This window comes from Cellulomonas sp. NPDC058312, from assembly GCF_042880135.1.
Classification (GTDB): Bacteria; Actinomycetota; Actinomycetes; order Actinomycetales; family Cellulomonadaceae; genus Cellulomonas.
In genome coordinates this window covers 1-56654 of the sequence record NZ_JBHVZE010000007.1, presented here as the reverse complement: position 1 = coordinate 56654, position 56654 = coordinate 1, and the positions used below count along the sequence as shown (strand labels likewise).

51 protein-coding genes, 1 tRNA gene and 1 pseudogene (1 of these 53 running past the window's edge) are annotated in these 56654 nt (G+C 72.9%); 33 read left to right on the top strand and 20 right to left on the bottom strand.

From position 1 onward, the window contains the following. Positions 1–809, bottom strand: partial view of a GNAT family N-acetyltransferase gene (locus ACFVXN_RS17895; RefSeq protein ID WP_389235692.1) — the 5' portion only. 319 nt of this gene lie to the left of the window's left edge; only the first 809 of its 1128 coding nucleotides appear in the window; the start codon lies at positions 807–809; the stop codon falls past the left edge of the window. A gap of 113 nt (positions 810–922) precedes the next feature. Between ACFVXN_RS17895 and ACFVXN_RS17890 the strand changes: the two genes are divergently transcribed. The 4 genes from ACFVXN_RS17890 to ACFVXN_RS17875 all read left to right on the top strand — a co-directional run bounded on the left by ACFVXN_RS17890 (position 923) and on the right by ACFVXN_RS17875 (position 4616). Then, positions 923–1555 carry a hypothetical protein gene (locus tag ACFVXN_RS17890; protein ID WP_389235689.1) on the top strand — a complete coding sequence of 211 codons (633 nt, stop codon included), beginning with the start codon at positions 923–925 and terminating at the stop codon, positions 1553–1555. Between the two features lie 77 nt (positions 1556–1632). After that, positions 1633–2871, top strand: coding sequence for an Nramp family divalent metal transporter (locus tag ACFVXN_RS17885; RefSeq protein ID WP_389235686.1), 1239 nt, complete (start codon positions 1633–1635; stop codon positions 2869–2871). Positions 2872–3071: 200 nt separating this feature from the next. After that, positions 3072–3722, top strand: a complete 651-nt coding sequence (locus ACFVXN_RS17880) for a TetR/AcrR family transcriptional regulator (protein WP_389235683.1) — start codon at positions 3072–3074, stop codon at positions 3720–3722. A gap of 54 nt (positions 3723–3776) precedes the next feature. Further along, positions 3777–4616, top strand: coding sequence for a class II glutamine amidotransferase (locus ACFVXN_RS17875; protein WP_389235680.1), 840 nt, complete (start codon positions 3777–3779; stop codon positions 4614–4616). 57 nt (positions 4617–4673) lie between these two features. Here ACFVXN_RS17875 and ACFVXN_RS17870 read toward each other — a convergent pair whose 3' ends face one another. Further along, a complete protein-coding gene (locus ACFVXN_RS17870) occupies positions 4674–6185 on the bottom strand; it encodes an SDR family NAD(P)-dependent oxidoreductase (RefSeq protein WP_389235677.1) in 1512 nt (503 codons plus the stop codon). Positions 6186–6343: 158 nt separating this feature from the next. On the opposite strand from ACFVXN_RS17870, the gene ACFVXN_RS17865 reads away from it, so the two are divergent. Both ACFVXN_RS17865 and ACFVXN_RS17860 read left to right on the top strand, forming a co-directional pair. Continuing rightward, entirely contained in the window at positions 6344–7300 is a 957-nt protein-coding gene (locus ACFVXN_RS17865; RefSeq protein ID WP_389235674.1) for a cold-shock protein, read from the top strand. Between the two features lie 106 nt (positions 7301–7406). Continuing rightward, the gene (locus ACFVXN_RS17860) at positions 7407–8276 is read left to right on the top strand and encodes a GyrI-like domain-containing protein (protein WP_389235671.1); all 870 of its coding nucleotides are present in this window, start codon (positions 7407–7409) and stop codon (positions 8274–8276) included. Between the two features lie 20 nt (positions 8277–8296). Here ACFVXN_RS17860 and ACFVXN_RS17855 read toward each other — a convergent pair whose 3' ends face one another. Genes ACFVXN_RS17855 through ACFVXN_RS17845 form a run of 3 tightly spaced genes read right to left on the bottom strand, consistent with a single transcriptional unit; the run spans position 8297 to position 10490 of the window. Further along, a complete protein-coding gene (locus ACFVXN_RS17855) occupies positions 8297–8503 on the bottom strand; it encodes a helix-turn-helix domain-containing protein (protein ID WP_389235668.1) in 207 nt (68 codons plus the stop codon). Next, positions 8503–8976 (bottom strand): DUF2975 domain-containing protein, encoded by a 474-nt coding sequence (locus ACFVXN_RS17850; RefSeq protein ID WP_389235665.1) that lies wholly within the window; start codon positions 8974–8976, stop codon positions 8503–8505. Before ACFVXN_RS17850 ends, ACFVXN_RS17855 begins: the two co-directional genes overlap by 1 nt. A 59-nt stretch (positions 8977–9035) precedes the next feature. After that, positions 9036–10490, bottom strand: a complete 1455-nt coding sequence (locus tag ACFVXN_RS17845) for an MFS transporter (RefSeq protein WP_389235662.1) — start codon at positions 10488–10490, stop codon at positions 9036–9038. A gap of 77 nt (positions 10491–10567) precedes the next feature. On the opposite strand from ACFVXN_RS17845, the gene ACFVXN_RS17840 reads away from it, so the two are divergent. The 16 genes from ACFVXN_RS17840 to ACFVXN_RS17765 all read left to right on the top strand — a co-directional run bounded on the left by ACFVXN_RS17840 (position 10568) and on the right by ACFVXN_RS17765 (position 27778). Beyond that, positions 10568–11332: a TetR/AcrR family transcriptional regulator gene (locus tag ACFVXN_RS17840; protein ID WP_389235659.1), complete on the top strand. Its 765-nt coding sequence runs from the start codon at positions 10568–10570 to the stop codon at positions 11330–11332. Positions 11333–11517: 185 nt separating this feature from the next. Further along, entirely contained in the window at positions 11518–13374 is a 1857-nt protein-coding gene (gene dnaK, locus ACFVXN_RS17835; RefSeq protein WP_389235656.1) for a molecular chaperone DnaK, read from the top strand. Beyond that, the gene (locus ACFVXN_RS17830; RefSeq protein ID WP_389235653.1) at positions 13371–14000 is read left to right on the top strand and encodes a nucleotide exchange factor GrpE; all 630 of its coding nucleotides are present in this window, start codon (positions 13371–13373) and stop codon (positions 13998–14000) included. Before dnaK ends, ACFVXN_RS17830 begins: the two co-directional genes overlap by 4 nt. Positions 14001–14106: 106 nt before the next feature. After that, entirely contained in the window at positions 14107–15117 is a 1011-nt protein-coding gene (locus ACFVXN_RS17825) for a DnaJ C-terminal domain-containing protein (RefSeq protein ID WP_389235650.1), read from the top strand. Positions 15118–15178: 61 nt separating this feature from the next. Then, positions 15179–15622, top strand: coding sequence for a heat shock protein transcriptional repressor HspR (locus ACFVXN_RS17820; protein ID WP_389235647.1), 444 nt, complete (start codon positions 15179–15181; stop codon positions 15620–15622). Position 15623: 1 nt separating this feature from the next. Beyond that, positions 15624–16577, top strand: coding sequence for a class A beta-lactamase (gene bla, locus ACFVXN_RS17815; RefSeq protein WP_389235644.1), 954 nt, complete (start codon positions 15624–15626; stop codon positions 16575–16577). A gap of 419 nt (positions 16578–16996) precedes the next feature. Further along, positions 16997–17242, top strand: a complete 246-nt coding sequence (gene nrdH / locus ACFVXN_RS17810; RefSeq protein ID WP_389235641.1) for a glutaredoxin-like protein NrdH — start codon at positions 16997–16999, stop codon at positions 17240–17242. A gap of 81 nt (positions 17243–17323) precedes the next feature. Next, positions 17324–17740 (top strand): class Ib ribonucleoside-diphosphate reductase assembly flavoprotein NrdI, encoded by a 417-nt coding sequence (nrdI, locus tag ACFVXN_RS17805; RefSeq protein WP_389235638.1) that lies wholly within the window; start codon positions 17324–17326, stop codon positions 17738–17740. Next, positions 17710–19881, top strand: coding sequence for a class 1b ribonucleoside-diphosphate reductase subunit alpha (nrdE, locus tag ACFVXN_RS17800; RefSeq protein WP_389235635.1), 2172 nt, complete (start codon positions 17710–17712; stop codon positions 19879–19881). Before nrdI ends, nrdE begins: the two co-directional genes overlap by 31 nt. Positions 19882–19986: 105 nt before the next feature. Beyond that, on the top strand, positions 19987–20961 hold the full coding sequence (nrdF, locus tag ACFVXN_RS17795; protein WP_389235632.1) for a class 1b ribonucleoside-diphosphate reductase subunit beta: 975 nt from the start codon (positions 19987–19989) through the stop codon (positions 20959–20961). Positions 20962–21078: 117 nt separating this feature from the next. Next, positions 21079–22089, top strand: a complete 1011-nt coding sequence (locus tag ACFVXN_RS17790; RefSeq protein WP_389235629.1) for a LacI family DNA-binding transcriptional regulator — start codon at positions 21079–21081, stop codon at positions 22087–22089. Between the two features lie 230 nt (positions 22090–22319). Continuing rightward, a complete protein-coding gene (locus ACFVXN_RS17785; protein ID WP_389235626.1) occupies positions 22320–23966 on the top strand; it encodes a glycoside hydrolase family 13 protein in 1647 nt (548 codons plus the stop codon). A gap of 40 nt (positions 23967–24006) precedes the next feature. Then, complete coding sequence (locus ACFVXN_RS17780; protein ID WP_389235623.1) at positions 24007–25389, top strand: ABC transporter substrate-binding protein; 1383 nt, start codon at positions 24007–24009, stop codon at positions 25387–25389. A 2-nt stretch (positions 25390–25391) separates the two neighbouring features. Then, entirely contained in the window at positions 25392–26324 is a 933-nt protein-coding gene (locus ACFVXN_RS17775; RefSeq protein ID WP_389235620.1) for a carbohydrate ABC transporter permease, read from the top strand. Beyond that, positions 26321–27304, top strand: a complete 984-nt coding sequence (locus ACFVXN_RS17770) for a carbohydrate ABC transporter permease (protein ID WP_389235617.1) — start codon at positions 26321–26323, stop codon at positions 27302–27304. The genes ACFVXN_RS17775 and ACFVXN_RS17770 overlap by 4 nt, the downstream gene beginning before the upstream one ends. Positions 27305–27478: 174 nt before the next feature. Continuing rightward, positions 27479–27778, top strand: coding sequence for a DUF1540 domain-containing protein (locus tag ACFVXN_RS17765; RefSeq protein WP_389235614.1), 300 nt, complete (start codon positions 27479–27481; stop codon positions 27776–27778). A gap of 61 nt (positions 27779–27839) precedes the next feature. On the opposite strand, the gene ACFVXN_RS17760 is transcribed toward ACFVXN_RS17765, so the two are convergent. The 6 genes from ACFVXN_RS17760 to ACFVXN_RS17735 form a co-directional block, all read right to left on the bottom strand. Continuing rightward, the gene (locus ACFVXN_RS17760) at positions 27840–28505 is read right to left on the bottom strand and encodes an SDR family oxidoreductase (protein WP_389235611.1); all 666 of its coding nucleotides are present in this window, start codon (positions 28503–28505) and stop codon (positions 27840–27842) included. Between the two features lie 322 nt (positions 28506–28827). Next, a complete protein-coding gene (locus tag ACFVXN_RS17755; RefSeq protein ID WP_389235609.1) occupies positions 28828–29202 on the bottom strand; it encodes a hypothetical protein in 375 nt (124 codons plus the stop codon). A 284-nt stretch (positions 29203–29486) separates the two neighbouring features. Beyond that, positions 29487–30122 (bottom strand): uracil phosphoribosyltransferase, encoded by a 636-nt coding sequence (gene upp / locus ACFVXN_RS17750; RefSeq protein ID WP_389235606.1) that lies wholly within the window; start codon positions 30120–30122, stop codon positions 29487–29489. A 108-nt stretch (positions 30123–30230) separates the two neighbouring features. Then, positions 30231–35453, bottom strand: a complete 5223-nt coding sequence (locus ACFVXN_RS17745) for an SdrD B-like domain-containing protein (RefSeq protein ID WP_389235603.1) — start codon at positions 35451–35453, stop codon at positions 30231–30233. Positions 35454–35716: 263 nt separating this feature from the next. After that, positions 35717–38380: a LuxR C-terminal-related transcriptional regulator gene (locus ACFVXN_RS17740; protein ID WP_389235600.1), complete on the bottom strand. Its 2664-nt coding sequence runs from the start codon at positions 38378–38380 to the stop codon at positions 35717–35719. Beyond that, the gene (locus ACFVXN_RS17735; protein ID WP_389235597.1) at positions 38377–39663 is read right to left on the bottom strand and encodes an MFS transporter; all 1287 of its coding nucleotides are present in this window, start codon (positions 39661–39663) and stop codon (positions 38377–38379) included. The genes ACFVXN_RS17740 and ACFVXN_RS17735 overlap by 4 nt, the downstream gene beginning before the upstream one ends. 84 nt (positions 39664–39747) lie before the next feature. Here ACFVXN_RS17735 and ACFVXN_RS17730 point away from each other — a divergent pair, with 84 nt between their 5' ends. Next, entirely contained in the window at positions 39748–40215 is a 468-nt protein-coding gene (locus ACFVXN_RS17730) for a nucleoside deaminase (protein WP_389235594.1), read from the top strand. 8 nt (positions 40216–40223) lie between these two features. Here ACFVXN_RS17730 and ACFVXN_RS17725 read toward each other — a convergent pair whose 3' ends face one another. Beyond that, positions 40224–41120 (bottom strand): Sir2 family NAD-dependent protein deacetylase, encoded by an 897-nt coding sequence (locus ACFVXN_RS17725; protein WP_389235591.1) that lies wholly within the window; start codon positions 41118–41120, stop codon positions 40224–40226. Positions 41121–41182: 62 nt separating this feature from the next. Between ACFVXN_RS17725 and ACFVXN_RS17720 the strand changes: the two genes are divergently transcribed. Further along, positions 41183–41269 (top strand) — tRNA-Ser (locus ACFVXN_RS17720). A gap of 97 nt (positions 41270–41366) precedes the next feature. Here the strand turns inward: ACFVXN_RS17720 and ACFVXN_RS17715 are convergent. The 3 genes from ACFVXN_RS17715 to ACFVXN_RS17705 form a co-directional block, all read right to left on the bottom strand. Then, a complete protein-coding gene (locus ACFVXN_RS17715; RefSeq protein ID WP_389235588.1) occupies positions 41367–43010 on the bottom strand; it encodes a hypothetical protein in 1644 nt (547 codons plus the stop codon). Next, positions 43007–44083, bottom strand: coding sequence for a hypothetical protein (locus ACFVXN_RS17710; RefSeq protein WP_389235585.1), 1077 nt, complete (start codon positions 44081–44083; stop codon positions 43007–43009). Before ACFVXN_RS17710 ends, ACFVXN_RS17715 begins: the two co-directional genes overlap by 4 nt. Positions 44084–44869: 786 nt before the next feature. Further along, positions 44870–45298 carry a hypothetical protein gene (locus ACFVXN_RS17705; RefSeq protein WP_389235583.1) on the bottom strand — a complete coding sequence of 143 codons (429 nt, stop codon included), beginning with the start codon at positions 45296–45298 and terminating at the stop codon, positions 44870–44872. Positions 45299–45490: 192 nt separating this feature from the next. On the opposite strand from ACFVXN_RS17705, the gene ACFVXN_RS17700 reads away from it, so the two are divergent. Continuing rightward, on the top strand, positions 45491–45955 hold the full coding sequence (locus tag ACFVXN_RS17700) for a hypothetical protein (protein WP_389235581.1): 465 nt from the start codon (positions 45491–45493) through the stop codon (positions 45953–45955). Between the two features lie 455 nt (positions 45956–46410). On the opposite strand, the gene ACFVXN_RS17695 is transcribed toward ACFVXN_RS17700, so the two are convergent. Both ACFVXN_RS17695 and ACFVXN_RS17690 read right to left on the bottom strand, forming a co-directional pair. After that, the gene (locus ACFVXN_RS17695; RefSeq protein ID WP_389235579.1) at positions 46411–47646 is read right to left on the bottom strand and encodes a hypothetical protein; all 1236 of its coding nucleotides are present in this window, start codon (positions 47644–47646) and stop codon (positions 46411–46413) included. A gap of 59 nt (positions 47647–47705) precedes the next feature. Continuing rightward, the gene (locus tag ACFVXN_RS17690) at positions 47706–47969 is read right to left on the bottom strand and encodes a helix-turn-helix domain-containing protein (RefSeq protein WP_389235576.1); all 264 of its coding nucleotides are present in this window, start codon (positions 47967–47969) and stop codon (positions 47706–47708) included. 248 nt (positions 47970–48217) lie between these two features. On the opposite strand from ACFVXN_RS17690, the gene ACFVXN_RS17685 reads away from it, so the two are divergent. The 6 genes from ACFVXN_RS17685 (at position 48218) to ACFVXN_RS17660 (ending at position 50976) form a co-directional block, all read left to right on the top strand. Then, positions 48218–48598, top strand: a complete 381-nt coding sequence (locus ACFVXN_RS17685) for a hypothetical protein (protein WP_389235573.1) — start codon at positions 48218–48220, stop codon at positions 48596–48598. Beyond that, positions 48595–48960, top strand: coding sequence for a hypothetical protein (locus ACFVXN_RS17680; protein ID WP_389235570.1), 366 nt, complete (start codon positions 48595–48597; stop codon positions 48958–48960). Before ACFVXN_RS17685 ends, ACFVXN_RS17680 begins: the two co-directional genes overlap by 4 nt. Beyond that, the gene (locus tag ACFVXN_RS17675; RefSeq protein WP_389235567.1) at positions 48957–49700 is read left to right on the top strand and encodes a type II toxin-antitoxin system prevent-host-death family antitoxin; all 744 of its coding nucleotides are present in this window, start codon (positions 48957–48959) and stop codon (positions 49698–49700) included. The genes ACFVXN_RS17680 and ACFVXN_RS17675 overlap by 4 nt, the downstream gene beginning before the upstream one ends. After that, on the top strand, positions 49684–49815 hold the full coding sequence (locus ACFVXN_RS17670) for a hypothetical protein (RefSeq protein WP_389235564.1): 132 nt from the start codon (positions 49684–49686) through the stop codon (positions 49813–49815). Before ACFVXN_RS17675 ends, ACFVXN_RS17670 begins: the two co-directional genes overlap by 17 nt. Before the next feature lie 428 nt (positions 49816–50243). Continuing rightward, entirely contained in the window at positions 50244–50630 is a 387-nt protein-coding gene (locus ACFVXN_RS17665) for a hypothetical protein (RefSeq protein ID WP_389235561.1), read from the top strand. A 4-nt stretch (positions 50631–50634) separates the two neighbouring features. Beyond that, positions 50635–50976, top strand: coding sequence for a hypothetical protein (locus ACFVXN_RS17660; RefSeq protein WP_389235559.1), 342 nt, complete (start codon positions 50635–50637; stop codon positions 50974–50976). 215 nt (positions 50977–51191) lie between these two features. Here the strand turns inward: ACFVXN_RS17660 and ACFVXN_RS17655 are convergent, their stop codons facing one another. Next, on the bottom strand, positions 51192–53612 hold the full coding sequence (locus tag ACFVXN_RS17655) for a S8 family peptidase (RefSeq protein ID WP_389235556.1): 2421 nt from the start codon (positions 53610–53612) through the stop codon (positions 51192–51194). Positions 53613–53663: 51 nt separating this feature from the next. Next, positions 53664–54641 carry an AAA family ATPase gene (locus tag ACFVXN_RS17650; RefSeq protein WP_389235553.1) on the bottom strand — a complete coding sequence of 326 codons (978 nt, stop codon included), beginning with the start codon at positions 54639–54641 and terminating at the stop codon, positions 53664–53666. Between the two features lie 61 nt (positions 54642–54702). Between ACFVXN_RS17650 and ACFVXN_RS17645 the strand changes: the two genes are divergently transcribed. Both ACFVXN_RS17645 and ACFVXN_RS17640 read left to right on the top strand, forming a co-directional pair. After that, entirely contained in the window at positions 54703–54987 is a 285-nt protein-coding gene (locus ACFVXN_RS17645) for a helix-turn-helix transcriptional regulator (protein ID WP_389235550.1), read from the top strand. A 262-nt stretch (positions 54988–55249) separates the two neighbouring features. Beyond that, positions 55250–55612: a nucleoside 2-deoxyribosyltransferase gene (locus tag ACFVXN_RS17640; protein WP_389235547.1), complete on the top strand. Its 363-nt coding sequence runs from the start codon at positions 55250–55252 to the stop codon at positions 55610–55612. 657 nt (positions 55613–56269) lie between these two features. On the opposite strand, the pseudogene ACFVXN_RS17635 reads toward ACFVXN_RS17640, so the two are convergent. Further along, a pseudogene (locus tag ACFVXN_RS17635) lies at positions 56270–56564 on the bottom strand (IS3 family transposase); the annotation flags it as partial. Between the last annotated feature and the right edge of the window lie 90 nt (positions 56565–56654).

Sequence of the window (56654 nt, the reverse complement as noted above, 5' to 3'; positions counted from 1 at the left end):
CGGTCGACGTAGGTCTGCTCGGCGGCGCGCACCCGGGCGGCGTCCCAGACGTCCTCGCGCAGGTCGAGGCCGCCCTTCGGGGCGTCGGTGCTCATCCGGGTCTGGAGATGGGCGAACTGGTCGACGAGCTCGTCGGGGCAGCGCGCCTCCCACCGGACCACCCGGTAGTCCGGTCCCGCGGCCCGTGCGGCCGCCGCGGCGTGGCCGGCCAGCACCGGGGCGTCGACCGGCAGGTCCAGCACCGACCGCCGGACGACCTGCTCCAGCGTCCAGCCGCGGTGGGCGAGGAAGGCGACGCCCCGGTCGTCCGCGCGGACCCGGCCGGTGCCCGTGCTCGGGGCGAGCGTCCCGGGGCCGGCGTCGGGCTCGGCGGCGTGATCGGACGAGGCGGTCAGGGTGCTGCGGCCGTGCGCGCGGGCGGTCGCGATCACCAGGTCGTGCAGCGCCGCGCCGATGCCGCGTCCCCGGTGCGCGGGCCGGACCTCGACGCCGGCCGAGCCGGTGTGCGTGTTGTCCTGCCGCGGCAGGTCGAGGACGGCGCGCCCCAGCACCCGTGCGGGGTCCGGCGGCCCGGCCTCCGGCGGCGCGTCGAGCGCGACGAACCGCAGCCTGGTGACGTACTCCTGGTCGCGCAGCGCCGCGAGCTGCTCGCCGGCCACCCGGGCCTCGTCGCGGGTGCCCCAGGTGTCGAGCAGCACGTCGTTGACGGCGTCGACCATGCCGTGCAGCAGCCACGCGTCGGGGGCGTCGAGGTCGGTGGGCAGCGGGAGCGGGACCAGGACGGGTGCCGTCCGCGGGTCGGCGGTCATCCGGCCATGCTGCGCGCGGTCGGGGTGCGGGTCGAGCGATTTCGGGCCGGGTCCCGGGTTGTCGGAGCGTCGCTACGGATACCTCCGGGCCTGGCGGGCGGTACCTTCTCGCCATGCCAGTGCTGGAGATCATCGGGTGGGTCGGGTCCGCGCTCGTCGTCGTGTCGCTGATGCAGGCACGGGTGCTGCGGTTCCGGTGGATGAACCTCGCGGGGTCCGCGATCGCCGCCGGGTACAACGCGGTCGTCGGGATCTGGCCGTTCGCGGTGATGAACGCGGTGATCGCGGTGATCGACGTCTACTGGCTGTGGCGTCTGACCCGGGAGCGGCACGACGCGGACGTCTACCAGGTGGTGCCCGTCGGTGCGGCCGACCACTACCTGCGGCACGTCGTCGGCGTGCACGCCGAGGACATCGCCCGGTACTACCCGTCGTTCCGCGGTGCGGCGGAGGCGGACGGCCGGTGGGCCTACCTGGTGCTCCGGGGCGACGAGACCGTGGGCGTCGTCGTCGTCCGCGACGCCGGCGACGGGGTCGGCGAGGTCGAGCTCGACTACGTGACGCCGCGGTTCCGCGACTTCACCCCGGGTGAGTTCGTGTACCGCCGCAGCGGGGCCTTCGACGGCACGGGGCTGCGCGCCCTGGTCGTCGCGCCGGACGCCCGCGACACCGGGGACTACCTCGAGCGGGTCGGGTTCCGCCAGGAGGACGGGCGCTGGCGCCGCGAGGTGGTCACCGCCGCCTGAGCCCGCGCGACCGGCGGAGGGGCTCGGGCGCGCCCGTGTGCCTAAACTGAGTTCGGACATCCGAACTTGGAGGTGCGGTGAGTACGAAGACCGAGCGGCGCGCGGGGGTGCGCCGCCCCGTCCTGCCCCTGCTGGGCCCGGCGTTCGTCGCGGCGATCGCCTACGTCGACCCCGGGAACGTCGCGGCGAACCTCACCGCCGGCGCCCGGTACGGGTACCTGCTGCTCTGGGTGCTGGTCGCCGCGAACGTCATGGCCGTGCTGGTGCAGTACCAGTCGGCCAAGCTCGGGATCGTCACCGGCGACTCGCTGCCCGGGGTGCTCGGGCAGCGGCTGCGACGCGGGCCCCGGCTGGCGTTCTGGGCCCAGGCCGAGGTGGTCGCCGCGGCCACGGACATCGCGGAGGTCGTCGGCGGGGCGATCGCGCTGCACCTGCTGTTCGGGCTGCCCCTGGTCGCCGGCGGGCTGGTCGTCGGCGTGGTCTCCATGCTGCTGCTCGCCACCCAGAACCGGTACGGGCAGCGACGGTTCGAGGCGCTGGTGGCGGCGCTGCTGCTGGTCATCGTCGTCGGGTTCCTCGCGGGGCTGCTGGTGGGGCCGCCCGACCCGGCGGGGATGCTCGCGGGCCTGGCGCCGCGGTTCGCCGGCACCGACTCGGTGCTGCTCGCCGCGTCGATGCTGGGCGCGACGGTGATGCCGCACGCCATCTACGTGCACTCCGCGCTGAGCCGCGACCGGTTCGGCCGCACACCGGCGCCCGAGGAGCGGCGCGGTCTGCTGCGGGCGACCCGCTGGGACGTCGGCTCGGCGCTGACCGTCGCCGGGACGGTGAACATCGGGCTGCTGCTGCTGGCCGCGGCGAACCTGCGCGGGGTCGAGGGCACCGACACCATCGAGGGCGCGCACGCGGCGATCTCGTCGGCGCTCGGCGGCGGCATCGGCGTGGTGTTCGCGGTCGGGCTGCTCGCGTCGGGGCTCGCCTCGACGTCGGTCGGCTGCTACGCGGGCGCGGCCGTGATGGAGGGGCTGGTGCACCGCCGGGTGCCGCTGCTGGTCCGGCGCGCGGTGACGCTGGTCCCCGCGCTGGTGCTGCTCGCGGTCGGCGCGGACCCGACGTGGACCCTCGTGGTGAGCCAGGTGGTGCTGAGCTTCGGCATCCCGTTCGCGGTGATCCCCCTGGTGCGGCTCAACCGGGACCGGGCGCTGATGGGCGAGCACGCCAACGGCCGCCGGCTGCAGGCGGTCCTCGTCGTGGTGGTCGCCCTGGTCGTCGCCCTCAACCTCGCCCTGCTGGCCCTCCTGGCCACCGGCGCCTGAGCCTCTCCTGTTTCCGTAGCCCCACTCCCACAACCCGCCCCCACCTGCGCCTGCGCGCTGCACGAGTGGTCACGACACGCGGGTCCAGACCCCGCGACGCCCGCGTGTCGTGACCACTCGTCGGCCGCGCGTCCCGGGGAGGGGAGGAAGTCGGAGTGGCGCTACCGGAAGGAAGTGGTAGTGCTGCTACGGTTACCGGCGTGAGCAGCGGAGACGGGCGGACGCGGCGGGCTGCCGCCTCGCGGGGGCGGATCGCCGACGCCGCCACCGGGCTGTTCGTCGCGCAGGGGGTCCCCGGGACCGCGATCACCGCGATCGCCCGCGAGGCCGGGGTCGGCGTGCAGACCGTCTACTACTCCTACCCCACCAAGGCCGACGTGCTCGTGGGCTGCCTCGACCGCGCGGTCGACGGCGCCGACCGCCGGGACGCCGCACCGGACCTGGCCGACCAACCCTGGGTCCGCGCCGTCGCCGCCGAGCCCGACCCGGTGCGCCGCCTGTTCCTGCACGTCCGCGGGGCCGCCGAGCTGATGGGCCGCGCGGGCCCGGTGCTCGACCTCGTCCGGCTCGGCGCCGCGGGCGAGCCCGTGCTCGCCGCCGCGTGGGACCGCGACGAGACCCGCCGCCGCGCGGTGCACCGGGTGCTGGTCGACGCCTGCGACCGCGACGGCGTGCTGCGGTCCGGTCTCGACGCGGAGCAGGCCGTCGACCTCGTGACCCTGGTGCTCGGGCCCGAGACGTGGAACGCGCTGGTGCGCCGGGGCGGGTGGAGCGGCCTGGCGTGGGTGCGGTGGGCGCACCGGACCCTGCTCGCCGACCTGGTGCCGTCCCGGTTCGAGGCGGACGCCTAGCGCTGCGAGGCCCGGCGGGACAGTGGAGGCGCCCACCCCGACGAGGAGGTCGACATGTGCCGGTGGATCGCCTACACAGGCTCACCCGTGACGCTGGACGAGCTGCTGTACAAGCCCGAGCACTCCCTGGTCATGCAGAGCAGGCAGAGCCTCCTGGGCTCCGAGCCGATGAACGGCGACGGGTTCGGTGTCGGGTGGTACGACGAGCACTCGCCGATCCCCGGCCTGTTCCGGAGCGTCGAGCCGGCGTGGAGCGACCAGAACCTCCGCGAGCTCGCCCAGCACATCCGGTCGGGCGTGCTGTTCGCCCACGTGCGTGCGACGACCGGGTCCCCGGTGCAGCGGACGAACTGCCACCCGTTCCGCCACGGCCAGTGGCTGTGGATGCACAACGGGATGATCGACGGGTTCAGCGCGCTGAAGCGGGACCTGCAGCTCGCGGTCGACCCGTCGCTGTACCCGCTGATCGAGGGGTCGACGGACTCGGAGACGCTGTTCTACCTGGCGCTGAGCGCGGGCCTGACGGACGACCCGCCCGCGGCGGTCGCGGCCGCGGTGGGGCTGGTCGAGGAGGTCGCCGCCCGGCACGGCGTCCACTACCCGGTGCAGGGCACGGTCGCGACGACCGACGGGCAGCGGCTGTGGACGTTCCGGTACTCCTCCGAGGGCCGGTCGCGGTCGCTGTTCCGCAACCGCGACGTCGCCGTCCTGCGCGCGCAGTACCCGGACAACCCGGTGCTGCACGGGCTCGCCGACGACACGCGGCTGGTGGTGTCCGAGCCGCTCGGCGGCCTGCGCGGGGCGTGGCTCGAGGTGCCCGAGAGCTCGTGCCTGGTCATCGCCGACGGGGCCGAGGAGCTGCTGCCGTTCGCGCCGGCGCTGTCCGCGGCGTGACCGCCGCGCCGGTCACCACCGCGCCGGTCACCGCCGTGCCGGTCACCACCGCACCGGTCACCACGGCGAGCGGGCGTAGTCCTTGAGGAAGCAGCCGTACAGGTCCTCGCCGGCCTCGCCGCGGACGATCGGGTCGTACACCCGCGCGGCCCCGTCGACCAGGTCGAGCGGCGCGTGGAACCCCTCCTCCGCGAGCCGGACCTTGGTGTGGTGCGGCCGCTCGTCGGTGATCCAGCCCGTGTCCACGGCGGTCATGAGGATGCCGTCGGCCAGCATCTCCGCGGCGCTCGTGCGGGTCAGCATGTTGAGCGCGGCCTTGCTCATGTTCGTGTGCGGGTGCCCGGGGCCCTTGTAGCCGCGGGAGAACACGCCCTCCATCGCGGACACGTTGACGATGTACGTCCGGCGGGCGGGCGACGCCGCGAGGGCGGGGCGCAGGCGGCTGACCAGGATGAACGGCGCCGTCTGGTTGCACAGCTGCACCTCGAGCAGCTCCATCGGGTCGACGGCGTCCACGGTCGCGACCCAGCTGTTCGTCTCGGCGACGTCGGGGACCAGGCCGCCGGCGTCGATCGACGTCCCGGCGACCAGGCGCTCCAGGCTGGCGGCCTCGGCGGTCAGCGACTGGGCGGCGAGCTCCTCGGCGGCGGCGCGGGCCGCGCGCTCGATCGCCAGCGCCGGGCTGGTCAGCTCGCTCACGGACCCGGCGAGCGCGCGCGGGTGGGCGTCGCTGGTGTGCCCGAACGTGGTGATCATCCGGGTGCCCTCGCCGGACAGCGGGGCCTGCTCGGCCTCGGTGATCCGGGAGTACGCCCCGGGGAGCCGGCGCACCGTCTGGGCGGCGTTGTTGATGAGGACGTCCAGCGGCCCCTGCGCGGCGACGTGGTCGGCGAGCGAGACCACCTGGGCGGGGTCGCGCAGGTCGATGCCGACGACGTGCAGCCGGTGCAGCCAGTCGGCGGCGTCCGGCATCGCGCTGAACCGGCGGACGGCGTCCTTCGGGAACCGGGTGGTGATGGTCAGGTCCGCGCCGTCCCGCAGCAGGCGCAGGGCGATGTACATGCCGATCTTCGCGCGGCCGCCGGTCAGCAGCGCCCGTCGGCCGGTGAGGTCGGTGCGGGCGTCGCGCTTGGCGTGGTGCAGCGCCGCGCAGTCGGGGCAGAGCTGGTGGTAGTGGGCGTCGACGACCGTGTAGTCCTGCTTGCAGACGTAGCAGGGCCGCGGGCGCAGCAGCGTCCCGGCCACCGCACCGGTCGCGGCCGAGGTCAGCGCGAGGCCGGCGGTCTCGTCGTCGATGCGGCCGGGGCTCCCGGTGGCGGTCGCGGCGACGACGGCGGCGTCGGCCGCGGAGATCGCGCGGTGCCGCTCGCCGCGGCGGTGCTTCTTCGCCGCCTTGTAGAGCCAGGACGACGCCCGCCGGGCCGCGGAGTGCTGCGGGTGCTCCTTGGGCAGCGCGGCGACCTGGTCGACGACGCGCAGGAACGTCGCGAAGTCCTCGGGGTCGATGCCGGGCTGGTCGGCGGGGGTGTCGCCGGCCTGCGGTGCCGGCTCGGTGGTCTGCGCGCTCATGCGCCGTCCGTCCTGGGTGGGGAGAGCTGCCGCGGTCGCGCGGGCCCGGAGAATCGTACGCGTGCGGCGCGCAGGGCCCGCGGTGCGGCCGGTCACACCGCTGCGCCCGCAGGGGGGACACTGGGGGGAGCATCTGCTGCCGTCACGAGGAGTCCGAAGTGCCCCAGGGAACCGTCCGCTGGTTCGACGCCGAACGAGGCTTCGGCTTCCTCGCCCGCGGCGACGACGCCGAGGACCTGTTCGTGCACGCGTCCGAGATCGTCGACGGCGACGGGACGCGCGCCCTCCGGGAGGGCCAGGAGGTCGAGTTCGAGGTCGGCGAGGGCGACCGCGGTCCGCAGGCGCGGCGCGTGCGGGTCACCGCCGAGGCCCCCGCGAGCACCCTCGGCGTGCTGGGCACGGTCGCCTGGTACGAGTCGACCAAGGGCTACGGCTTCGCGACGGTCGACGGCGGCGGCGAGATCTTCGTGCACAGCTCGGCGATCGTCGGGGGCGGTGTCGTCACCGAGGGGCAGCGCGTCGCGTTCCTCGTGGTCGACGGGGAGAAGGGGCCGCAGGCGGACCACCTGCTGCCGCTCGGGCCGCAGGCGGGCCGGCAGGCGACGTCCGACGGCGCCGACGGCACCGTGGTGTTCTTCGACGTCGCCAAGGGCTTCGGGTTCGTCACTCCCGACGACGGCGGCGAGGACCTGTTCGCGCACGCGCGGTCGCTGGTCGGCGGCGCCACCGAGCTCGTCGAGGGCGACCGCGTGAGCTACCGCGTCGCCGACGGCGAGCGGGGCCCGCAGGCGCAGGACGTGCGGATCGTCGGCGGCCAGCAGCGCCGGGGCCCGTCGGGTCCGTCGCGCGGCGGTCACGGCGGTCAGGGCGGGTTCGGCGGAGGTCGGCAGCAGGGCGGCGGCCGCGGCTCGGCGCGCGGCGGCGAGGGCACGGTCGCGCGGTACGACGCGGACCGCGGCTTCGGCTTCATCTCGCCCGACGACGGCGGCCCGGACCTCTTCGTGCACGTCTCGGTCGTCCGGGACGGCGAGGTCCTCGAGGAGGGCGACCGCGTCCGGTTCCAGGTGCGGCAGAGCGACCGCGGGCCGCAGGCCGACCGGGTGGACCTGGTCTGAGGGGGCGCCGGCGCGTCCCTCCCCTGCCGGGCTGATCGCATCGGGCCACGACGATCGGGTCGAGGCACCCGTGCGGGCGTCAGGGTGGACCGCGGAAGGGAGCACCGTGATCGCCTCGCTCAACCGGCTCGTGGACCTCGTCGAGGACGATCTCGCCGGGGATCTCGACGTGGCCCGCCTGGCCGTCGCCGTCGGCACGACGGAGTACCACCTGCGTCGGATGTTCTCGTCGCTGGCGGGGATGCCGCTGTCGGAGTACGTGCGCCGACGGCGGATGACGGTCGCGGCGGCTGAGCTGGTCACCGGAACCGGTGACCTCCTCGGCGTCGCCGTGCGGTCCGGCTACGGGTCGGCGGAGGCGTTCGGCCGGGCGTTCCAGGCCGTCCACGGCATCGGTCCGGGTCGCGCCCGGCAGGACGGTGGCCCCTTCCGCGCCCAGGCCCGTCTCAGGTTCCGCCTGACCGTCGAAGGAGCTGTCCCGATGGACGTCCGACTCACCACCCTGCCCGCGCACCGCCTCGTGGGGCACGCCGCGCGCGTCCCCCTCGTGCACCACGGCGTCAACGCCGCCGTCCAGCAGCACGTCGCGTCGATCGACCCTGCCGAGCACGTCCGCCTGAAGGCGATCGGCGACGCCGAGCCCCGCGGGTTGCTCGCGGTCAGCACCGACCTCGACCCGGACCGCCGGGAGGGCACCGGGCTGACCTACCTGCACGGCGTCGCCGTGTCGGACTCGGTGGAGGTGCCCGGCGACCTGGACGTGCTCGACGTCGACGCCGGTGCCTGGGCCGTGTTCCGCGCCGCGGGTGCCTACCCGGACGCCCTGCAGGCGGTGTGGGCGGCCACCGCGACCGAGTGGTTCCCGTCCAACCCGTGGCGGCTGCGGCCCGGCCCGGAGGTGGTCGCAGTGCTCGACCGGGCGGCGGACTTCAGCACCGCGACGGTGGAGCTCTGGCTGCCGGTCGAGGAGGCCTGAGCCCGTCGAGGTGCTGGGGGTCAGCCCGGCTCGTGCCGCAGCAGGTCCCCGGGCTGGCACTCCAGCACCTCGCAGAGCGCGTCGAGCGTGCTGAACCGCACGGCCCGCGCCCGCCCGTTCTTGAGCACCGCGAGGTTGGCGGGCGTGATGCCGACGCGCTCGGCCAGCTCGCCGACGGTCATCTTGCGGCGCGCGAGCATCACGTCGATGTCGACGACGATCGGCATCAGATGACCTCGTCGAGCTCGGTGCGCAGCGTCGTGGCCTTCGCCAGCAGGGTCCGCAGCACGAGGACGAGCAGGGCGATCCCGGCCGCGCCGACGCCCCCGAGGACGACCAGCAGCACCAGGCCCGGCGCGACGGCCTCCCCGGGTGCGAGCACGAACGCGAGCACGATCGCGAGCAGCCACGCGGCGACGGCCGCGCCGATGACGACGTCGACCCAGCGGAACGCCGCGCGGGAGAACACGGTGTCGCGGCGGGCCATCGTCAGCAGCTGCCAGACGCCGACGAGGGCGACCTCGACGGTGCCGACGCCGAGCAGGGCGATCAGCCCGAGGGGCCAGCGCAGGTGCGCCGCGTCGGGCTCGGCGGCGAGGTCGCGCACCATCGCGGGCACGACCATCACCTGGACGGTGACGAGGCCCGCCGCCAGCAGCACGATGAGCGCCCGCAGCGCGAGGACGGTCCAGCGGTTCATGGGGCAGCCCTTCGTCGGTGTCTATCGAAAAACGATAGTAAACCATCGACCGTCGATCGTCACGGGTGCTCGTCGACGGCACGCGAGCTGCTGAGCGACAGGGCGCCCACGCCTACCAGGAGCCCGACGACGACGGCCAGCGTCGTGAGCACGACCCGCTCGCCGTGGAAGAACGACGCCACCAGGTCGCTGGTCCAGGTCCCGTCGGGCAGCACGGTCGTGACCAGGACGGCGATCAGCGTGCCGACCACGGCGGTCCCGACGCTGCTGCCGACCTCCTGCGCGGTGTCGTTCAGCGCGGCGCCCAGCGACGTCCGGTTCTCCGGCATCGCGGACACCAGGGCGACGGCGCAGATCGTCATGACGGTGCGCAGGCCGAACGTGAACGTGACCATCAGGGCGGCGATCGCCGGGTAGCCGTGCTCGACGCCCCAGGCGAGGCCGCCGAGCGACCCGGCGAGGAACACGGCACCGACCAGGCAGGCGACCCGGTGGCCGCAGCGCCGCGCGAGGCGCTCGGAGAGCGGGGCGGCCAGCACCATCGTCGCGATGAGCGGCAGGTTGGCGAGCCCGGCGCGCACCGGGCTCCACCCGTACGCGTACTGGAAGTGCAGGATCAGGCTGAACATCACGCCGGCCATCGCGATCGCGGTGCCGACCTGGGCGAGGGCCGCGCCGCGGACGATGCCGTCGCGGAACAGGGTGAGGTCCAGCATCGGCTGGGCGGTGCGGCGCTCGTGCCGCAGGAACCCGACCAGCGCGAGCACCGCGCCCGCGCCGGAGGCCCAGGTCCACGGCGACGTCCAGCCGTGCTCGACGCCGCTGGTCGCGGTGAGGCAGGCCAGGCCGATCGCGGCGATGCTCAGCAGCGACCCGGGCAGGTCGAGCCGGTCCTGCGTGAGTCCGGCGGGGTCGTCCGCCGCGACGCCCTTGCGGACGCCGAGCCACGCGACCAGCGCGACCGGGGCGTTGACCAGGAGCAGCCACTGCCAGCCGACGTGCGCGAGGGCCGTGCCGCCGAGCAGCGGCCCGAGGACGAACCCGCTCATGCCGACGACGATCATCACGGTCATCGCCCGCGTCCTCAGCTCCTGGGAGTCGAACAGCCGGAACACCAGCGAGTTGGTGATCGGGGCCATCGCGGCCGCGGCGACGCCGAGCGCGGCGCGCAGGGCGATGAGCTCGCCGGACGTGCCGACCGCCGCGGCCAGGAGGCTGATCAGCCCGAACGCGGCGAGGCCCCAGAGCAGGACGCGGCGGCGGCCGATCCGGTCGGCGGCCGAGCCGGCGGTCAGCAGCAGCCCGCCGAACGTGAGCGAGTACGCGCCGGTGACCCACTGCAGCGCGGTGGTGCCGGCGCCGAGGTCCCGGCCGATGGTCGGCAGGGCGATCGTGAGCAGGGTGTTGTCGACCATCTCGACGAAGAAGGCGAGGCAGAGCGCGGCCATCGGGATCCACGCGGCGCGCAGGGACGGGTAGGCCCGCGGGGTCGCGGGTGCGGTGAGAGCTGACATGACGGAGTCCAATCGAACGGCGTTCGGTTACCGAACAGTGTTCTACACCCTCGAACGGTGTTCGGTACAGTGCTGCCATGCGTGAGGACGAGGTCGTGGCCGGAGCAGCCCCCGGGAGCCGGGGGGAGCCGGCCCGGCGTCGCGGGGGTGCTCGCGCCGCCGGTGGCCGGCGCCGCGCCTCGCACTCGATGGACGCCGTGGTGGCCGAGGCCGTCGCCCTGCTCGACGAGGCCGGCGAGCCCGGCCTCACGTTCCGCGCGCTGGCCGGACGGCTCGGCGGCGGGGTCGGCAGCATCTACTGGTACGTGTCCAGCAAGGACGAGCTGCTCGAGCGTGCGGCGGACCACGTGCTGGCCGAGGTCGTCGCCCGGACCGCCCACCTCGGCGCGGGCGTCGACCCGCTCGACGACCTGCGCGAGCTGGCGATCGCCTTCTACGAGGCCACCGTGCACCGGCCGTGGCTCGGCGCCTACTTCCTCCAGGACTCGGGCACCCAGGTGAACGGGCTCACCCTGTACGACCGGATGGGCCAGCAGCTCATGCGCCTCGACCTGACGCCCCGGCAGCGGCTCGACGGGGTCGCCGCCGTGATGGCCTACGTGATCGGCGTGGCGGCCGACCGGGGCCAGGACCCGCCGCCGGAGGTCCGTGACGGCCGGGTCGCCCGCGAGGAGTTCGTCGCCGAGTTCCGCGGCGACCTGCGCGCGCTCGACGAGGACGCGTTCCCGTTCCTGCACCACGTCGCCGAGGAGTTCGCCGCCCACCACGACGACGAGCAGTTCCGGGCCGGGCTCGACCTGCTGATCGCGGGGCTGCGGAGCCAGGCGGCCTCCGGGGCCTGACCTCCGCGGGGTGGGAATGCCCGCCGGGGTCGCGGAGTTGAGTGGGGTGGACTCAAGTTCGCCCCCGCGGAGTTGCCAGCACGGCGACCGCGTCGCAGACTTGAGCGCAGCAGGCTCAAGGCGCCCCGGCCACCACGGCCACGGACGCCCCACGGACACCGCACGACGAAGGAAGAGGCACTCACATGGCACGAGCAGTCGGCATCGACCTGGGCACCACCAACTCGGTGGTCGCCGTCCTCGAGGGCGGGGAGCCCACCGTCATCGCCAACGCCGAGGGCGCGCGCACGACCCCCTCGGTCGTCGCGTTCTCCAAGACCGGTGAGGTCCTGGTCGGCGAGGTCGCCAAGCGCCAGGCCGTCACCAACGTCGACCGCACCATCGCCTCGGTCAAGCGCCACGTCGGCACCGACTGGACGACCGAGATCGACGACAAGAAGTACACGGCGCAGGAGATCTCCGCCCGCGTGCTCGGCAAGCTCAAGCGCGACGCCGAGGAGTACCTGGGCGAGCCCGTCACGGACGCGGTCATCACCGTCCCGGCGTACTTCAACGACGCCGAGCGCCAGGCGACCAAGGACGCCGGTCAGATCGCCGGCCTCAACGTCCTGCGCATCGTCAACGAGCCCACCGCGGCGGCCCTGGCCTACGGCCTCGAGAAGGGCAAGGAGGACGAGCTCATCCTCGTCTTCGACCTCGGCGGCGGCACGTTCGACGTCTCCCTGCTCGAGGTGGGCAAGGACGACGACTTCTCCACCATCGAGGTCCGCGCGACCTCCGGCGACAACCGCCTCGGCGGCGACGACTGGGACAACCGGATCGTGCAGTGGCTCGTCGGCCAGGTGAAGAACAGCACCGGCGTCGACCTGTCGAAGGACAAGATCGCCCTCCAGCGGCTGCGCGAGGCGGCGGAGCAGGCCAAGAAGGAGCTGTCGTCCGCGACCAGCACCAACATCAGCCTGCAGTACCTGTCGATGAGCGAGAACGGCCCCATCCACCTGGACGAGAAGCTCACCCGGGCGCAGTTCCAGGAGATGACCAAGGACCTGCTCGAGCGCACGAAGGCGCCGTTCCAGGCCGTCATCCGCGACGCCGGCATCAAGGTCGCCGACATCGACCACATCGTCCTCGTGGGCGGCTCGACCCGCATGCCCGCCGTCACCGACGTGGTGCGCGAGCTCACCGGCGGTCGCGAGCCCAACAAGGGCGTCAACCCGGACGAGGTCGTCGCCGTCGGCGCCGCCCTGCAGGCCGGTGTCATCAAGGGCGACCGCAAGGACGTCCTGCTGATCGACGTGACCCCGCTGTCCCTGGGCATCGAGACCAAGGGCGGCGTGATGACCAAGCTCATCGAGCGCAACACGGCCATCCCGACCAAGCGCAGCGAGATCTTCTCGACCGCCGAGGACAACCAGCCGTCCGTGCTGATCCAGGTGTTCCAGGGCGAGCGCGAGTTCGCGCGGGACAACAAGCCGCTGGGCACGTTCGAGCTGACCGGCATCGCGCCGGCCCCGCGCGGCGTCCCGCAGGTCGAGGTCACCTTCGACATCGACGCGAACGGCATCGTGCACGTGTCCGCCAAGGACCGCGGCACCGGCAAGGAGCAGTCGATGACGATCTCCGGCGGCTCCGGCCTGCCGAAGGACGAGATCGACCGCATGGTCAAGGAGGCCGAGGCGCACGCCGCCGAGGACAAGCAGCGTCGCGAGGAGGCGGAGACCCGCAACTCCGCCGAGCAGCTCGTCTACTCCACGGAGAAGCAGCTCACCGACAACGACGACAAGCTGTCCGACGACGTCAAGTCCGAGGTCCGCGGCGCCGTCGACGACCTGAAGAAGGCGCTGGAGGGCGAGGACCTGGCCGAGGTCACCGCCAAGCACGCCGCCCTGTTCGCCGCCAGCCAGAAGATCGGCGAGGCGGTGTACTCCCAGAACCAGGACGCCCCCGCCGGTGAGCAGCCCGCCGCGGAGCAGCCCGCCGCGTCGTCCGACGACGACGTGGTGGACGCCGAGATCGTCGACGACGAGGGTGACAAGAAGTGACCGACCAGCCGAACCCGCAGGGGCGTGATCCCGAGGAGGAGGCCCCGCGCGTGACCGACAAGCGCCGCATCGACCCGGAGACGGGCGAGCTGCGCGAGCCGACGCCCGAGGAGCAGGTCCTCGCCGAGGCCGAGCAGGCGGCGTCCGCCGCCGAGCAGGCCATCGCCGGCGAGGGCCTGGCCGAGGCGCAGCAGCTGGCGGCCGAGCGGCTCGACGAGCTGCAGCGGCGCAACGCCGACTACTACAACCTCGAGCAGCAGTACTCGGCCTACGTGAAGCGGTCGAAGGCCGAGGCCCTGAACGCCCGCGACCAGGGCGTGGCCGCGGTCGCCGAGGCGCTGATCGGGGTGCTCGACGACATCGAGCTCGCCCGCCAGCACGGCGACCTGGTCGGGCCGTTCGCCTCGATCGCCGAGAAGCTCGAGGCGACCGTCGGCCGGTTCGGCATCGAGCGGTACGGGGCGCCCGGCGAGGCGTTCGACCCGCAGGTGCACGAGGCGCTCATGCACGGGCACTCGGCCGACGTGACCGAGCCGACGGTGCAGCAGGTCCTCCAGCCGGGCTACCGGCTGGGCGACCGCATCGTCCGGCCGGCGCGCGTCGCGGTCGTCGACCCGGAGGCGTGACGAGCAGGATGAGGACCCGCCGGGCGCACGTGCCCGGCGGGTCCGCCCGGTCCGGGGCCGCGCCCCGGCGGACCGGGGACCACCGACCCACACGGAGGGAGGCGCAGTGAGCGGTCAGGACTGGCTGGAGAAGGACTTCTACGCCGTGCTCGGCGTCCCCAAGGACGCCGACGCCGCCGCGATCAAGAAGGCGTACCGCAAGCTCGCCCGCACCATGCACCCGGACCACAACCCCGGGGACGCGGTCGCGGAGGCCAAGTTCAAGGAGGTCGGCGAGGCGTACGCCGTGCTGTCCGACCCCGAGCAGCGCCAGCAGTACGACCAGCTGCGCGCGATGGCCGGCGGGGCGCGGTTCCGCGCCGGGACCGGCGGCGCGGGCGGGGGCGGCGGCGCGAACGGCGGCTTCGAGGACCTGTTCGGCGGCGTGTTCACCGGCGCCGGCGGCGGGGGCAGCCGCGTGCGGTTCCCGCAGGGCGGCGGCGGAGGTGCCGGCGGCGGCGGGTTCGAGGACCTGCTGGGCGGCCTGTTCGGCGGGGGCGGCGGCTTCGGCGGCCAGACCCGCGGCGGCCGGCGCGGGGCCGACCTGTCGGCCGTGACCACGCTGCCGTTCCGGCAGGCCGTCGAGGGGTCGACCGTGGCCCTGGGCGTCGAGGGGCGGACCGTCAAGGCCCGCATCCCCGCGGGCGTCCGCGACGGCCAGAAGATCCGGCTGCGCGGCAAGGGCCGCCCCGGTGAGCACGGCGCCCCGGCCGGTGACCTCGAGGTCACCGTGCGGGTCACGCCGCACCCGGTCTTCGGGCTCGACGGCAACAACCTGCGGGTCACGCTGCCGGTCGCGTTCGACGAGGCCGCGCTCGGCGCCGACGTGACGGTGCCGACGCTCGACGGCGGCACGGTCCGCCTGAAGATCCCGGCGGGCACCCCGTCGGGGCGGACGCTGCGCGTCAAGGGCCGCGGCGTCACCACGGCGAGCGGCACCGGCGACCTGCTGGTCACCGTGCAGGTCGTCGTCCCGCAGCGGCTCAGCGCCGCCGCGAAGGAGGCCGTGCAGGCGTTCGGCATCGCGACGTCCGGCGAGGACCCGCGCGCCGACCTGCTGGCGCGCGCCGCGGAGTGAGCCACGACCGGCCGGGTGCGGCGCACGCCACCCCGGCCGGTCCCCGAGCGAGGAGGGTGTGATGGCGTCCGAGGACGCGCAGGTCTACGTGATCTCGGTGGCCGCCGAGCTCGCCGGCATGCACCCCCAGACCCTGCGGCAGTACGACCGGCTCGGGCTCGTCCAGCCCGGCCGCACCCGGGGCCGCGGCCGCCGCTACTCGCTGCGCGACATCGCGACCCTGCGCGAGGTGCAGCGGCTCTCCCAGGAGGAGGGCGTCAACCTCGCCGGGATCAAGCGGATCCTCGAGCTCGAGAACGAGGTCGACCGGCTCCGCAAGCAGGTCGAGTACCTGCGGGCGTTCGCCGAGCCCGGCCGGCGCGTGTTCACCGCGCACCCGTCCGGGGACGTCGTCGCGATGGGACCGATGGGCCGCAGCCAGCGCCGGCGTGGCGAGGCGCCCGTGGACCCGCGCGCCGTCGGAGCGCCGGGGGCGATCGTGCTGTGGCGCCCGGCGGGGCGGTGACGTGACCCGCGGTCTGCGTGCCGTCGCGGGGGCCGTGGGCGTCGCCCTGCTGCTCGTGGCGTGCGGCGCCCCCGCGGACCCGCCTCCCGCGGACCCGACCGCCCCCGCGCCGTCGACCTCCGCGCCCGCCGACCCGCCCCCCACGTCCGCGGACCGCACCGCGTCGGTGGTCGACGGCCTGGTCGCCCTGGAGCGGTCGTCCGGCGCCCGTGTCGGCGTGTACGCGGTCGACACCGGGTCCGGTGACGTCGTGACCTACCGGGCCGACGAGCGGTTCGGGTACGCCTCGACGCTCAAGGCGCTCGCGGTGGGCGAGCTCCTGCGGGGGCAGCCGGTCGCCGCGCTCGACGAGGAGCTGCCGCTCGCGCCGGAGGACGTCGTCGACGCGGGCTACGCCCCGGTGACCGGCGCGCGCGTCGGGGAGCGGCTGTCCGTGCGCGAGCTGGGCGCGGCCGCGGTGTCCGAGAGCGACAACGGCGCCCTGAACGTGCTCCTGCGCCGCCTCGGCGGGCCGGAGGCGCTGCAGGCCGCGCTGGTCGCCGCGGGCGACTCGACGACGCTGGTCGACGCGGGCGAGCCCGACCTGAACCGGTTCACCCCGGGCGACCCCGCCCGCTCCAGCACCCCGCGCGCGCTCGGCGAGGGCCTGCGGCGGTACGCGCTGGGCGACGCGCTGACCCCGGAGGTCCGGGACGTGTACGTCGGCTGGCTGACCGGGTCGACCACCGGGGACGCGACCATCCGCGCCGGGGCGCCCGCGGGCTGGGTGGTCGGCGGCAAGACCGGGTCCGCCGGCCGGTACGGGTCCCGCAACGACGTCGCCGTGCTCTGGCCGCCGGACCGCGACCCCGTGGTGCTCGCGGTGCTGACCGACCGGCCGGAGGTCGACGCCGAGCCGGACGACGTCGTGCTCGCCGCCGCCGCGTCCGTGGTGCTGGCGGCGTACGGCGGCTGACGCCCCCGGGCGCCGGCACCCGGTGCGCGACACGCCGGTGCGGGACGACACGCCGGGTGTTCCGCGCGCCCGCTCCTGGGACGTGCGTCACGACCGCGGGCCGGTCCCACGGTCGTCCACATGTGGGTCCGGGTGTGGGCGGGTCTGGGGATATCTGTGGACGACGGCGCAGGCCCGGCGCGTGGCCAGCGGGAGGGCCGGGTGTCAGTGGTCGGTCGTAGCCTGTGGATGAACCCGGACACCGGGAGTTCTGCACAGGCTGTGGACGAACGACACGCGTGTAACACCAGTCCTAGTGGTCCGTTGCGGGACGCACCACTAGGTGTAGTGTTCCAACTCGCTGCTCGACGCGGGGACCGGACTACCGGGAGACCCGCCCGGAGCGGCCCCAGAACAGCATTCAGACCGGGGAGACCACGATGACCATCACCGTCTACAGCAAGCCGTCGTGCGTCCAGTGCAACGCGACCTACCGCGCGCTGGACAAGGCCGGCCTGCAGTACGAGGTCGTCGACATCACCGAGGACGCCGACGCCCGTGACTACGTCATGTCGCTCGGCCACCTGCAGGCGCCGGTCGTCGTGGCCGACGGCCAGCACTGGTCCGGCTACCGCCCCGACCAGATCAAGGCGATCGCCGACCGCGCCGCGGTCTCCGTCGCCTGAACCGATCGCACGCCGCCCGATGACCCGGGCGGCCCGGTCGCACGGCAGCACGATCGAACGCAGGCGCGGGGGAGGGCGAGCATGAGCTCCCTGGTCTACTTCTCCAGCGTCTCCGAGAACACCCGCCGGTTCGTCGACAAGCTCGACATCGACGCCACGCGGATCCCGCTCCGACCCTCGGAGCCGTTCCTGCGCGTGCAGGACCCCTATGTGCTGGTGGTCCCCACGTACGGCGGCGGCAACGAGGGCGGCGCGGTCCCGCGGCAGGTCGTCAAGTTCCTCAACGACCCGGCCAACCGCTCCCTGATCCGCGGCGTGATCGCGGCGGGGAACACCAACTTCGGCGCGCACTACTGCATGGCCGGAGACATCATCGCGGCGAAGTGCCAGGTCCCGTACCTGTACGCCTTCGAGCTCATGGGAACGACCGAGGACGTGTCACGCGTCCGAGACGGATGGGGACGGTTTTGGCAGCGACACTCACAGATGACGGCGTGACGGACGCGACCGAGGTCATCACCCTCACGCCCGAGATGGACTACCACTCGCTCAACGCGATGCTGAACCTCTACGGCCGCGACGGCGAGATCCAGTTCGACAAGGACCGGGAGGCGGCGCGGCAGTACTTCCTGCAGCACGTCAACCAGAACACCGTCTTCTTCCACGACCTCGAGGAGAAGCTGGACTACCTGGTCGAGCACAAGTACTACGAGCCCGAGGTGCTCGCGCAGTACGACCGCGCGTTCATCAAGAGCCTGTTCAAGCACGCCTACTCGAAGAAGTTCCGGTTCCAGACCTTCCTCGGCGCGTTCAAGTACTACACCTCGTACACGCTGAAGACGTTCGACGGCAAGCGGTACCTGGAGCGCTTCGAGGACCGTGTCGCGATGGTGTCGCTCGCGCTCGCCGAGGGCGACGAGACGTTCGCCCTCCAGCTCGTCGACGAGATCGTCTCCGGCCGCTTCCAGCCGGCGACCCCGACGTTCCTCAACCTCGGCAAGGCGCAGCGCGGCGAGCCCGTGTCCTGCTTCCTGCTGCGCATCGAGGACAACATGGAGTCGATCGCCCGCGGCATCAACTCCGCCCTGCAGCTGTCGAAGCGCGGCGGCGGCGTGGCCCTGCTGCTCTCGAACATCCGCGAGCACGGCGCCCCGATCAAGCACATCGAGAACCAGTCGTCCGGCGTCATCCCCGTGATGAAGCTCCTCGAGGACTCCTTCTCCTACGCGAACCAGCTCGGCGCGCGCCAGGGCGCGGGTGCGGTCTACCTGCACGCGCACCACCCCGACATCATGCGGTTCCTCGACACCAAGCGGGAGAACGCGGACGAGAAGATCCGCATCAAGACCCTGTCGCTGGGCGTCGTGATCCCGGACATCACGTTCGAGCTCGCCAAGAACAACGAGGACATGTACCTGTTCTCGCCGTACGACGTCGAGCGCGTCTACGGCAAGCCGTTCGCCGACGTGAACGTCTCCGAGAACTACCGCGCGATGGTCGACAACGGGCAGATCCGCAAGCAGAAGATCAAGGCCCGCGACTTCTTCCAGACGCTCGCCGAGCTGCAGTTCGAGTCCGGCTACCCGTACATCCTGTTCGAGGACACGGCCAACAAGGCCAACCCGATCAAGGGCAAGATCACGCACTCCAACCTGTGCTCGGAGATCCTGCAGGTCTCGACGCCCTCGACGTTCAACGAGGACCTGTCGTACGACCACGTCGGCCGTGACATCTCCTGCAACCTCGGTTCGATGAACATCGCCCTGGCGATGGACTCCCCGGACTTCGGTCGCTCCGTCGAGACCGCGATCCGCGCGCTCACCGCCGTGTCCGACCAGACCGACATCGAGTCGGTGCCGTCGGTCAAGCGGGCCAACCGCGGCGGGCACGCCATCGGCCTCGGGCAGATGAACCTGCACGGGTACCTGGCGCGCGAGCGGATCTTCTACGGGTCCGAGGAGGGCCTGGACTTCACGAACATCTACTTCTACACGGTGGCGTACCACGCCATCCGCGCGTCGAACCTCCTCGCCCAGGAGCGGGGCCAGGCGTTCGCCGGCTTCGAGGACTCGACCTACGCCTCGGGTGCGTACTTCGAGAAGTACGTCACCGGCACCTGGACGCCGAAGACCGCCCGCGTCGCCGAGCTGTTCGCGACCTCCGGCGTGCACATCCCGACGCAGGAGGACTGGAAGGCCCTGGCCGAGTCGGTGCGCGAGCACGGGCTCTACAACCAGAACCTCCAGGCCGTCCCGCCGACGGGCTCGATCTCGTACATCAACAACTCGACGTCGTCGATCCACCCGATCGCGTCGAAGATCGAGATCCGCAAGGAGGGCAAGCTCGGCCGCGTGTACTACCCGGCGCCGTTCATGACGAACGACAACCTGGAGTACTACGACGACGCGTACGAGATCGGCTACGAGAAGATCATCGACACGTACGCCGAGGCCACGCAGCACGTGGACCAGGGCCTGTCGCTGACGCTGTTCTTCAAGGACACCGCCACCACCCGCGACATCAACCGCGCGCAGATCTACGCGTGGCGCAAGGGCATCAAGACGATCTACTACATCCGCCTCCGGCAGATGGCCCTCGAGGGCACCGAGGTCGAGGGCTGCGTGTCCTGCATGCTCTGACGTGACCGGCGCCGGCCGGGCCCTCCCCGTGAGGGCCCGGCCGGCGCGTCACCGCGAGGGTGCAGAATCAGCAGCAGACGTGAACGACACCACGATGGAGCAGTGATGGCTGAGAAGCTGAAGTTGGTCGACCGCGTGCAGGCGATCAACTGGAACCGGGTCGAGGACGAGAAGGACGTCGAGGTCTGGGACCGGCTCGTCGGCAACTTCTGGCTGCCCGAGAAGGTCCCGGTGTCCAACGACATCCAGTCCTGGGCGACGCTCTCGGACGTCGAGAAGCAGATGACGACCCGCGTGTTCACGGGCCTGACCCTGCTCGACACCATCCAGGGCACCGTCGGCGCGGTCTCGCTGATCCCCGACGCGATCACCCCCCACGAGGAGGCGGTGTACACCAACATCGCGTTCATGGAGTCGGTGCACGCGAAGTCCTACTCGTCGATCTTCTCGACGCTGATCTCCACCCCCGAGATCGACGAGGCGTTCCGCTGGTCGGAGGAGAACCCGAACCTGCAGCGCAAGGCCGAGATCGTCCTCGACTACTACCGGGGCGACGAGCCGCTCAAGCGCAAGGTCGCGTCGACCATGCTCGAGTCGTTCCTGTTCTACTCCGGCTTCTACGCGCCGATGTACTGGTCCAGCCGCGCCAAGCTCACGAACACGGCCGACCTGATCCGCCTCATCATCCGCGACGAGGCCGTGCACGGGTACTACATCGGCTACAAGTTCCAGAAGGGCCTGGAGAAGCTCACCGAGGCCGAGCGCACCGAGCTCAAGGACTACACGTTCGAGCTGCTCTTCGAGCTCTACGACAACGAGGTCGAGTACACCCAGGACCTCTACGACCCCCTGGGTCTCACGGAGGACGTCAAGAAGTTCCTGCGCTACAACGCCAACAAGGCCCTGATGAACCTGGGCTACGAGGCGCTGTTCCCCCGGGACGAGACCGACGTCAACCCGGCGATCCTCGCCGCGCTGTCGCCGAACGCCGACGAGAACCACGACTTCTTCTCCGGCTCGGGCTCCTCGTACGTCATCGGCAAGGCCGTGAACACCGAGGACGAGGACTGGGACTTCTGAGCCCTGCCTGATCCGTACGACGACGCCCCGTCGAGCAGCCGCTCGGCGGGGCGTCGTCGCACGACCCGAGCGCAAACCGCGCAAGCCGCTTGCGCTCCCCGGCGTAGAGTCGCGGGCATGTCGAGACGACTGGCCGACGTGGCCACCAAGGTCGGGGTCAGCGAGGCCACCGTCAGCCGGGTGCTGAACGGCAAGCCCGGGGTGTCGCAGGCGACCCGTGACGCGGTGCTCACCGCCCTCGACGTGCTCGGCTACGAGCGGCCCACCAAGCTGCGGGGCGAGCGCGGCCGGCTGGTCGGGCTGGTGCTGCCGGAGCTGGCGAACCCGATCTTCCCCGCGTTCGCCGAGGTCATCGGCGGCGCCCTGGCGCAGCACGGCTTCACGCCGGTGCTGTGCACGCGGACGGCGGGCGGGGTGTCCGAGGCCGAGTACATCGACCTGCTGCTCGGGCAGCACGTGTCCGGGGTGATCTTCGCAGGAGGCTTCTACTCGGAGCGGCGCGCGGACCACGGGCACTTCCGTCGGCTGGAGCAGCTGGGGCTGCCGGTCGTGCTGATGAACGCGTCGATCGAGGAGCTCGACTTCCCGCGGGTGTCGACGGACGACCTGATCGCGATGCGGCAGGCGCTCGGGCACGTGACGTCGCTGGGCCACGAGCGGGTCGGGCTGCTGCTGGGCCCGGCGGACCACGTGCCGTCGGAGCGCAAGCTCTCGGCCGCGCGGTCGTTCGCGGACGCCCACGGCCTGCGGCTCGACGACGAGCTGGTCGCGCACAGCCAGTACTCGCTCGAGAGCGGCCAGGCCGCGGCGCACCGGCTGGTCGAGGCCGGCGCGACGGCGATCGTGTGCGCGAGCGACCCGCTGGCGCTGGGCGCGGTGCGGGCCGTGCGGCGGGCGGGCCTCGACGTGCCAGGGGACGTGTCCGTCATCGGGTACGACGACTCGGCGCTGATGAACTCGACCGACCCGGCGCTGACCACGGTGCGGCAGCCGATCGAGCCGATGGGCCGGGCGGCGGTGGACCTGCTCGCCGGGATGATCGCGGGCGTCGACGTGCCGCGCGACGAGCTGCTGTTCGAGCCGGAGCTCGTGGTCCGAGGGTCGACGGCGGCGGTGCGTCGGCCGTAGCCCGGCGTCGCAGCACCGCGGGGCGTCGACCACCACCGGTCGGCGCCCCGCGGTGCGTCCGCGCGCACCGAGGTCGCGTTTCGATAACGCTCCTGTCAGGTTCTTGCGCTGATGCAGTCGAGTAGTTACGGTCGTGCTCGACGACGTCGTCCTCGCCCCGGTGAGCGCGGCCGTCCCGGACCGCCGACCCCGGCCGCCCGCGCCGCAGCACGAGAGCAGACGAGGACCCGGTGAGCGACACCCAGCAGGCCGACCCGCAGTGGTGGCGGACCGCCGTCATCTACCAGGTCTACGTCCGCAGCTTCGCGGACGGGGACGGCGACGGGACCGGCGACCTGGCCGGGGTCCGCGCGCGCCTGCCGTACCTCCGCGACCTCGGCGTCGACGCGATCTGGTTCACCCCCTGGTACGTGTCCCCGCTGGCCGACGGCGGCTACGACGTCGCGGACTACCGCGCCATCGACCCGCAGTTCGGCACCCTCGCCGACGCCGAGCGGCTGATCGCCGAGGCCCGGGACCTGGGCATCCGGACGATCGTCGACGTCGTCCCCAACCACGTCTCCGCCGAGCACCCGTGGTTCCGTGCGGCACTCGCCGCCGGCCCCGGCTCGCCCGAGCGGGAGCGGTTCTGGTTCCACCCCGGCCGCGGGGCGGACGGCGCGCAGATCCCCACCGACTGGGTGTCGGACTTCCAGGGCAGCACCTGGACCCGCACCACCGACCCCGACGGCACCCCGGGCGAGTGGTACCTGCACCTGTTCACCCCCGAGCAGCCCGACCTGAACTGGAACCACCCCGACGTGCGCCGCGAGCACGAGGACGTCCTGCGGTTCTGGTTCGACCGCGGCGCCGCGGGCATCCGGATCGACTCCGCGGCCCTGCTCATCAAGGACCCGGCGCTGCCGCCGGTGCCCGAGGCGCCCGGGCCGGGCGAGCACCCGCACGTCGACCGGGACGAGATCCACGACGTCTACCGCGCCTGGCGCGCCGTCGCCGACTCCTACGCCGAGCCGCGGGTGCTGGTCGGCGAGGTGTGGCTCGCCGACCGCGAGCGGTTCGCGCACTACCTGCGCCCGGACGAGATGCACACGGCGTTCAACTTCGACTTCATGGCCCGTCCGTGGTCCGCGAAGGAGCTGCGCGAGTCGATCCAGACGACCCTCGACGCGCACGCCCCGGTCGCCGCGCCGCCGACCTGGGTGCTGTCGAACCACGACGTGACCCGCCCCGTGACGCGGTACGGCCGCGAGGACAGCTCGTTCGCGTTCGCCCGCAAGCGCGCCGGCACCCCGACGGACCTCGCGCTCGGTCGGCGGCGGGCCCGCGCGGCCGCGCTGCTCACCGCCGCGCTGCCGGGCGCCCTGTACGTCTACCAGGGCGACGAGCTCGGCCTGCCCGAGGTCGAGGACCTGCCCGCCGAGGCCGTCCAGGACCCGATGCACGCGCGGTCCGGCGGCGTCGACCCCGGGCGGGACGGCTGCCGGGTGCCGCTGCCGTGGCACCGGACCGGGACGACGTACGGGTTCGGCCCCGAGGGCGGCCTCCCGGCGTGGCTGCCCCAGCCCGCGGGCTGGGGGGACCTGTCGGTCGACGCGCAGGCGGCGGACGAGGCGTCGTTCCTCACGCTCTACCGGCAGGTGCTCGCGACCCGCCGCGCCGAGCCCGACCTGCACGGACCCGACCTCCGGTGGCTGACCGCGCTCGGCGGCGCGCCCCTGCCGGACGACGTGCTCGCGTTCGCCCGCGGCGACGTCGTCTGCGTCGTGAACCTCGGCCCGGAGCCGCTGCCGCTGCCCGTCGGCGCCGAGGTGCTGCTCACCAGCGACGCGACCGGCGACCGGCTGCCGCCCGACACGGCGGCCTGGCTCCGGCCCTGACCTTCCCCACCCCCCCGCACCACCCGACCAAGGAGCGACGATGAAGTCCACCCGGTACACGACTGCCCTCACCCTGGCGGGGGCTCTGGCGGTCGGCACGCTCGCCGCGTGCTCCAGCAGCCCCGACGACTCCGCCGCCGAGGACGGCACCGTGACGCTCAAGGTCGTCGCGCTGCTGCCCGGCTCGACGGACGAGGCCGTCGAGGCGTTCGACCAGCAGGTCGCCGAGTTCGAGGAGGCGCACCCGGACATCGACGTGCAGCCCGAGGAGTACGAGTGGAAGGCGACGACGTTCGCCGCCCAGCTCGCCGGCGGCACCCTGCCCGACGTGTTCGAGATCCCGTTCACCGACGCGCTGGGCCTGGTGGAGAACGGCCAGCTCGCCGACATGGACGAGCAGTTCCGCGCCCTGCCGTACGCGGACAAGTTCAACCCGACGATCCTCGAGGCCGGCACCGGCCCCGACGGGCACGTCTACGCGATCCCCGCGAAGAACGCCTACCCGGTCGCCCTGCACTACAACCGCGAGCTGTTCGCGTCGTCGGGCCTCGACCCCGACGCGCCGCCGACCACCTGGGACGAGGTCCGGACCGCCGCCAAGGCGATCGCCGACGCCCACCCCGGCGTCGCCGGCTTCGCCACCATGACCCAGAACAACACCGGCGGCTGGCAGCTCACCGCGCAGACCGTCGCGCACGGCGGCCGCACGGTGGAGGTCGACGACGAGCAGGTCGCCACCGCCACCCTCGACAACGACGGCACCGTCGCCGCCCTCGAGCTGCTCCAGCAGATGCGCTGGGACGACAACTCGACGGGCGCGAACTTCCTGCTCGACTGGGGCTCCATCAACCAGGAGTTCTCGGCCGGCCAGGTCGGCATGTTCACGTCGGGCTCGGACATCTACACCTCGATGGTGCAGACCAACGCCATCGACCCGGCGATCTACGGCCTGGCGCCGATCCCGCTCGAGGGCGCCGACGCCGCGACGCTCACCGGCGGCACCCTCGCCGGCGTGCCCGCGGGCGTCGACGACGCCGTCAAGGACGCCGCCATCGACTGGATCGACTTCTTCTACCTGGACAAGCTCGTCGACGAGGACCGCGCCGTGGCCGACGCCGAGACGCTCGTCGCCAACGACCAGCCGGTCGGCACGCCCGTGCTGCCGATGTTCTCGCGCGAGCAGTACGAGCAGAACCAGGAGTGGATCGCCGACTACATCAACGTCCCGCTGGACCAGATGGCGCCGTTCACGGACGCGATGTTCGACCTGCCGCTGGTCGGCGAGCCGTCCCAGAAGACGCAGGAGATCTACGCGCTGCTCGACCCGGTGGTGCAGGCCGTGCTGACGGACGAGGACGCCGACGTCGAGGCCCTGCTGGAGCAGGCGAACACGCAGGCGCAGGCCCTGCTCGACCAGGGCTGAGCGTGTCCACCACCACCACGACCCCGTCGCGCCCGGGTCGCCGTTCGCCGGCGACCTGGGTGCGCGGCGGCGGGCTGAGCACCCTGGTGTTCCTGGTCCCGCTGCTGCTGGTCTTCGGCGTGTTCTCCTGGTTCCCGATCGTGCGGGCGCTCGTGATGAGCCTGCAGGAGACGAACCTGGTGACCCCGCCGACGTTCGTCGGCCTGGACAACTTCCGGCACGTGCTCGCCGACCCGCTGCTCGGCACGGCCGTGCGCAACACCGCGTACTTCGCCGTGCTGGCGCTGCTGATCGGCTACCCCGTGCCGCTGGTGGCGGCGGTGCTGATGCGCGAGGTCCGGCGCGGGCGCGGGCTGTACTCGGCGCTCGCGTACCTGCCGGTCGTCGTGCCGCCGGTGGTCGCGGTGCTGCTGTGGAAGTTCTTCTACAAGGGCGGTCCGCAGGGCGTGTTCAACACGGTCCTCGGCTGGGTCGGCCTGGGCCCGTTCCCCTGGCTGCAGGACGCCACGTGGGCGATGCCCTCCCTGGTGCTCGCGGCGACCTGGGCCGGTGCCGGCGGCACGATCATCATCTACCTGGCCGCGCTGACCAGCGTCCCGCCCGAGCTGTACGACGCCTCCGAGGTCGACGGCGCCGGCCTGTGGCGCAAGATCTGGCACGTCACGCTCCCGCAGCTGCGCGGGGTCCTGCTCATCACCCTGATCCTGCAGGTCATCGGGACGGCCCAGGTCTTCCTCGAGCCGTACCTGTTCACCGGCGGTGGCCCGAACAACGCGACCGTCACCGTCCTGCTGCTGATCTACCGGTACGCGTTCCAGAACAGCCTCGGCGGGGACTACGGCGCCGCCACGGCGCTGTCGCTGATGCTGGCCGCGTTCCTCGCGGTGCTGTCCCTGGTCTACTTCCGCCTCACCCGGTCCTGGAGCACGTCATGAGCACCGCACCCGGCAGCGTCCTGGAGCCCACCGCCCCGGCAGCGCCGCCGGTCCCGCCCGCGCCCGCCCGACGCGCACGGCGGCGGCGCCGGTCCGAGGAGGGCACCGACCGCGGCGCCCTGTCCGAGGCCGACTGGCGCCGCCCGGCGGTGCGGTGGGGCATGGGCGGCACCCACGTGGTGCTCCTGGCGCTGCTGGTCGTCGCCGGTCTCGGACCGATGCTCCTGCTCGCGAAGTTCGCCGTCACGCCGACGCAGGACATCCTGCGCACCCCGATGGCGGTGTTCCCGAACGGCATCGCGTGGGACAACCTCGACCGGGCGTGGAACGACGTGCGGGTCAGCACCTACTTCCTCAACACGGTGTGGCTCGCGGCGGGGTCGTGGGCGTCGCAGATCCTGGTCGCGACCACGGGCGGGTACGCGCTGTCCGTGCTGCGCCCCCGGTACGGCAGGGTCGTGCAGGCGCTCGTGCTGTCGACGATGTTCGTGCCCGCCGTCGTGCTGCTGGTGCCGCTGTACCTGACGGTCCTCGACCCGCCGCTGCTCGGCCGGTCGCTGATCAACAGCTTCTGGGCGGTGTGGCTGCCCGCCGGGGCCAGCGCGTTCAACGTGATCCTGGTGCAGCGGTTCTTCGACAACCTGCCGCGGGAGGTGTTCGAGGCCGCGCGGGTCGACGGCGCCGGGCCCTACCGGCTGTTCTGGTCGATCGTGCTGCCGATGTCCCGGCCGATCCTCGGGGTGGTGTCGGTGTTCGCGGTGATCGCCGCGTGGAAGGACTTCCTCTGGCCGCTGCTGGTGCTCAAGGACCCGTCGATCCAGCCGCTGTCGGTGCGGCTGCCCGCGATCGAGGCGTCCACGGAGCTCGGCGTGTTCCTCGCCGCGCTGGCGATCGCCACGATCATCCCGGTCGTCGTCTTCGTCGCGTTCCAGCGGCTGTTCCTGCAGGGCGCGGGCATGGGCGGCGCCGTCAAGGGTTGAGCCGGGAATTGCGTCACGGGAGCCTGACGTATTTCTCCCAGAATGCAGTTCTCCGCCGCACAGGGCGCTGACCTGCGGTGACGCGAGTGAGCCAGGCCTTCCTCTCTAGACGCGCGCAGAATGTCGATCTACCGTCGGGACGGTCAGCCTGAACGCCCCAACCCGGAGGTCATCATGAGCACCCTCATGGAGCAGCCCCCCGTCTCCGAGTGCTCGGTCGACGGATGCTCGTACAACCACGCGCACGCCTGCAGCGCCGCGGCCATCACGGTCGGCGGGGGCAGCGGCGACGCGCAGTGCGCGACGTTCATCCCGCTCGGCGTCAAGGGCGGCCTCGACCGCGTGGTCTCGCACGTCGGCGCCTGCCAGCGCGGCGACTGCGCCCACAACGAGCACCTCACCTGCGGGGCCTCGTCGGTCCGCATCGGCGCCGGCCACGACCTGGCCGACTGCCTCACCTACGCCCCGGCCTGACCCGCGGCGTCACCGACCCCCGTTCCCCTCGCCGGGACCGGGGGTCGTGCCGTGCCCGGGGTCAGTCCTCCGGCTCCAGAGCGGCGGCGATGGCCGCGGGGACCGGGGTCTGCCCCTCGGACAGCTCGAGCACCAGACCCGCGGTGAGGGGCTCGTCGAGCAGGGCCACCAGCACGGCGGCGACGTCGTCGCGGGGCACCTCGCCGCGCGGGATGTCGGGACCCAGGCGCACGTGCCCGGTGCCGGGGTCGTCGGTGAGGGCGCCGGGGCGCAGGATCGTCCAGTCGAGGTCGCGGGGGCGCAGGTCCTCCTCCGCCGCGGTCTTCGCGCGCAGGTACGCGACGAAGGTCGGGTCGGTGCCGGCGGGCGGCTCCGAGCCCGCCCCGACGGACGACACCAGCAGGTAGCGGCGGATCCCGGCGAGCGCGGCGGCGTCGGCGAGCAGTCCGGCGGCCCCGCGGTCGACCGTGTCCTTGCGCGCGTCGCCGCTGCCCGGACCGGCGCCGGCCGCGAACACGACGGCGTCCACGTCCGTGAGCCGCGCGGCGAGCGTCTCGGCGTCGGTGTCCTCCAGGTCGAGCACCACGGCGCTGGCCCCGTCGGCCTCGACGTCGGCGACGTGGTCGGGGTTCCGCACGATGGCGAGGGGGAGGTCCCCGCGGTCCGCGAGCTGGCGGCTGAGTCGGCGGGCGATCTGTCCGTGGCCTCCGGCGATGGCGATGCGCATCTGCCCACCGTAGGAGCGCGGGTCGCGGGTCGCGAGCGGGGAGCCGGTGGGGTGGGACGTGGTTCGCCCCCCGGGTCGCGTCAGAGGGGGGCAGTCCGCGGGCCCGGGGGGCGAGTGACCGCACTCGGCCGGGGGGTTGGCCTCGTGCGGGTCGCAGGCCCCGCCCCGGGGAACGAGTCCGCCGGGGTGGGGCTGCTCCGCCAGATTAGGTCCGGTCGCGGCTCGTTGAGTACTGATGAGTAGCGTGACGCCGCCGCCCTGGGTGGTGGAACGTCGAGGTTGGGTGCTCCGCGGTCCGCCTCAGGCGGTGCGCTGAGTGGTGTCAGCCCGTCGCGGCGTCGCCGGCAGGGTGCTCGAGGGTCCGTAGCGACGCGAGGCGTGCGCGCAGCGACGGCACGTCGTCCGCTCCGGTGCCGGGCACCAGCGACAGGGCGGTGAACGTCTCGGCGGCGGGCAGCAGGTCCCGTGCGAGGTCCCGCAGCGCCTCGGCGACCTCCGCCAGGTCGGCCGCGTGCGCCGCGTCGAGCTCCGGCCCGTCGCCCTGCAGGCCCACGTACAGGACGAAGCCGGCCCGGGCGGGCTGCCCGTCGGGGGTCGTGGTCGTGCGCCGCGGCGGGGCGAGGGGCAGGACGGGCGCGCGGCGTCGGGCGCCCGACGCAGGGCGGGCGACGGTCGCGGGAGGTCGGGTTCGGGCCACGGGGTGCTCCAGGGTGCTGCTCGGGGGTGCGCGGGGACCGCGGGCCTCGGCGGGCGGCGGTCGGGGAGTCGGGCGGGGACGGCGGTGCGTCAGGCCCGACAGCGCGGATACGTCCCGGGGCGGTCGCCGACGGACGCCGGGGCGGCGTGGGTCGGGCGGCGGCGGGACGTCATGCGTCGATCGTGGCAGGCGCGGCGGCCACGGCCAAGGGGATAGCGCGCGGTCTCAGCGTCCGAGACCGGATGTCCGGGTCCTCGCGGGCCCGGGGGCGGTGCGGCCGGGGCTCAGACCACGCCGTACAGGCGGTCGCCGGCGTCGCCGAGGCCCGGGATGATGTACGCGTTCTCGTCGAGGTGGTCGTCGACCGCTGCGACGACGATCGAGACGTCGATCCGGTCGCCCAGGTGGTCCTCGAGGACCTTGAGGCCCTCCGGCGCGGCCAGCAGGCAGACGACGGTGACGTCACGGGCGCCGCGGTCGAGCAGGAAGTCGATCGCCGCGACCAGCGTCCCGCCCGTGGCGAGCATCGGGTCGATGAGGAAGCACTGCCGGCCGGTCAGGTCGTCGGGCAGCCGGTTGGCGTACGTGACGGCCTCGAGCGTCTCCTCGTCGCGCTGCATGCCCAGGAACCCGACCTCGGCGGTCGGCATCAGGCGGGTCATGCCGTCGAGCATGCCGAGCCCGGCGCGCAGGATCGGGACGACGAGCGGCAGCGGCTCGGCGATCTTCACGCCCGTGGTCGTCGCGACCGGGGTCTGGACCTCGACCGGCGCGGTGCGGACGTGGCGCGTCGCCTCGTACGCCAGGAGGGTCACCAGCTCGTCGACGAGCTTGCGGAACGTGGGGGACGACGTGTCCTTGTTCCGGAGCACCGACAGCTTGTGGGCGACGAGCGGGTGGTCGGCGACGTGCAGGCGCATGTGCCCAACCTACCGCGCGCCGGGGGTGCCCGACGCCGCCGGGCGGGCCGGGGAACGCGACGGCGCCGCACGACCGGGGTCGTGCGACGCCGTCGCGGTGGGTCGGGGTCAGCCCCGCGCTGACCGCCGCCGGACCACGAGCGCCGCGCCACCGAGCAGCAGCAGGGCCGCCGCGAGCGCGAGCACCGTGCGGAGCCCGGAGGCGCCGGTGGTCGCCAGGCCGGCCGCGGTCGAGCCGGACCCGGCGGCCGGGCTCGCCGTCGGTGCCGGGTCGGAGCCGGCCGGGGGACCGTCCTCACCCGGAGTCGTCCCCGCCTCGTCGCCCGGCGTCGCCGCGGCGCGGAGCACCAGCCCCGCGTCCACGGTCGGGTCGACGTAGTCGGCCTGCGCGCCGTCACCGGCGACGACCGGGCGGACCCGGGGCTCGCCGGCGCCGAGGGTCACCGTGCGGGTCCAGCCCGTGGCCGGGTCGGCGTCGGAGTCGCCGGCGGCGTCGCCGCTGCCCGCGTGGGTGAACCCGTAGCGGGCGGCGAGGTCGCCGTCGAGGACGAACTGCACGCGGTAGTCGCCCGCGGGCAGCAGGTCGACCAGGTAGCGGCCGTCCGCGTCCGTGGTCGTCGTGGCGACCGGCACGTCCGAGCCCGCCGGGTACACCCGGACGGTCACGCCCGGGACGCCGGGCTCGCCGTCGCCCTGCCGACCGTCGCCGTCCCGGTCGAACCAGACCCGGTCGCCCACCGCGTAGGTGCGGTGCACGGCGACACCGGCCCGGTTGGGCTCGAGCGTCTCGTGCTCCAGGCCCGACGGCGTGACGCTGGCGGTGGTCACCACCATCGTGTTCCAGGCGGGGGCGTCGACGTCGGCCGCGGCCGGGTCGTAGGACGTCGCGGAGCGGGTCCGGAACGTCGCGGTCACCGTCTCGCCCGGGTCGAGGTCGTCGGCGGCGAAGTCCAGGTCGATCCGCAGGCCGCGGACCTGCGTGAGGTCGTCGACCTCGTCGGCGGGCGTCCACACGTCCGCCGCGCAGCCGGTGCCGAACGGGTCGGCGGAGCGCGGGTCGCCCGTGTAGGCGCAGGTCTCGCCCGCCAGCAGGTACGACACGGCGCTCACCGCCCCGGCGGGCAGCCCGGTCAGCTGCAGGTCGCCGAGGAACTCGGTGGCCCACACGCTGCCGCGCGCGCTGGTGCTCTGCGAGCGCGACGTGCCGGTGTCGCCGGCGGCCGGCAGGACGTCGACCAGGGTGGCGCTCGCGGTGGGCAGGTTGCCCGTGTTGGTCACCCGCAGCCGCCAGGTCTCCGTGCCGCCGGGCTGCGTGCGCACGAGGCACGGGGTCCGGTAGAACCCGTCGGCCGACACGCACTCCTGGCCGTTGGACGAGGTGTTCACCACGCCCGTCGGGGTCGCGCCCGGGGCCAGGTCCTCGGCCACGTCCTTGACCCGCAGGTAGTTCGGCAGGGCGACGACGTCGACCTGGGCCTGGGCGCTGCGGGTGAACCCGTCGGCGGCGTCCAGCACGAACGTGTTGGTCAGGACCGTGCCCGCGGGCGTGCCCGCGCGGACGGCCATCGGCACCGTGGCGACGACCTGCTCGCCCGGCATCAGCCGCGTACCGGCGGGGAACGTGACCCGCACCTGGCCCGCGTCGGCCGTGACGACCGGCTCGACGGCGGCGATCGCCGCACCCGCGGGGGTGGCCGTGACCGTCGCCGCGCCGTACGCGTCGGGGTCGTAGACCAGCTGCGCGGTGCCGGCGTCCGTCGGCAGCACGTCGGTGAGCACCGGGTCGACGATCGGCGCCGTGCCGGTGTTGGTCACCGTGAGCCGGAACGGCAGCCGTGCGCCGGGCCCGGTGGTGGTGGTCGTCGGGGTCTTGGTCACCGTGGCGTCCACGACGCCCGGGGTGACCTCGTAGGTGGCCTGCGCCGGGTCGAGCACGACCGGGGTCGGCTGGTGCTCGGCCTGGACGGTGCCCGTGACGACGTTGGTGAGCGTGCCCGCGGGCACCTCGGCGCCCGTGCTGCGCAGCGTCGCCCGGGGGCTCAGCGTGAACAGCGCGGTCGGGCCCTCGAACCCGCCGACCTGCCGGTTCGCGAACCAGGAGCCCGCGGGCGCCGTGAACGTGACCCGCACGCCCGTGACGTCCGCGCCCGTCGTGCCGTCCGGCAGCGCGGCGGCGCCGTCCGGCAGCGGGGGCATCGTCGTGCTCACCCCGGCGGGCAGGTCACTGGTCACGGCGTCGGTCCACGCCCCGGCGACCCGGTACTGGACCGCCGCGGTGTAGCCCGCGCCGTCGGCCGCGCTCACGCCCGCGAGGGCCTCGAGGCCGACCAGGTCGAACGCGTCCCAGAACTGCTCGGACGTGTCCTCCAGGACGTACTGCGCCGGGCGGCTGACCGCCGCGTCGCTGGTCCGGCGGCTGGTGAGCGAGAGCCGCACGGTCCGGTCGGCGTCCGCGGCGTACCGGGTGCCGGTGCCGGGGGAGACCGACTTGGACAGCGCGCCGTCGAGCGGCTGCAGCGCCTCCGGGTACAGGACCGTGCCGGCCTGCGCCGGGTCGGCGGGCGTGCCGTCGCCGAGGTCGCCGCGCAGCGTGTTGGTCAGCGTGGTCGACGGTGCGCCGTCCGCGGTGCCGAGGATCGGCTCACCGGCACGGGTCTGCGCGCGCAGCACCGTGTCGGCGACGACCACCAGCGCGGCACTGTCCGGGATGGTCCCGGTGGCGCGCGCCTCGACGGACACGACGTCGGCGAGGTCGGCGGCCGACAGCGCCGCGACCGCGGCGGCCGACGCCAGGTCGTGCAGCACGGTGCCGTCCGCCCCGCGCAGCACCACCGCCAGCGACTGCGTGCCGGCCGGGGCCGTCACCGCCAGGCGGGTCAGGTCGACGTGGTCGAACGCGTTGCCCGCGGTCTGCGGGTCCGGGTCGGTGAGCCGCAGCGTGCCGACCGGGACGCCGGTGACGTTCTGCACCCGCATCGTCAGCCGGTTGGTGGGTCGCTGCGCGCCGGGCTCGGTGTTGTCGACCCCGATCAGCGCGGAGGCGTCCCGCCAGGACTTGCTGGCGTCGACGCGGCGGATGTCGACCGGGTCGTCACCGGGGCCGAAGGTCACGTCGTCGGTGCCGGGCGACACGCCGTCCAGGCCGGCGCCGACGCCCGTGCCCGTGCCCGTGCTGGTCGCGGTGTTGCGCAGCGTCGTGCCCGCGGGTCGGGCCTGGTCGAGCGCCATCACCAGCGCGACGCGCGGCGCGAACGTGCCGTCGACCGGCAGCGAGGCCCCGGTGGAGGTGTAGACGAACCGGACGCCGTCGACGCCGGCCGGGACGGCCAGGTCGAGCAGCGACGCGGCGTCCGTGGTCGGGCCGGCGACGGTCGTCCAGCTGCCGCCCTGGCGGACGAGCACCTCGACGCGCGAGCCCGCGGGCACCTGCACGGAGCCGACGCGGGCCAGTGCGGCCGCGTCCCACAGGGTCGACCCGGCGTCCCCGCCGGCGACGTCCTCGACCACCAGCGACCCGACCGGGACCGTGGTGTCCGCCGAGATCCGGCCGGTGATCGTCGCGACCAGCTCCTGGCCGACCGCGCCCGGCAGCGGCGCGCCGGCCGCCTGCTGGGTGAGCGTCTTGCTCGTGGTGGTCACGACCCGGCGCGGCTGCACCGTCAGAGCGGCCGAGGCGGTCCGCGGGCTCGCGACGGAGCCGTCGGCGGCGTCGCCGTCGACCGTGACCTCGTTGGTGAACGCGTGCGTGGCGGACCACGCGCCGTCGGTGAGCACGCGGAACGGCACGGTCGCGGCCGCGCCGGCGGGCAGCGTGCCGGTGTACGCGACGGCGAAGCCGGTGACGACGGCCCCGGCGGGCGCCGCGGGCCAGGTGCTGGTCGCGCCCGTGGGGGCGGCGACGGGCAGCGCCACGCCGGTCCCCGGGCCGGTGCCGACGAACGTCACCGTCGCGCCGGTCGCGCCGGCCGGCCACGCGGACGCGGGCACCTGGCCGTCGCCGGCGGTGCCGAAGCCGTCGAAGCCGAGCAGGCCGTCCGCCGGGTCGCCGAGCGGGCTGGCGGTGCCCCCCGACGGCTCCGTGAGGCGCAGCGCGGACAGCGCCGTGTTCGAGGAGTTGCGGGCGGTCAGCCGCACGACCGAGGGCTGCCCGGCCACGACCTCGGCGCGCCCGGCGCCGTCGAACGTCTTGCCCGCCGTGACCTCGACCGTCACGGGGTTGATCTGGAACGTCGCCGACGCGGTCGCCGTGGCGTCGCCGCGCGGCGTGGTCAGGGCGGCCGCCGCGGTGTTGGTCACCCGCGTGGTGGTGTCGCGCGGTGCGGCACCGGACTGGCCGAGCACCAGGGCGACCGACCCGGCGGCGCCGCCGGCGAGGATCGTCCCCTCCGGCGTGCCGTCACCGGCGAACCGCAGCGTGACCGCGGTGACCGCGGCGGGGTCGACGGACCCGGTGCCGAGCGGCGTGCCGGGCGCGAACGGGCCGACGGTCGTCGTGCCGTCGGCGGTGGTCAGGTCGACGGACACCGCGGTCGCGCCCTCGGGGGCGGTCCACGCCCCGAAGCCGCGGAGCTCGAGCGGGGTGCCGGGGCCGAACGCCGCCGGCGCCGAGGCGCCCGGGTCCGCGACCGTCAGCGCGGTCGCCGCGACCGGGGAGGTGTTGCGCGCGCCGAGGGTGACGGTGACGTCGCCGGTCTCGCCCGCGACCTGGTCGGACGGCGCGACCTGCTTGGTCAGCGCCACCTGCGGGGTGACGGGCACCGCGACCGCGACGGTCGCGTCGGCGCTCGCCGGGTCGGCGTTGGTCGCGGTCGCGTCGGCGGTGTTCGTCACCGACCGGCCGTCCCAGCTCAGCGGCGTGCCCGCGGGGAGCGTCGTGCGCAGCAGCACGGACACGCTCTGCCCGGCGGCCAGCCCGACCGAGCCCGGGTGGTTGCCGTCGGTCTCGCGCAGCTCGACCCGCGCGTCCCGCCCGGTCACGGCGACGACGGCCTGGCCGGTCTGCTCGGCCTGCACCGTGACGCCGTCCGCGTCCAGCACGAACGGCTCGGGCACCGCGTCCGCGACGACGACGTCCTCGCACATCGCGATGATCGACTCGCACGTGACCTCGACGGTCCACGTCACCCGGTCACCCGGGCGGGCCGTCGTCGCCGACGCCGTCTTGCGGACCGTCAGCGTCCCCCGGTCGCCGTCGGCGGCCTGCGCCACCCCCGGCACCGCCACCAGCATCCCGACCAGCACCAGCGCGAGCACCGTCACGCACGCGGTGAGCCACCGCACGGGTCGCCCGATCGCCACGAGCGCGCTGCCGTGGCCTGTTCCCGTTGTCATCCCCATGTCCATCCGTCTCGACGCCGCCGGCGGAGCAGGGCGCGAGCACGCGCCCGGAGTCCGGCAGATCGGGCATCGGAGCGGACGCAGGGGTGACGGAGGTGAGCCCCGGGGTGAACGCCCGCAGCCCTTGACGCCGAGATGGCACTGCTCGCCTGGGCGGGAGGGGCGCCGCGCAGACGCGGGCTGCCATCTCGGCGGGGGTGCCCGGGGCGGGGGTGCCCGGGGCGCGGGGCGCCCGGGGGCGCGGCGCGGGGAGGGGGTTAGAGGAGGCCCTGGTCGCGGGCGCGGGACAGGGCGTCGGCGCGGGTGCGGACGCCGAGCTTGCGGTAAGCGGAGCGGACCTGGGTCTTCACGGTGTTGTGCGAGACGTGCAGGTGCGCGGCGACCTCGGCGAGCTCCGTGCCGTCGGCGAGCGCGCGGAGCACCACGAGCTCCCGCTCGCTGAGCCCCACGCCCGCCCGCGCGTCGGGGACGGTGGTCGGCACCGCCGCGAGGTCCGCGAGCAGCGCCGCCAGCTCCGGGTCGCCCGCGACCAGGTCGGCCAGGGCGGCCCGCTCCGCGGCGGACACCAGCGACCAGCCGGTGCGCGACCCGCCGCCGGCCAGCACCGCGGCGGCCTCGTGCAGGGCCCGCAGCGCGACGGCGGCCCGGCGCTCGCGGTCGTCGCCGTGGGGGTGGTCGGGTGCGGCGTCGGCGCGGGTCGTCGCGTCCGCGGTGGCGCCCGCCGTCACGCTCGCCGCGGCCAGGACGAACCGTCGCGACGCGCGCAGCCGCGGCCCCTCGTCGGGGAGGTCCGGGGCGGCGAGCAGCGCCCGCGCGTCGTCGTGCCGGCCCGTGGACAGCAGCAGCCGGCCGCGGGCCACCCGCGCGGCGGGGTGCGCGGCGGGGACCGGGTCGAGCAGGGCGAGGCCGCGCTCCGCCTGGCCGCCCGCGAGCGCCAGCAGCGCCCGGGACGCGACGAGCCGCCCCCGCCACGCGGCCGTCGCGGGCGCCCGCCGACCCCGGCGCAGCGCCTGGGTGAGCGCCTCCTCGCCGGGGACCGCCCGGCCGCGCAGCCGGTCGACCGTGGCCTGGACCTCCGCGAACGCGGGCCAGAACTCGTTGGTGCGCAGCTCGTCGGCCATGCCGTCGAGGAGCGCCACCGCGGCGTCGAGGTCACCCGCCTCGACCGCGAGGTGCACGCGGGCGAGGTCGAGCGTCGACCGCCGGTACGCGGTCTCGGGGCGGCGCGGGGGCTCGAGCGCCGTGGCCGCCCGGACCTCCGGCCGTGCCGCCCCGAGGTCGCCCTGCACCGCGAGGAACCCGGCGGCCATGCTGTGCGCGCTGAACGCCGCGACCGACCCGGACCGCTCGTGGGCGAGCGAGGCCCCGAGGACCTGGACGCCGTGCTCGACGTCGCCGGCCGCGACCAGCGACACCCCGAGCTGGCGGTGCAGCAGCCCGCGCAGGGCGTCGACGGTCGGATCCGTCCCCGGGGGTGCCGCCGCCAGGTGGTCGAGCGCGGCGAGCGCCGCGGTCCGCGCCCGGCCGCCGCGCCCGAGCAGGCGCATCGCGACGCTCTCGCCCGCGCGCAGCAGCGCCCGCTCCGGCGGGGTCGCGCGCGGCAGGTGGTAGACGGCGGCAGCCGCGGCCAGGGCGAACCACTCCAGCGCCCGGACCCGGTGCTCCGCCCGGGTGTTGTGCAGCAGCGCCAGCAGGAGGGCGAGCTGCGGACGGCGCGCCACCGCGCCGCGCGGCAGCTGCTCCAGCACGCGGATCGTCTCGCCCGCGTCCCGGGCCTGCCCGGACCCCCAGACCCGGATCACGGTCGCCGTCACCAGGTCGAGGTCACCGGTCTCGGCGGCGGCGTGCAGCGCGGGGTAGTAGCGCTGCGCCTCCAGGCCCCAGGCCGCGACGGTCCGGAGCAGGCCGGGCACCTCGCCCGGGGCGGCGCGGTCGAGGTCGGCGCGCAGGGCCGCGCGGATCACCGGGGTGAGCATGAGCTCGGCGGGGGCGTCGTGCCACGTGCCCAGGCCGTCCGCCTCGAGCCGGGCCAGCAGCTCGTCCGCCGGCCCGCCCGTCAGCGCGCCGGCGAGCTCCGGGGTCAGTCGCTCGGCCACGGACAGCCGACGGGCCGCGACCAGGTACACGTCGTCGTGCGTCGCCGTCCCCAGGCCGAGCACGACGCCGCGCGCCGCGATGTCGACCAGGTGCTCGTGCCGGGCGGTCGGCAGGTCGACGGCGCCGCGGGAGGCGGCGAGCGCGACGGCGCGCACGGCGACGGCGAGGCCAGCGGTGGCGTCCGCGACCCGTTCAGCGGCGGCGCTCGCTTGCGGCAGGCCCGCGCGGCTCAGCACGTCGGCGACCTCGTCGCTCCCGAGCCGCAGGTCCGCCGGCCCGACCTCGGCGACGTCGAGCCCGAGCCCGCCGGCCGCGACGAGGCGCGCCGCCGCACGGCGGGTGGTGACCGCGACGTGCAGCCGGTCGACGCGACCCAGCACCCGGACGAGCTCGGCGTCGGTCGACGCGGACGCCACCGCCTCGTAGCCGTCGACCACCACGAGCACCGGCGCCGTCAGGCCGTGCAGCACGTCCACGACCGCTGCGCCCGCGCCCCGACCGCCGCGCGCCGCGTCCACCCGGGCGCGGTCCGTCGCGCTCCCCGCGAGCAGGCCGGCGTCCGCGAGGGCCGTCAGCGCCCGGGCCCACAGGTCGTCGCCGGACGGCGCCGCGGTCGCGTCGAGCCACAGCACCGCGCGGTCCGCGGGCAGCGCGTCCCGGACCCAGCGCGCGAGCAGCAGCGACTTCCCGGAGCCCGCGGGCCCGTGCACGACCAGCAGCGACGCGTCGGGGTCGAGTCGGGCGGCGGCCGCGTCGCGCGGGACGAACCAGGACGGCACCCGGGGGACGCCGACGCGGGGCGGGGTCGCGGGCGTGGCGGTCACGGGCGTCCCCCCGAGGGCTGCCGGGCGCGGGCCGAGGCGAGCAGCGCCGCCGACCCGGCGACCAGCGCCAGGACGGCCGGGACGCCGGGGTGCCAGCCGTAGCCCGCGGCGGCGACCGTGGGCCCGACCACGAACGTGAGGGCGTTCACCGCGTTGACGAGCCCCGCGGCGTCGCCCTGCTCCCGAGGACCGACCGCCGCCGCCGCGGCCGCCGTGCACCCCGCGGCGGCGGTGCCGACGCCGGCACCGAACAGCAGGGCGACCACGGTCAGCGCGGCCGCCGGCACCGGCACCGCGTAGACGGCGACCGAGGCGACCACGACCGTCGCGCCGGCCCGGACCAGCCGCCACGGCGCCCAGCCGAGGCGCGGCACCGCGACGCCCTGCGCGACCAGCGACCCCAGCCCGGCGACCAGCAGCAGCGCCCCCGTCAGCGCCGTCGCCCGGCCTGCGACCAGGTCGTACCGGTCCTGGACCAGGAACCCGATGCTGCCCTGCACCAGGGCCATCGCCAGGAACACCCCCGCCGACGCCGCGACCGCCGTGCGCACCGCGGGCCGCCGCAGCCCGGAGACCCGGGGGAGCGCGGCGTCCGGGGCCGTCGGCGTCTCCGGTGCCGGGGCGTCCTCCGCGCCGCCGCGCACCGCGAGCGCCCACGCACCGGCACCCGCGAGCACCACCGCCGCCGCGACCACGGGCAGCGCCGCGCCGAGGACGCCCAGCCCGGCCGCCAGCCCCGCGCCGACCATGGTGCCGACCCCGCGCACCGCGCCGGCGCGGGCGATCCAGCCGGTGCGCTCCTGCGGGGTCCGGGCGTCGGCGACCAGCCGCACCTGGGTCGCCGGGCCCACGGCCGCGACCGCGGTGCCGATCAGCAGCCCGCGCACCACCAGCAGCACCAGCCACGCCGCCGTCGCGGGCACCGCGTCGACCACCAGCAGCACCGCGGCGAACCCCAGCGTCCCGAGCAGCGCCGCCAGCACACCCGCGAGCACCACCGGGCGGGAGCCGAGCACGTCGGCGCGCCGGCCCCAGGCCGGGCTGGTCAGCACGACGACGGCCGCCGACGCCGAGGTCACCGCACCGGCCTGCCAGTCCGCGAGGCCGAGCAGCCGGGTGGTGGCCGGCAGCACCGCGGCGGTCGACGCCTGCGCCACCACGACGGCCAGCAGCGCGAGCAGCCCCGCGCCCCCGGCGCGCGACGGGACGAGCGCGAGCCGGCCCGGGGCACGCCCCTGCTGCGTCACGGCGCCCGGCGGCGGGCTGTCCTGGCTCGGCGGCACGGGCGGCAGGATAGCTCCGCGACCGGGGACGACCCCGGCCGTGACCACCCGTCGGCGGCCGCCCGCGTGCGGGAGGATGGCGGCATGTTCGCGCGCGCCGACGACCTCACCGCCATGGGCCTGGCCCTCACCGAGGCGGCGGGCTGCGCGGCCACCGGCGACGTCCCGGTCGGGGCGGTCGTGCTGGGGCCGGACGGGGAGGTCGTCGGGGCCGGCCGCAACCGCCGCGAGGCCGACGCCGACCCGACCGCGCACGCCGAGGTGCTGGCGCTGCGGGCGGCGTCCGCGGTGCTCGGCCGGTGGCGCCTCGACGACTGCACCCTCGTCGTCACCCTCGAGCCGTGCCTGATGTGCGCGGGGGCGACCGTCCTGGCCCGGGTGCCGCGGCTGGTGCTCGGCGCGTGGGACCCGAAGGCCGGGGCGTGCGGGTCGCAGTGGGACGTCGTGCGCGACGTGCGGCTCAACCACCAGGTCGAGGTCGTCGGCGGGGTCCGCGAGGACGAGTGCGCGGCGGTGCTGCGGGAGTTCTTCGCGGGGCACCGGGGGCGCTGAGCACCCGGTCAGAGCCGCGCGGCGAGCTCCTGCAGCGTCTCCGAGGCACCGGCGTCCAGCGTCATCGTCGCCAGCGGGTCCCCGCGCGTCGCACCCCGGTTGAGGATCACCACGGGCCGTCCGCCGGCCGCCGCGTGCCGCACGAACCGCAGTCCCGACTGCACCGTCAGCGACGACCCCGCGACCAGCAGGGCGTCCGCCTCGTCGACCAGCGCGTACGCGGCCGCCACCCGCTCGGCGGGCACCGTCTCCCCGAAGTAGACGATGTCCGGCTTCAACATCCCGCCGCACGGCCCGTCGCCCCCGTCGGGGTCCGGCTGCCAGCAGTCCGCGACGACGAAGTGCGACGTCTGCTCGATCACCGCGTCCGCGTCCGGGGCGATCTCCACGTCCCCGACCGCCCCCACGGACTCCGCGAACCCCGGGTTCAGCGCCTCCAGCCGCTCCGCGAGCTCCGTCCGGGACACCACGCGGTGGCAGCGCAGGCAGATCACCCGGTCGTACCGGCCGTGCAGGTCGATGACCCGCCGCGAGCCCGCCTGCTCGTGCAGCAGGTCGACGTTCTGCGTGATCAGCCCGACCACCGTGCCGTGCGCCTCCATCGACGCCAGCGCCCGGTGCCCGGCGTTCGGGTGCGTGCGGTGCACGTGCTGCCACCCGATGTGGTTGCGCGCCCAGTAGTGCTGCCGGAACGCCGCGTCCCCCACGAACTGCTGGTACGTCATCGGGTTGCGCGGCGGGGAGTCCGGGCTGCGGTAGTCGGGGATCCCCGAGTCGGTCGACAGCCCCGCACCGGTCAGGACCGTCAGCCGGCTGCCCCGCAGCAGCGCCACCGCGTCGTCGACCGTGCCGGGGTTCGGCCGGACGTCGTCGTGGGCGGGAACGGGCAGGCGCAAGGACGTCACACCCCCACGGTACGACCCCGATGCGGGAGATCCGTCCGGCATCCGGTAGTCTCCCTTGCCGAGGTAGCGTGTCCGAGCGGCCTAAGGAGCACGCCTCGAAAGCGTGTGTGGGTGAAAGTCCACCGTGGGTTCAAATCCCACCGCTACCGCGTGTGAGGGAGTCAGGTAACTGGACCCCTCGGAGTCATGAAACCCCCGCCGGGTTCCCGGCGGGGGTTTCATGCTGTCCGGGGTGCCTCGAGCGCGTCAGTGGTCGGAGTTGTGCGGCGTGTCGTAGCGGTCGATGTCGCCGTAGACGTTGAGCTCTTCGTGGCCGAAGAACTCCTCGGGACCGCGCAAGATCACGTCCGCCTCGGGTCCCTCGTCCGGGCCGTTCACGGCGATCTCGCCGAGTGCGAGACGCAGGTTCTGCGACATGACCGCGACCGCGAGCATGAACGAGACCTTCACGATGCCGCGCAGCTGGATCCAGCCGCGGCCGACGTCCTCCGTCGCTCCGGACTTCATCGACGCGTACCCGCGTTCGACCGACGGGCGCTTGTTGTAGAGCAGCGCCCACTTCTCCGACTGCCACTGCAACCGCTGACGGGTCTTCGGAGACACGTCCTCGTACACGGTGATCGACTGGCGGAAGCAGATGCCGTCCGCAACCTGCAGCGCCGGCCGTGGAGGAGTCACCTCCGGCAGGAGGTCCGAGTCGGGGAGTTGCATCGTGAACGCCCGCAACGGGCAGACGACCTTGCCGTGCAGCGCCGGGCACGCGAACCGCTCCTTGCCGGCGCCGTTGCCCGCGATCCGCACAAGCGCGTAGGGCTCGCGCAGCGAGGTGATGCGGCGAGCCCACGCCAGCGCCTTCTTCAACGCGTCCCACGCGGACCGTTCCTTCAGCGGCTCGTCCGGCCCGGGACGAGGGCCGAGCGTGCTGCGCGCCGGACGCTCCAGCGGGAGCAGGTGCCCCGGCATGCCGGGGCAGAACGCCCCGCCGTCGAGGAACATCGCACCCCGGTAGTGCTCGACGCCTCGGTCGAGCTGGTGGATGTCCATGACTAGCTCGGCGCCCATGGCGCGCATCGGGTGGTGCCACCGCTCCGGCTTCGCGTGGGAGTACTCACGGTCGGCGATCACCAACCCGAACTTGCGGCCGGCGTTCGTGAGCTTGCGGTGCAAGAGCTCGGCGAGCCGCATCGCCGGCTCCTCGCCGTGCTCGTGCGCCGGGCGGACCTCCATCGCCTCGATGTAGGCGGGCAGCGGGGCGATCAGCGTGTAGCTGGACTTCTTGTACCCGAAGACCCGGTCACGGTCACCGGTCTGGAATGTCGGGGTGCGGTGTCCCCACCGTGCTTCGCTCTCGTGGCTGATCGCACCGGCGGCGTCCTTCGGGCGAGTCCATGGCTTGCCCCAGGACTCCACGGCCGTGTTGTCGACCGCCCACGAACCAGACAGGCGGTGGCGCATCGGGATCGTCGCGGCAGCCATCGCGCACACGAGGCCACGAAGCGTCTCGCGCCGGTACTCACGCTCAAGGTCCGACAGGCCCTTCTCGTCCTGGTTCAACCGCGCCGCGAGCTGGTCGAGGGGACCGCGAACCTGAGCGACCGAGATCGGACGGGTGACCGCGTCCGAGCCGACCGCGCGGCGGCGCAGCCCGAGACGCACCTGCAGCGAACGCGGCAGATCCTGGGTCAGGACCCGGTGCGCGCGCACCTCGAACGCCCCCGACCCGGTGATCGTCGCCACGACGAACGCGGCGAGCCACACGTCCAGACCGAACTGGCGCGGACGCCCGCCCGCGCGCTCTCCGGGACGCAGGACCTTCTCGATCCGTTCGACGACGTCACCGGCACGGATGATGTCCAGGACCCACAGGAACAGTTTGCCGTTGATGTTCATCCGGCCTTCCTCCAACTCCGGTGCACGTTCGCGAACAGGGTGGCGACGTAGGCAGGGTCGAGAGGGTCGCAGTACCCCTGCAGGTCCACGAGAGTCGTCGCGTACTTCAAGCCGGCTGCCTGCATGACCTCCCGCACCGGGATGCCTGCTTGCATCGCGGCGACCAGCCACGTGTTGCGCATCCGAGGACAGCTCACATGAGGGCGGTCCTCGGGGCGAGCCGCGCGAGCGTGCCTGATCGCGGTCTGGACGACCGAGCGACGGTTGCCCTCCGTCCCGAGCACGTACGCACCGGCGCCCCGACCGATCTCGTCGTGCATCGCCAGCGCGAGTTCGACGGTCGGGCGCATGACGTCGGCGACGACCGCGACCCGTGTCGCGGTGCCGTCGGTCACCTCGACGGTGAGGACGTCACCGCCGCCCGGCACCGGGAAGACCACGAGGTGGTGGCGTCGCACCAACGCCAGGTCGTGCCCGTCGAGGCCAGCGCCGAGCGACAACCCCACGATGAAGCACAGCGACCGTCGGTTCGTCGAGGTGCGCTGCTGGTGGGCGTACTGCACGACGACCGGGACCTCCGGGCCCTGCAGGGGCACGGAAGCAGACCGTGTGTGCGGCACCGGGGTGGGCTCGACCCCCTGGGACCTCTGCACCGCTCTGCGCACGAACGACACCAGGTTCGCTGCCGTGGAGTCAGCGGCCGAACGGCCGCTCCGGTACAGGTCCAGGAGGTTGGGGTAGTCGACCTCGTCGAGCCTCAGTGCCGCTGTCACATCGACCCGGTGAGGCTGCGACACAACCCACTCCAGATACCGGGACAAGTGCCACATGACGTTCCGGGCGTTCTCCGGACTCTTCGGCCTGTAGTAACGGGCGAGCGTCCGGCACATCGGCGCGGTCAGATCCCACGACTTCACGGCCTTGCCTTGTGGACTGTAGGCAGCAATCGTCGCCTCGATCTCGGGAGGCAAGACCGGCAGTGGCGCGGGTCCGCTGTGGCGGAGCGCTCCGAGCGCTGCGGCGTGCTTCCGCTTGCCTTCGGCGACTCTGGCCGCGCGGGACAGAGTCTTCATGCGAGGCGGCTTACCTGCAGGTGAGACCGAGTCAATCGAGGTGGGCATCAGACCACCGACCTGTGCTACTGCGGGGTTCAGGAGCCTCCACGACGGGGCGGAGGGTGGCAGCCGAGACGAGGGCTGCGAGTGCATCGCTGCGAACTCGAAGGTCAAGTCTGACGCCGTTGAAGCATCGTTGTCCAGAGCTCGGTGCGCACTTTCAGCAACGTGTCTCGTGGTCGGTGTCGCCGGGTTGGTGACCCGCGTGCGGACTCTCTGGCGTCGAGCGAGGCGCATCAGCTGCGTGCGGTCGTCGCCCGGCCGCGAGCGCACACCCACCAGGGCCAGGGCATGAGCGTTGATGGTCTCTTGCCGGAGAACGCGGTCCAAGTCCAGAGGCGAACGTCGGTCCCACGCGGTCGTGAGGCTCAAGAACATCACCAGGGCCCGAAGCATCGACTTCATCGTGTGGAGGTTCGTCGGCCGGCACGATCGGACTCGGTCATGAACGCCGTCGCGCGCCAGAGCCCACGCGGGCGCGTCGAGCCTGGCGGGATGCCACGTCGACAGGTACTCCTCGAGCGTCGTCGACAACCGTCGAGGACACGCGGAAGGATGGGGTGGTAGCCCGGCTTCAGGCATGCGAGAACCTCCGTCTGTGGGCGCGACGGGCGTAGGCCCTTGCCGTGCTGCTCAGACGGGGTAGTCTGTGGGCAGCACGATGCGCCCATTAGTTGCTTGCTGGTAGGTCAAAGTGCTCGCCGCCGGCTCGAGTTCGCGCTCGACCGGCGGCATTTTTCATGCCTACACGGCGCCCACCCCCGGCTTGGCGAACGTGCCGTTCGGGTTCTTCACCAGAGCGCCCCTCGCCACGAGCTGGCCAGCTTTCGCGCGGCAGCTCTCGATCTGAGAACGGGTCGGCTCGCCGTCGTGCAGCGTGCGGGCGAGCTCGACCGCCTTCCAGGACGTGCCGGGAGCGCTGCGATCCACAAGTTCTGCCATCCGACCGAGCAGAGTCGCAGGGTCGAGCTGGGCCGACTTGACAGGGCGATCGGTGCTCGGCGCGGCGTCCGCAGGGCGAGGAGAGACACTCGCACTGGGGGACGTTTCGCTGACCAGACTGCGCAGCACGTCACGTGCGTGCTTGAGGTCGCGCAGCTTCGCCTCGAGGCCGGCGATGTGCTCATCGACCTGGCGGATCGACTCCATCATCGCGCTGGTCAGGTCGGGCATGGGATGACACTACAGCCGTCCCGCACCTGCGCAACACCCTGCGTCAATCGTTCAGGCCGACCATTCTGCGCAGACGGTTGCGTTGCCTTGCGTGATCGTGAGCGAGGTCCGTGCCGAACGAGTGGACCTCGGTGCTTCCCATCCCCGGTCATTGCGCGCATCGTTCACGCAAGACGTCACCGTTGCGCGCGGGTGCTCTGCGACGATGCGGGCGTTGACGAGATCGTCACCGAGGTTCTCAAAGTCGCCGCCGGGCTCCTGGGCGCTGTCGTTGTCGCTCTGCTCAGTCCGCTGTTCCGGACGTCACGGCGGCTGAGGGACGAGCTCCGCGCCGACGCGCAGTTCGTCGAACGGGTCCCGTCGGGTGCCCGTGCCGAGCTGCGTTCGGAGATTGCCAGACGTACGCACCTGTTGGTCTCGCTGACTCGGCACCCGCCGGTGACGAGGGCCGACGTGCTCACGATCGGCTCGTGGTCGGTCTACCTCGCGGTCGGGGTGTGGATGACCTTGAACATCGTCGATGTGCCGCTGGCGGACGCGTTGATGGCGGTCGCGGCGATGGTGACGTTCGGGCTCGGTGTCCTCACCTCGCACGTCACCACATCACCATGTTCGGTGGCTGGTCGCGGCGGGCGTCCGCCCGAATGTTCTACGTAGCGGAGCACATCGGTGAGGACGAAGCCGTCACCGTGGCCCGGATGGTCCGGTCCGCACGAACGTGTTCGCGGCTGCCTGCTGTGTGCTCATCGCCGCCACGGTCGAGCCGATCGTTCCGATCCTGATCAACAGGACACCGATCGAGGTGGCGTCGTTCGGTGTCGCGCGCGGCGCTGGCGATGGGCGTCGTGGTCTCTGGGCTGCTGACCTCGCACTCGACGCAGGGTGCGTTGCGCGCGCTGCTGAACGACCTGCTGGGTCCTGCTCCTTCGGTCGGGCCTGTTCCGGAGCGCCGGTCTCAAAGCGCCGCGGCGAGCGACGGCAACTCGTCCATGAAGCAGGGACAGCAGGCAGTACCGGCGCGGTAGCCTGGGGGCCGCGGTCGACGCAGGTCTCTCGGTGCGGGTGCCTGACCACGCGGTCTGGCATCGATGGTGCCCGTCGTGGTGTCCGCGCTACTCGGTCACGAGCGTGTCCGGCGTTAGGAAGTTTGCCGGGCCGTACAGGGTGAGGAACCAGGTCCCGGCTTCGGATTCAGTGGCAGGGCTACCGTTCTCGTCGATGCGGATCCAGCGCAGGGCGGTGTCGTGGACCTGCCCGTCCACGTGCAGCCTGACGTCGACGACGGCGACGCTCGCCGCGGTGTGCCGCACAGCACGAAGCTCCCAGCGTGTGAGTTCGAGCGCGCCGTAGGCGTCCTTTGCGACGAGCGCCCGCCTCCCGACCGGGGTGTGCTGCTCGCCGTGCAGGTGAGCGCTGGCAGGGCCCCACTGGTGGCGCTGCCACTGCTGGAGGAACTCGGTGCACGTCTGCGCGACCTCGGACGGCTCATCGTCACCGGGGGTATACGTGTGCGGATGCCACGCATCGATCCGCGCTGATCGGGCGCGGACCTCGCGCCAACGCCCCACCGACTCCCGCAGTGACGGCGTCGGCTGCACCGGTTCCCGCTGCTTCGCGCGTGCGGCCGCCCAGTCGGTCACCGCGAAGAGGCGGTTCCACGCCTTCGTCGCCACGACGACGTTGTCGAAGTTCACCACCATCCCGTGCAGGATGCCGTGCCGGTAGAGCTCGGTGACCTCGTCGGTCTCGGTCTTGCGGAATGACCTCTGGAACGTCTGGTGAGCGTGCGCGAGCCCGAGGTGGTGGGCCGTCACGCTGTTCCACGCGACCATGTCATCTGCGTCCCTGGCGTGCAGTCCACGCCTGTTGGTGGTCTCGACGTCGTTGACGAACCCGTCCATGACGGGGATGAGGGCGAGCGCGACCGCGTAGTAGCGCCCCTCCCGGTAGTCGTCGAGCGCGTGACGGACCAGCGGAAGACGTGGGCGCAGCTGCTCGAACCGGAACAACTGCTTGACCACGAAGTCGAGCCGGCCGTCCTCTTGGTAGTACGCGATCAGCCGCCGCTCGGCTTCCTCAGGGTCTGTGGCGGCGACGACCTCTTCGATCTTCGTGGTGGCGAGATCGTCGGTGTAGACCCAGTTCCGCGGGCCGAGCAGCCGGTAGAAGTCGTCGACCATCCTGGGGATGCGCCGAAGTTCCGCCTCAGTGGCTCGTAGCTGTGCGCGCTGCTTGGCCGGCAGCATCCAGCCGATCACCTTGAGCGCGGCGAGCTGCTGCTCGAGCTCCTTGATGACCGGAAGGTCCTTGGCCGATCCGTACGGCGTGACGCGATCCGCGCTGTCCATGAGGGAACGCTAGCGACCGGCGCCCACACCGGATGGTGTTCTCGCGGTGCTGCCGTGCGCTAGGGCGTCCTGCTCGGTGGGACGTCCTCGGGGTCGACGAACGGGAAGAACGCCCGAGGTGACACGTGGAGCGCACCGGCGAGCTGCCAGATCGCGTGCAGTGAGATGTTCCGGCGTCCTGACTCGACGGTGTTCAAGTACGTCCGGTCCAAGCCCGAAGCCAGCGCGAGCTGCTCCTGCGTCATGCCCGCCCCGACCCTGATGAGCCTCAACGTCGCGCCGAAAGCGCGCCGCTGGACGGCTTGCAGGTCGGAGTCGGGCACTCGCTCGACGCTAGGGACGGCCGACTGACCCGTCGACCGACTATGAGCAACACTCCAAACGTTCCTCACTGTCTAGACGCTACCCGGGCCAAGGAGCGTCGACGCGAACCTGCAGATCGCCCGTGGGGCTTGATTGAGTGCGTGCAAAGCGTACTATGAGCAACGTTGGTCTCAGGGCTACGTACCTGAGCGTCGGAAGGCCACCTTCCACCGCGCGTGCTCCACCCCACCGTCGAGGGACAGCAACCATGACCGACACGACGAAAGATCGGCACCCCGCGACCCGGCCCTCGCACGCCTGGGCGTACGCGCGATGGTCGACCGGCTCGCTCCTGATCGCAGGGACAGCCCTCGCCGGTGCGCTTGCCGAGCTGCTCAACGGCGGGCCGCTCGGCACCTGCCTGGCACTGCTCGCGGTCACCGTCGTCACAGGACGTGGACACATTCGTGCTCGCGACCAGTTCCGTCGCGGGTGGCGATATGGATACGAGAGCGCCATCCGTACGGCCCTGGAGTACCAGGCGGGCAAGATCCCTGACGTCGAGACGCGGGCCGCGGTCCTGGGAGACCCCATCCCCGAGCCCTGGGAGCAGCACGTCTCACCGGTCAAGCCGCGGAGCTCGCAGTGAACGCCCCGCACGTCGACGAGCTCGTCCTGGCAGACGCGACCGGGGTCTGGGCGATCCGGTCGCTGTCGCGGACTCAGTACTTCCTCGACCTGGACTCGGTGCTTCTGCTGCGTCTGGCCGCGCCCACGTCCTCGCGCGGACCCGGCGACGGGCGGTGGGTGCCGCTGGTGTCCGTGAAGTCGGTCTTCCACGGTGACGTGGGGGTGATCCGGGTCGGGGACCGGCACGAGTACGTCTTCGACTGGGACCCCTGCGGTCCGGAGTTCGGATTCTGGATCCAGCGGCTGGTGACGTCGATCGACTACGTCGAACCCGAGGAGCTCGCCGGGTTGCCGGCCTTCCCGCAGGACGACGCGCTGTGACCGGCATCCGACGCCCGTGGTTGTGGTCGTTGCCGACCCGGGTGGAACTCGCCGAAGGCACCGTAATCCAGTTCAAGGAGCACGGGCAGTCCGCGATCAGGTTCACCCAGTCGCAGCTCGACAAGATGTTCGAGGCCGGGCTGATGCAGCCGCCCCGGACGTCCGGGCGCGACCCCGACTCGGCCGCCGGTGTCACGCTGGACGGCGACGCGAAGTTCCTCGTCGGTGAGGTCGACCTCGGCCCGGAGGTCGGCTTGGAGGTCCTGGCGCGCGGCCTCGAAGTCGCCATCGACGCCTCGTACCGGGAGTACCGCGAACGGCACCCGCGGCCGGAGTCCGACGACGACGGCGAGGACTCGGGTCTGAGTGAGGGTGCGTTCCACGAGCCGGACCTGCTGGGTCTGTCCCGCGAGATCGTTGTCCCTGTTGAGGAGGTCGAGGACCGGTTCGACGATCTGCTGGACGAGGTCGAGCGGGGCGCCCAAGTCGTGGTCGTCAAGGACGGGAAGCGGGTCGCGGCCATGGTGTCGTGGTCGGCGTACGTGGACGTGCGCGAGAAGTTCGCCGCCATGGCCGTGTCGTTCTGGTCCGCCTGGCGTTCCGGGGTGTTCGACGTCGCCGGGCACGCCACCGACCTGGCACGGACCCTGCGCCGCCACCCCACCGCGAAGCCGAACCCGCCCTCGGACGACGAAGGCCGCACGCCGGAGGGGGGTGACGGCGATGAGTCCGCTCGGTGACGGGCGCCGCAGGTTCGCGTGGGAGCAGACCGAGCGCGTGATGCCGGTGGCGGGCGCGATCCCGAAGTACAAGAAGATCCGCAGCGGGGTGAATGCCGGCGTCCCGATGTTCTGACCGACGCCGACACACGCATTGCGGTCATCGTGGGGTGGGACTTGTGGACGCTGCAGCACGAGCGGTAGGTGTACGCGGCCGCGACGTCCTGGGGGTTCTGGCGCAACGGCAGGTTCGACGCCGCGGGGCCGGGTGGGAGGTCCTGGCGTACCTTCGCCCGCCGATGCAGGAGCGCCTGCACTCCACCGTGCAGCCCGGCGAGGACGGAGGACCCGATGAGCGGCGTCGCTGACCCAGTGCACGCCCGAGGGCGGTCGCAGGCGACGACCGGGTGGGCAATGCACCTGATCGAGTCCACAGGCCCGGACGGCATGGTCACTGCGACTGGGCTACCGCCGGTCCGGCAGGGCGCCCCTGGTAACCGGTGCCGGCGGGGCGCGGCGCAACGGCGAACCGGCGGGTGCCCGACGAGAACGACCATGCGAACGGTGGTGACCGCGATGAGCGAATCCGATGACGGACCCAGCCCTCGCTCCTGGGACGCACCGGATCAGGTCGTGCCGGTGCAGATGGTCATCCCGCAGTACGCGGAGCTCGAGATCGACAGATGGTCGCCCGTGATCCTGGTCCAGGACGGCAGGCGCCTCGCGATAATCGTCGGGTGGGATTGGTGGACGGTGCAGCAGGAGCGGTACCTGCACGCAGCCGCGGTCGGGTGGGCGCACTGGCGTGGGGGGAAGTTCGACGCCCAGGGCTTCGGGTGGAGGGTCATGCCGTTCCTGAGCTCTCCGCAAGACCCGCCGGTCCACCCGGAACCGCCCCCGCCCTCGGCACACGTCGATGACGACAGCGACGACGATGTCCGCCCCGGTTGACCCAATGCACACCGCCGGGCGGTGGCTCGTCACGACCGCGTCCGGGGCGATGCACCTGATCGATTCCACCGGTCCGGACGGCACGGTCACCGCGACCAGGGTCACCGCCGGACCGGCAGGGGACGACCCCCGGTTCCCGCTCGGCAGGCTGCGCCGCGACGACCAGGCCGTCACCGTGGTGGGCATCCGGCATGTGACCGGCACATCCATGACCGAAGGCATCGTCGTGGGGCAGGACATGTGGCTGCAGCTCGAACCCCTCGACCCGGCCGCCGCCCTGACGCTGCGCCGGACGACTCCCGTGGTCGCGGTCGAGGCGCTGCCGGAGGTAGACGCCGGTGGGTGACGACGGCCCCCTCCGACGACGGGTACCCGACACGGCGCGCGGGAGCGCGACCGCGGTCAGACCGAGGCCCACCGCCAATTGCCGGACGCCCGAACTGGGACCGTCCCGGTAGGCGGACGTTCCCGCAGGTCGTAGGGCAGGTCCGCGCGGCGTACGGTTTCGTCAGTGGGGGCGCGAGCCCCCTGCCGCAACAGGGCCCTGGCCTCTGCGCGCGGTCATCCCTCCTGACGAAGCCGCACCCGGGAGCGACTGCGAGCTGCGGCGTACAGGTCGATCTGGGCAGTCTCACGCACCGCGATCTCAACGGCCAGCGCATACGGCTGCACACGCCTCTTGACGTCGTAGTCAGCCTTCGCCCACTGGTCGGTCGCCTGGGTGACCACCACCTGGAAGTTCGTGTCGTCGGGCGACCAGGACGCGCTCGTCCCGCGACGCAGGATCAGGGTGTTCGACCCCAGGGTCGCGGTGCCGCGGTCCATGGCGAAACGCTGCGGCGACTTGGGCAGTGGACGTTTCGCCGCCGCGAGCTCCACCGGGTCAGGGAAGTTCCTCGCGTCCGGCTGGTGCTTGTAGATCTCCTTGAGTTGGTCGAACGTGTGGTTCTTGATGATGTCAACCTCCATCGACGCGCCGACGTACGCGCGCCTACTGCGACGCACCGGAGGTGTGAACGCCAGAGCCACGGCGATCCGCTGCTCGAGGCCGATCTGCAGGAACTCCTCGGGGATCGGCAGGGAGTGGATCTCGGAGTCGTTGAGCTCCATCGCGCCCTCGTACGTGAACACGACCCGGTGGGTACCCGACTCCAAGATCCGAGCGGCGTCGGGTTCGCCGTAGACAGCCACGATCGATGTCGACGTCGTGCCGTGAGCGTCGTCGGGCTGGAACTGGTCCGGTTGGAGCTTCCGGGAGGACAACGCGGTCAAAGCGCGCAGCAGGTTTCCGCCCGCGTCGGGGTACCGGGTGGCGATCCGCGCGACCTGGTGCGCGACGTACGGCGCCGAGAAGCTCGTCCCGGTCACCGCGGCCGCGATGCGACCTCCCGGTGATCCGGGCGGGGCGAGCGACACGACCGCCAACGCCGCGTCCTTCGTCGGACCGAGCTGGTGGAACTGGTGATCCCACGCCCAGTTACCGCCGTGCGCGGCGAACTCGGGCTTCGCGGTCCCGGCCCTGTCGCGTCCTCGGCTGGGGCCGAGCCGCGTGAACGGGGAGGGCCATTCCGTGGTGTGGGCGATCGCGACGTGTGCGGGGTTGCTCGGCGTCGTGTGCCGGGCGAACCCGCCGACCGTGATCGCGTTGACCGCGTTCCCGGGTTCAGCGATCCGGGACTGAGGCGTCGACAGGTACGTGGGGTAGTCCGTCTGCCAGTGGTGCGGGTCGACCGAGGTTCGGTTTCCGCTGGAGACGATGATGACCATGCCCGTGTCACGGGCTAGCTGGTCGATGATCGTGGTGAGTTCCGATGGCAGCGCGCGGCTGTCCGGCCCGTCTTCGTTGATCGAGCAGACGGCGACCTTAACGCCCTCCTGGTGCAGCCACTTGATCGCTGCCTCGAACTGGAGGTGCGGGGTGCCCGGCATGCGCGCACGCCCAGGGTCGTGGGGGTCCTGGTCCATGACGCGTGCGCTGACGATCGGCTGCGGGTTCGACAGCGCACCGGCAGCCGGGTCGACCAGCGGTGTCAGGTCTCCGTAGGCGGCGATCGCTGCGACCTGGGTGCCGTGCCCGGACGGTGGCCCGAACGTGGCACCTGCACCCGGGAAGCTGGCACGGCCCACGACGACGTTCTTCAGGTACGGGTTGTCGAGCACGTCGTCGTCGATCACCCCGATCGCGGCACCCGCGGGCACGATCGGTGTCGTCGGGGGCTGCACGGCGATCAGGTCGGCGATCGAGACGCTCGGCCGCAGCGGCGGTCGTACTCGTTCGACCAAGGGGTGCGCGAGCAGCTCCTCGAGCAGGTCGCGGTCCGCTGCGACACGAACCATCGCGACGTCGGGTCGGTCGTCGCGAGCCACCACCCGGATCGACGGGTTCCGGAGGGCACCGGCGTCGACGACGCCCGCGACGTCGTCCACCCAGCGCTTCGACACATTCGCGCGCCGGCGTGAGTGAATCAGCGACGACGGCCAAATCATCACGTCGATGAGCTCCACGCCGGTGAACTCCAGGTCGTCCAGGCGTGGGTCGTGCCGGTCGCGTCGGTCGTACAACCGGATGCCCGAGATCGCGTCGAGTTGCTTGGCCCACGTGGCGTCGTCCGACCAGTCCGTCGCGTTGCCGTACCACCCGAGCTTCTCCGCGAATCGCGCGCGGGCCTCCGGCGACGACAAGATGTAGACCTCGTTCTCGGTCGTCTCCCCGAGCGGGGTCATCTTGAGTCCGGCGAACGGCGCCGGCGTGATGGGCCGGTCGCCCTCGAACACCAGGACGAGCAGGCTCTCGTCCTCCTCCTGTGCTGGCGTGTCCGTCGGGTCGGCCTGGCCCGGGTACGGAAACCCGAGGCCCTCAAGGATCCCGGCGAGGGTCGTCGCGTGCTCGCTGCGATTCACCGGCGGTGCCGGTGTCGGGTTCCCGCCGCCTCGTCGCGATCCAGTGGAACGGGGCACACCCAACGTCAGGTGGTCGGCCATTCCTAGAGGCTAACCAGACCGATTGCTCAGAGGTGGGCCTTTGTGCTCTTTTCACACCCACGGACGAGTGGCGGTCTCCTCCGCGGCCCCTCTCAGGTCGTGCTTGTCGATGGTTGACCGGCCGGTCATGATCGCGCGGCGCTTCGCGGTGTGTGCCGTGTGCTCGACTGCCGCGAATGACAGTCCGGTCAGCTGCTTCACGACCGGGTCGAGCATCTCGTCGTTCGAGTGCAGGTGGAGGAGTCGTCCGAGCAGCGACCTGATCTGCTCCGGTCGGGGCAGCGGGATCTCGACGACCTCGTCGAACCGGCGCCACAACGCCGTGTCGAGCACACCCGGGTTGTTCGTCGCCGCGATGAGGATCGACGGGCCCTGGTACTTGTCGATCAGCTGCAGCACCGCGTTCACGACACGGCGCAGCTCGCCGTGATCGCCGGGGTCGTCCCGGACCTTCCCGAGGGAGTCGAACTCGTCCAGCAGCACGACCGACGGGGCGGCGGACGCGAAGTCGAACAAGCTCCGCAGGTTCGAGGCCGTCTCGCCGAGGTAGCTCGACATCAACCCGTCGACTCGTGTCGTGACGAGCGGCCAACCCAGCTGGTTCGCGAGCGCTCCGGCAATCGACGTCTTCCCGCATCCCGGCGGGCCGTACAGCAGCACCCGGTTGCGGCGCGGAACTCCGGCGGTGTCGAGCACCGGCCAGTACGCGACCTCGTCAACGAGTCCTTCTAGACGATCTGCCAGGTCAGGGTCGAACACCAGGTCGCGCAGCACGGTGTCGCCGCCCGCCGTCACGTCCGCCAACGGTGCGTTCGAGTCCCTGTCGCGAGGAGGCTCCGGCAGGCGCGGCTGCGCGTCGATCGAGAACGACCGCGCGCCGGCTGCCAAGAGCTTCCGCAGGTCACGGGCGAGCGTCGTGTGCCGCTTCGCCTCTTCCTCGTCGATGATCGCCAGCGCCGCGCGACGGAAGGCAAGGTCGTCACGCGCGTGGTAAGCCGTGACGAGCTCCTTGAGATGCCTTCCAGCCATGCGATCATGCTAGCACTAGCGGCTAACAAAATAGCGCTAAATTTCTGGTAGTTTCGACGCCATGGTCGGCCGCCTTCCCCGAGACGCGAGTCCGCACCTCGATGCGGCGCGGCGTCTCGCGGACGCGATCCGGGCGCGCCGGATCGACCTGGATCTGACGCAGCAGGCGGTCGCCGAACGGGCGGGTGTCGCGTACGGCACCGTCCGTGCGATCGAACGTCGTGCGGTCGTCGACCCGGGGGTGTTCACGATCAGCTCGATCGCTCGTGCGCTCGACACCACGGTTGACGAGCTCCTCGGTCGTCGACCACGGAGGCGCACCGCTGCGCGACCGACCGCCCGCTGAGCTCGCCCTGGACGTGGCTCGCGCAGCGTCGTCAGATTGCTCAGGTTCCGCGTGAGCCTCGCGCACTCCGCCGAGTGAGGTCGTGCACCTGCACCCGTCGCCCGCGACGCGCAGGTCGAGGGCGACGGGCGCGCCTGTCTTCTAGGCCGTGAGCGTGCTCGTCGGACCTATCGGGTTTCACGTGGGGCCGTTCCCCAGTCCAAGGGCCGGTGGCGCGTCGGGCGCCGGTCAGACGTCGAGGTCTCGCAGCCACTGCTCGACCGTGCGCGAGCTCGGGCGGGTCTGCTGCATGAACGGGCACAGCAGGCCGAGGACCGCAGCGGACTGCTTGGCGCAGATCGATCGTGCCGACGTCGTCTTCGCCTGGCTGGACGAACTGGAACCCAGCGAGCACTGCACCGCCTACGGAACTCGCGTAGAGGTCGGCTACGCCCTCGCCCGCGGTAAGCACGTCCTCGTTGGCGCGTCGCGAGCACCGCAGGAGCCAGGTGACTCGGGGATCGCCGCCCGAAGCCCGATCGACGACGTCTGGTTCGCGTGGACAGTCGCGAGCCAGCGCGTGATCGCTCGGTCTCCCCTGGCGGCTCTGGACGAGATCGCGGTGGGGGGTCGCGCGTGGCGGTGAGCCCGAGGGCCTGCACCCCGGTGGGGCTGAACGCTCAGCCGTCTCTTATCTCGCGCAGGTAACACCGCTAAGACTCCGACGATGACATCCACGCACTAGTCCGACCGGGCGAAGGCATGAGGAAATCAGGACGCAAACACCTGCCCCACGCCACTGAAGTCCGGGTAAATGGTGGCCCTCGTGAAGCCGAACTTCGTCTCGAGACGATTGAGGAGTACTGGCTTGACCGCAGCGGGGACGAAGATCCCGAGTGCCTCAGGGAAGTTGGTTCTCCTGCGTCCGCGGCCCGCCGTTCCTTCCGCGTTTTCGAGGTCATATATCTGCTTCGGGGTCCCACGTTGGCGGTGCCCCGAATTCGCCGAGTTCAGAGACCTTCGAACCCGCTGTCTTGTCGGGGTCGCTATGAAGCACGAACAAGCCCCGCTGCGCTGCGATACGCGGGTCGATCGTGGGCGTCGAGTAGATCAGCCGGGCGGCCTTCCTAGTGTGCAACTGGGAGTATGATCCGATCGCGTGGGGGTTGTTGATCGTCCCGAACGCTCTCCGTTGAAACGCGAGAAGGAGCCCGGGTCTCACCCGAACGTTCACTCCCGCCACCATCGAGTCGTCGTCACAGAGGAACCAGAGCGCGACGAACGGGTCGGTCGACAGCGGTTCTCAGGCGGCGAGTGCGACCTGAGTGGTCATGATCGTCTCGTACTCGATGGGTGTCAGGCGGCCGAGGCGGGGTCTGGCGTCGGCGGCGGTGGTAGGTCCGTTCGATCCAGGTGATGATCGCCAGGCGCAGCTCGTGGCGGGTGGCCCAGCGTCGCCGGTCCAGGACGTTCTTCTGCAGCAGCGAGAAGAAGCTCTCCATTGCGGCGTTGTCGCCGGCGGAAGCGACCTGGCCCATCGATCCGATCAGGTCGTGGCGGCGTAGTTCGGCCAGCAGCTTCCTGGAACGAAACTGACTGGGCTCAACCGGTGGTTGCAACACCTGTTCTTTGGAGCGACCGTAGCTGTTCGTCGAGGACTTCGGCTGGTGTTCTCCAGCCGAGGATCT

Coding starts and splice junctions, on each gene's coding strand:
- ACFVXN_RS17890 (WP_389235689.1), top strand. CDS start 923: ATGCCAGTGCTGGAGATCATCGGGTGGGTCGGGTCCGCGCTCGTCGTC.
- ACFVXN_RS17875 (WP_389235680.1), top strand. CDS start 3,777: ATGTGCCGGTGGATCGCCTACACAGGCTCACCCGTGACGCTGGACGAG.
- ACFVXN_RS17870 (WP_389235677.1), bottom strand. CDS start 6,185: ATGAGCGCGCAGACCACCGAGCCGGCACCGCAGGCCGGCGACACCCCC.
- ACFVXN_RS17855 (WP_389235668.1), bottom strand. CDS start 8,503: ATGCCGATCGTCGTCGACATCGACGTGATGCTCGCGCGCCGCAAGATG.
- ACFVXN_RS17850 (WP_389235665.1), bottom strand. CDS start 8,976: ATGAACCGCTGGACCGTCCTCGCGCTGCGGGCGCTCATCGTGCTGCTG.
- ACFVXN_RS17845 (WP_389235662.1), bottom strand. CDS start 10,490: ATGTCAGCTCTCACCGCACCCGCGACCCCGCGGGCCTACCCGTCCCTG.
- ACFVXN_RS17840 (WP_389235659.1), top strand. CDS start 10,568: ATGCGTGAGGACGAGGTCGTGGCCGGAGCAGCCCCCGGGAGCCGGGGG.
- dnaK (WP_389235656.1), top strand. CDS start 11,518: ATGGCACGAGCAGTCGGCATCGACCTGGGCACCACCAACTCGGTGGTC.
- ACFVXN_RS17820 (WP_389235647.1), top strand. CDS start 15,179: ATGGCGTCCGAGGACGCGCAGGTCTACGTGATCTCGGTGGCCGCCGAG.
- nrdH (WP_389235641.1), top strand. CDS start 16,997: ATGACCATCACCGTCTACAGCAAGCCGTCGTGCGTCCAGTGCAACGCG.
- nrdI (WP_389235638.1), top strand. CDS start 17,324: ATGAGCTCCCTGGTCTACTTCTCCAGCGTCTCCGAGAACACCCGCCGG.
- nrdF (WP_389235632.1), top strand. CDS start 19,987: ATGGCTGAGAAGCTGAAGTTGGTCGACCGCGTGCAGGCGATCAACTGG.
- ACFVXN_RS17790 (WP_389235629.1), top strand. CDS start 21,079: ATGTCGAGACGACTGGCCGACGTGGCCACCAAGGTCGGGGTCAGCGAG.
- ACFVXN_RS17780 (WP_389235623.1), top strand. CDS start 24,007: ATGAAGTCCACCCGGTACACGACTGCCCTCACCCTGGCGGGGGCTCTG.
- ACFVXN_RS17770 (WP_389235617.1), top strand. CDS start 26,321: ATGAGCACCGCACCCGGCAGCGTCCTGGAGCCCACCGCCCCGGCAGCG.
- ACFVXN_RS17765 (WP_389235614.1), top strand. CDS start 27,479: ATGAGCACCCTCATGGAGCAGCCCCCCGTCTCCGAGTGCTCGGTCGAC.
- ACFVXN_RS17760 (WP_389235611.1), bottom strand. CDS start 28,505: ATGCGCATCGCCATCGCCGGAGGCCACGGACAGATCGCCCGCCGACTC.
- upp (WP_389235606.1), bottom strand. CDS start 30,122: ATGCGCCTGCACGTCGCCGACCACCCGCTCGTCGCCCACAAGCTGTCG.
- ACFVXN_RS17745 (WP_389235603.1), bottom strand. CDS start 35,453: ATGACAACGGGAACAGGCCACGGCAGCGCGCTCGTGGCGATCGGGCGA.
- ACFVXN_RS17730 (WP_389235594.1), top strand. CDS start 39,748: ATGTTCGCGCGCGCCGACGACCTCACCGCCATGGGCCTGGCCCTCACC.
- ACFVXN_RS17715 (WP_389235588.1), bottom strand. CDS start 43,010: ATGAACATCAACGGCAAACTGTTCCTGTGGGTCCTGGACATCATCCGT.
- ACFVXN_RS17710 (WP_389235585.1), bottom strand. CDS start 44,083: ATGAAGACTCTGTCCCGCGCGGCCAGAGTCGCCGAAGGCAAGCGGAAG.
- ACFVXN_RS17705 (WP_389235583.1), bottom strand. CDS start 45,298: ATGCCCGACCTGACCAGCGCGATGATGGAGTCGATCCGCCAGGTCGAT.
- ACFVXN_RS17695 (WP_389235579.1), bottom strand. CDS start 47,646: ATGGACAGCGCGGATCGCGTCACGCCGTACGGATCGGCCAAGGACCTT.
- ACFVXN_RS17685 (WP_389235573.1), top strand. CDS start 48,218: ATGACCGACACGACGAAAGATCGGCACCCCGCGACCCGGCCCTCGCAC.
- ACFVXN_RS17670 (WP_389235564.1), top strand. CDS start 49,684: ATGAGTCCGCTCGGTGACGGGCGCCGCAGGTTCGCGTGGGAGCAGACC.
- ACFVXN_RS17660 (WP_389235559.1), top strand. CDS start 50,635: ATGCACACCGCCGGGCGGTGGCTCGTCACGACCGCGTCCGGGGCGATG.
- ACFVXN_RS17655 (WP_389235556.1), bottom strand. CDS start 53,612: ATGGCCGACCACCTGACGTTGGGTGTGCCCCGTTCCACTGGATCGCGA.
- ACFVXN_RS17650 (WP_389235553.1), bottom strand. CDS start 54,641: ATGGCTGGAAGGCATCTCAAGGAGCTCGTCACGGCTTACCACGCGCGT.
- ACFVXN_RS17645 (WP_389235550.1), top strand. CDS start 54,703: ATGGTCGGCCGCCTTCCCCGAGACGCGAGTCCGCACCTCGATGCGGCG.